Source organism: Aliiglaciecola sp. 2_MG-2023 (assembly GCF_030548145.1).
Taxonomy (GTDB): Bacteria; Pseudomonadota; Gammaproteobacteria; order Enterobacterales; family Alteromonadaceae; genus Aliiglaciecola; species Aliiglaciecola lipolytica_A.
On record NZ_JAUORY010000027.1, the window covers coordinates 1 to 57,671 of the forward strand.

48 protein-coding genes (1 of these 48 running past the window's edge) are annotated in these 57,671 nt (G+C 41.9%); 23 read left to right on the forward strand and 25 right to left on the reverse strand.

What is annotated here, in order from left to right; translation table 11 throughout:
* Positions 1-335 precede the first annotated feature (335 nt).
* On the forward strand, positions 336-2,195 hold the full coding sequence (locus Q4567_RS19450) for a TonB-dependent siderophore receptor (protein WP_303501823.1): 1,860 nt from the start codon (positions 336-338) through the stop codon (positions 2,193-2,195).
* A gap of 70 nt (positions 2,196-2,265) precedes the next feature.
* Here Q4567_RS19450 and Q4567_RS19455 read toward each other — a convergent pair whose 3' ends face one another.
* The 3 genes from Q4567_RS19455 to Q4567_RS19465 are packed head-to-tail and all read right to left on the reverse strand — an operon-like array spanning position 2,266 to position 5,694.
* Positions 2,266-3,051: an RMD1 family protein gene (locus Q4567_RS19455; RefSeq protein WP_303501825.1), complete on the reverse strand. Its 786-nt coding sequence runs from the start codon at positions 3,049-3,051 to the stop codon at positions 2,266-2,268.
* A gap of 9 nt (positions 3,052-3,060) precedes the next feature.
* Positions 3,061-4,224 carry a GNAT family N-acetyltransferase/peptidase C39 family protein gene (locus Q4567_RS19460; RefSeq protein ID WP_216048727.1) on the reverse strand — a complete coding sequence of 388 codons (1,164 nt, stop codon included), beginning with the start codon at positions 4,222-4,224 and terminating at the stop codon, positions 3,061-3,063.
* A gap of 9 nt (positions 4,225-4,233) precedes the next feature.
* Positions 4,234-5,694: a RimK family protein gene (locus Q4567_RS19465; protein WP_216048728.1), complete on the reverse strand. Its 1,461-nt coding sequence runs from the start codon at positions 5,692-5,694 to the stop codon at positions 4,234-4,236.
* Between the two features lie 241 nt (positions 5,695-5,935).
* On the opposite strand from Q4567_RS19465, the gene Q4567_RS19470 reads away from it, so the two are divergent.
* Positions 5,936-6,169, forward strand: a complete 234-nt coding sequence (locus tag Q4567_RS19470) for a hypothetical protein (protein WP_216048729.1) — start codon at positions 5,936-5,938, stop codon at positions 6,167-6,169.
* 346 nt (positions 6,170-6,515) lie between these two features.
* On the opposite strand, the gene Q4567_RS19475 is transcribed toward Q4567_RS19470, so the two are convergent.
* The 8 genes from Q4567_RS19475 to Q4567_RS19510 form a co-directional block, all read right to left on the reverse strand.
* Entirely contained in the window at positions 6,516-7,340 is an 825-nt protein-coding gene (locus Q4567_RS19475; RefSeq protein WP_303501831.1) for a LysR family transcriptional regulator, read from the reverse strand.
* Positions 7,341-7,429: 89 nt separating this feature from the next.
* Positions 7,430-7,597, reverse strand: a complete 168-nt coding sequence (locus tag Q4567_RS19480) for a hypothetical protein (protein ID WP_216048731.1) — start codon at positions 7,595-7,597, stop codon at positions 7,430-7,432.
* Positions 7,598-7,927: 330 nt separating this feature from the next.
* Positions 7,928-8,305, reverse strand: coding sequence for a VOC family protein (locus tag Q4567_RS19485; RefSeq protein ID WP_216049196.1), 378 nt, complete (start codon positions 8,303-8,305; stop codon positions 7,928-7,930).
* Between the two features lie 71 nt (positions 8,306-8,376).
* Positions 8,377-9,162 carry an SDR family oxidoreductase gene (locus Q4567_RS19490; RefSeq protein ID WP_216049195.1) on the reverse strand — a complete coding sequence of 262 codons (786 nt, stop codon included), beginning with the start codon at positions 9,160-9,162 and terminating at the stop codon, positions 8,377-8,379.
* A 478-nt stretch (positions 9,163-9,640) separates the two neighbouring features.
* A complete protein-coding gene (locus Q4567_RS19495; RefSeq protein WP_303501837.1) occupies positions 9,641-12,493 on the reverse strand; it encodes a TonB-dependent receptor in 2,853 nt (950 codons plus the stop codon).
* A gap of 652 nt (positions 12,494-13,145) precedes the next feature.
* Entirely contained in the window at positions 13,146-14,108 is a 963-nt protein-coding gene (locus Q4567_RS19500) for an N-acetylglucosamine kinase (protein WP_216049193.1), read from the reverse strand.
* Between the two features lie 29 nt (positions 14,109-14,137).
* Complete coding sequence (locus tag Q4567_RS19505; RefSeq protein ID WP_216049192.1) at positions 14,138-15,289, reverse strand: SIS domain-containing protein; 1,152 nt, start codon at positions 15,287-15,289, stop codon at positions 14,138-14,140.
* A 19-nt stretch (positions 15,290-15,308) separates the two neighbouring features.
* Positions 15,309-16,595: a D-tagatose-bisphosphate aldolase, class II, non-catalytic subunit gene (locus Q4567_RS19510; protein WP_252729267.1), complete on the reverse strand. Its 1,287-nt coding sequence runs from the start codon at positions 16,593-16,595 to the stop codon at positions 15,309-15,311.
* A gap of 309 nt (positions 16,596-16,904) precedes the next feature.
* Here Q4567_RS19510 and Q4567_RS19515 point away from each other — a divergent pair, with 309 nt between their 5' ends.
* The 7 genes from Q4567_RS19515 (at position 16,905) to Q4567_RS19545 (ending at position 26,235) form a co-directional block, all read left to right on the forward strand.
* Positions 16,905-19,646: a TonB-dependent receptor gene (locus Q4567_RS19515; RefSeq protein ID WP_303501841.1), complete on the forward strand. Its 2,742-nt coding sequence runs from the start codon at positions 16,905-16,907 to the stop codon at positions 19,644-19,646.
* A 128-nt stretch (positions 19,647-19,774) separates the two neighbouring features.
* Complete coding sequence (locus Q4567_RS19520) at positions 19,775-20,689, forward strand: DMT family transporter (RefSeq protein ID WP_303501844.1); 915 nt, start codon at positions 19,775-19,777, stop codon at positions 20,687-20,689.
* Positions 20,682-21,791 (forward strand): amidohydrolase family protein, encoded by a 1,110-nt coding sequence (locus Q4567_RS19525; RefSeq protein WP_303501847.1) that lies wholly within the window; start codon positions 20,682-20,684, stop codon positions 21,789-21,791. Before Q4567_RS19520 ends, Q4567_RS19525 begins: the two co-directional genes overlap by 8 nt.
* Before the next feature lie 68 nt (positions 21,792-21,859).
* Positions 21,860-24,001, forward strand: a complete 2,142-nt coding sequence (locus tag Q4567_RS19530; RefSeq protein ID WP_303501850.1) for a glycoside hydrolase family 36 protein — start codon at positions 21,860-21,862, stop codon at positions 23,999-24,001.
* Between the two features lie 4 nt (positions 24,002-24,005).
* Positions 24,006-24,515 (forward strand): TlpA disulfide reductase family protein, encoded by a 510-nt coding sequence (locus Q4567_RS19535; RefSeq protein WP_216049187.1) that lies wholly within the window; start codon positions 24,006-24,008, stop codon positions 24,513-24,515.
* A gap of 149 nt (positions 24,516-24,664) precedes the next feature.
* Entirely contained in the window at positions 24,665-25,444 is a 780-nt protein-coding gene (gene agaR, locus Q4567_RS19540; RefSeq protein WP_216049186.1) for a transcriptional repressor AgaR, read from the forward strand.
* A gap of 71 nt (positions 25,445-25,515) precedes the next feature.
* Positions 25,516-26,235: an NINE protein gene (locus Q4567_RS19545; protein ID WP_216049185.1), complete on the forward strand. Its 720-nt coding sequence runs from the start codon at positions 25,516-25,518 to the stop codon at positions 26,233-26,235.
* Positions 26,236-26,277: 42 nt separating this feature from the next.
* Here Q4567_RS19545 and Q4567_RS19550 read toward each other — a convergent pair whose 3' ends face one another.
* Together Q4567_RS19550 and rtcR are read right to left on the reverse strand one after the other, a co-directional pair.
* Positions 26,278-26,757 carry a thioredoxin family protein gene (locus Q4567_RS19550; RefSeq protein ID WP_252729266.1) on the reverse strand — a complete coding sequence of 160 codons (480 nt, stop codon included), beginning with the start codon at positions 26,755-26,757 and terminating at the stop codon, positions 26,278-26,280.
* Positions 26,758-26,821: 64 nt separating this feature from the next.
* On the reverse strand, positions 26,822-28,438 hold the full coding sequence (gene rtcR / locus Q4567_RS19555) for an RNA repair transcriptional activator RtcR (RefSeq protein WP_303501854.1): 1,617 nt from the start codon (positions 28,436-28,438) through the stop codon (positions 26,822-26,824).
* Positions 28,439-29,007: 569 nt separating this feature from the next.
* Here rtcR and Q4567_RS19560 point away from each other — a divergent pair.
* From Q4567_RS19560 to Q4567_RS19575, 4 genes are all read left to right on the forward strand, one after another.
* A complete protein-coding gene (locus Q4567_RS19560; RefSeq protein WP_303501856.1) occupies positions 29,008-30,177 on the forward strand; it encodes a slipin family protein in 1,170 nt (389 codons plus the stop codon).
* A gap of 1,009 nt (positions 30,178-31,186) precedes the next feature.
* Positions 31,187-31,636, forward strand: a complete 450-nt coding sequence (locus Q4567_RS19565) for a DoxX family protein (RefSeq protein ID WP_303501859.1) — start codon at positions 31,187-31,189, stop codon at positions 31,634-31,636.
* 9 nt (positions 31,637-31,645) lie between these two features.
* Entirely contained in the window at positions 31,646-32,344 is a 699-nt protein-coding gene (locus Q4567_RS19570) for a pirin family protein (RefSeq protein ID WP_216049181.1), read from the forward strand.
* A gap of 68 nt (positions 32,345-32,412) precedes the next feature.
* Complete coding sequence (locus Q4567_RS19575; RefSeq protein ID WP_303501862.1) at positions 32,413-33,303, forward strand: LysR family transcriptional regulator; 891 nt, start codon at positions 32,413-32,415, stop codon at positions 33,301-33,303.
* A 37-nt stretch (positions 33,304-33,340) separates the two neighbouring features.
* On the opposite strand, the gene pdsS is transcribed toward Q4567_RS19575, so the two are convergent.
* On the reverse strand, positions 33,341-35,500 hold the full coding sequence (gene pdsS, locus Q4567_RS19580; protein ID WP_303501864.1) for a proteobacterial dedicated sortase system histidine kinase: 2,160 nt from the start codon (positions 35,498-35,500) through the stop codon (positions 33,341-33,343).
* Between the two features lie 3 nt (positions 35,501-35,503).
* Positions 35,504-36,196 (reverse strand): proteobacterial dedicated sortase system response regulator, encoded by a 693-nt coding sequence (gene pdsR / locus Q4567_RS19585; protein ID WP_216049178.1) that lies wholly within the window; start codon positions 36,194-36,196, stop codon positions 35,504-35,506.
* 226 nt (positions 36,197-36,422) lie between these two features.
* Here pdsR and pdsO point away from each other — a divergent pair, with 226 nt between their 5' ends.
* The 3 genes from pdsO to Q4567_RS19600 are packed head-to-tail and all read left to right on the forward strand — an operon-like array spanning position 36,423 to position 39,920.
* Complete coding sequence (gene pdsO / locus Q4567_RS19590; protein ID WP_303501866.1) at positions 36,423-37,193, forward strand: sortase-associated OmpA-like protein PdsO; 771 nt, start codon at positions 36,423-36,425, stop codon at positions 37,191-37,193.
* A 10-nt stretch (positions 37,194-37,203) separates the two neighbouring features.
* Positions 37,204-39,342 (forward strand): marine proteobacterial sortase target protein, encoded by a 2,139-nt coding sequence (locus Q4567_RS19595; protein WP_303501867.1) that lies wholly within the window; start codon positions 37,204-37,206, stop codon positions 39,340-39,342.
* Positions 39,312-39,920 carry a class GN sortase gene (locus Q4567_RS19600; protein WP_303501868.1) on the forward strand — a complete coding sequence of 203 codons (609 nt, stop codon included), beginning with the start codon at positions 39,312-39,314 and terminating at the stop codon, positions 39,918-39,920. Before Q4567_RS19595 ends, Q4567_RS19600 begins: the two co-directional genes overlap by 31 nt.
* Before the next feature lie 7 nt (positions 39,921-39,927).
* Here the strand turns inward: Q4567_RS19600 and Q4567_RS19605 are convergent, their stop codons facing one another.
* Positions 39,928-40,845 (reverse strand): M14 family metallocarboxypeptidase, encoded by a 918-nt coding sequence (locus Q4567_RS19605; RefSeq protein WP_303501869.1) that lies wholly within the window; start codon positions 40,843-40,845, stop codon positions 39,928-39,930.
* A gap of 282 nt (positions 40,846-41,127) precedes the next feature.
* Here Q4567_RS19605 and Q4567_RS19610 point away from each other — a divergent pair, with 282 nt between their 5' ends.
* From Q4567_RS19610 to Q4567_RS19620, 3 genes are read left to right on the forward strand one after another with little or no spacing between them, the layout of a single operon-like run.
* Positions 41,128-42,060 carry an ABC transporter ATP-binding protein gene (locus Q4567_RS19610; RefSeq protein ID WP_216049173.1) on the forward strand — a complete coding sequence of 311 codons (933 nt, stop codon included), beginning with the start codon at positions 41,128-41,130 and terminating at the stop codon, positions 42,058-42,060.
* Entirely contained in the window at positions 42,060-42,830 is a 771-nt protein-coding gene (locus Q4567_RS19615; RefSeq protein WP_216049172.1) for an ABC transporter permease, read from the forward strand. Before Q4567_RS19610 ends, Q4567_RS19615 begins: the two co-directional genes overlap by 1 nt.
* A 30-nt stretch (positions 42,831-42,860) precedes the next feature.
* Entirely contained in the window at positions 42,861-43,532 is a 672-nt protein-coding gene (locus tag Q4567_RS19620; protein ID WP_216049171.1) for a tRNA (guanosine(46)-N(7))-methyltransferase TrmB, read from the forward strand.
* A gap of 67 nt (positions 43,533-43,599) precedes the next feature.
* Here the strand turns inward: Q4567_RS19620 and Q4567_RS19625 are convergent, their stop codons facing one another.
* A complete protein-coding gene (locus Q4567_RS19625) occupies positions 43,600-44,310 on the reverse strand; it encodes an EAL domain-containing protein (protein ID WP_216049170.1) in 711 nt (236 codons plus the stop codon).
* 217 nt (positions 44,311-44,527) lie between these two features.
* Between Q4567_RS19625 and panP the strand changes: the two genes are divergently transcribed.
* On the forward strand, positions 44,528-46,156 hold the full coding sequence (gene panP, locus Q4567_RS19630; protein ID WP_216049169.1) for a pyridoxal-dependent aspartate 1-decarboxylase PanP: 1,629 nt from the start codon (positions 44,528-44,530) through the stop codon (positions 46,154-46,156).
* Between the two features lie 7 nt (positions 46,157-46,163).
* On the opposite strand, the gene panC is transcribed toward panP, so the two are convergent.
* From panC to Q4567_RS19655, 5 genes are all read right to left on the reverse strand, one after another.
* Positions 46,164-47,015 carry a pantoate--beta-alanine ligase gene (gene panC / locus Q4567_RS19635; protein WP_216049168.1) on the reverse strand — a complete coding sequence of 284 codons (852 nt, stop codon included), beginning with the start codon at positions 47,013-47,015 and terminating at the stop codon, positions 46,164-46,166.
* 25 nt (positions 47,016-47,040) lie between these two features.
* Positions 47,041-47,838 carry a 3-methyl-2-oxobutanoate hydroxymethyltransferase gene (gene panB / locus Q4567_RS19640; RefSeq protein ID WP_216049167.1) on the reverse strand — a complete coding sequence of 266 codons (798 nt, stop codon included), beginning with the start codon at positions 47,836-47,838 and terminating at the stop codon, positions 47,041-47,043.
* Positions 47,839-47,896: 58 nt separating this feature from the next.
* Positions 47,897-48,403, reverse strand: a complete 507-nt coding sequence (gene folK / locus Q4567_RS19645) for a 2-amino-4-hydroxy-6-hydroxymethyldihydropteridine diphosphokinase (protein WP_303501877.1) — start codon at positions 48,401-48,403, stop codon at positions 47,897-47,899.
* Positions 48,403-49,716, reverse strand: coding sequence for a polynucleotide adenylyltransferase PcnB (pcnB, locus tag Q4567_RS19650; RefSeq protein WP_216049212.1), 1,314 nt, complete (start codon positions 49,714-49,716; stop codon positions 48,403-48,405). The genes folK and pcnB overlap by 1 nt, the downstream gene beginning before the upstream one ends.
* 221 nt (positions 49,717-49,937) lie before the next feature.
* Positions 49,938-50,954, reverse strand: a complete 1,017-nt coding sequence (locus tag Q4567_RS19655; RefSeq protein ID WP_303501879.1) for a LacI family DNA-binding transcriptional regulator — start codon at positions 50,952-50,954, stop codon at positions 49,938-49,940.
* A 447-nt stretch (positions 50,955-51,401) separates the two neighbouring features.
* On the opposite strand from Q4567_RS19655, the gene Q4567_RS19660 reads away from it, so the two are divergent.
* A complete protein-coding gene (locus Q4567_RS19660) occupies positions 51,402-52,673 on the forward strand; it encodes a sugar MFS transporter (RefSeq protein ID WP_303501881.1) in 1,272 nt (423 codons plus the stop codon).
* Positions 52,670-54,250, forward strand: a complete 1,581-nt coding sequence (treF, locus tag Q4567_RS19665) for an alpha,alpha-trehalase TreF (RefSeq protein ID WP_303501883.1) — start codon at positions 52,670-52,672, stop codon at positions 54,248-54,250. Before Q4567_RS19660 ends, treF begins: the two co-directional genes overlap by 4 nt.
* Here treF and gluQRS read toward each other — a convergent pair.
* The 3 genes from gluQRS to sfsA form a co-directional block, all read right to left on the reverse strand.
* Positions 54,204-55,052, reverse strand: a complete 849-nt coding sequence (gene gluQRS, locus Q4567_RS19670; RefSeq protein WP_303501885.1) for a tRNA glutamyl-Q(34) synthetase GluQRS — start codon at positions 55,050-55,052, stop codon at positions 54,204-54,206. The two genes, treF and gluQRS, sit on opposite strands and share 47 nt — an antisense overlap.
* Before the next feature lie 80 nt (positions 55,053-55,132).
* Positions 55,133-55,579: an RNA polymerase-binding protein DksA gene (gene dksA, locus Q4567_RS19675; protein ID WP_216049161.1), complete on the reverse strand. Its 447-nt coding sequence runs from the start codon at positions 55,577-55,579 to the stop codon at positions 55,133-55,135.
* Positions 55,580-55,804: 225 nt separating this feature from the next.
* A complete protein-coding gene (sfsA, locus tag Q4567_RS19680) occupies positions 55,805-56,509 on the reverse strand; it encodes a DNA/RNA nuclease SfsA (protein ID WP_303501893.1) in 705 nt (234 codons plus the stop codon).
* Positions 56,510-56,600: 91 nt separating this feature from the next.
* Between sfsA and pepB the strand changes: the two genes are divergently transcribed.
* A protein-coding gene (gene pepB / locus Q4567_RS19685) for an aminopeptidase PepB (protein WP_303501888.1) crosses the window boundary here: on the forward strand, positions 56,601-57,671 show its 5' portion. 222 nt of this gene lie beyond the right edge of the window; the window shows 1,071 of its 1,293 coding nt (coding positions 1-1,071); it begins with the start codon at positions 56,601-56,603; the stop codon falls past the right edge of the window.

The window sequence follows — 57,671 nt, forward strand, 5'->3', positions numbered from 1 at the left end:
GGCTAAAGCCGCCGCCTACAATGCAAAACCCCGTAGCATGGCCTTTAGGCCATGGAATATCTCAAACACATTGCGGGACTAAAGCCGCCGCCTACAATGCAAAACCCCGTAGCATGGCCTTTAGGCCATGGAATATCTTAAACACATTGCGGGGCTAAAGCCGCCGCCTACAATGCAAAACCCTGTAGCATGGCCTTTAGGCCATGGAATGAACGTATATTCGGGCCGATGAACAACGCAATAAAAACGATAAATAAAGGTGATTGCGTCAGTAAAAGCATTTAGAATCGCCTCCCTTAAATTAATTTCTTCTATCAATATCAAGGATAATTCAAGTGAATCTGAAGTACGGATTTTGTTGCATTGCGGCGCTGTTTTCCCTGTCAGTGTCTTCAATATCGGTTTTGGCCCAACAAAATGTGGAAACACTGCAGGTTACGGGTACGCGACTAGCTGATTATACAGCGGGCAGTTTTTCCAGCTTATCTAGAGAGCAAATTGATGCTATCAACCCTGCATCCACACTCGACCTTCTGAATCGCATTCCCAATATCGTTATTGCTGAGAACGGTGTTGCTGGTGGTGTTTCCTTTGTATCTGTGCGTGGAGGCGAATCTAATTTCACTTTGGTTCTAATTGATGGTGTTGCGGTTAATGACTCAACAAATAGTCGTGGGGGCGGTTTCGATTTTAGCCAAATAAACCCGCAAAGTATCGAGCGAGTTGAGGTTTATCACGGTGGCATCAGTGCCATCTACGGTGGTGAGGCCATCAGCGGAGTGATTCATATTATTACTCGAGAGCAAGCTGCGCCAGCGATTAATTTTGAAGTTGGCAGCGATAAACAGGTTAACGGGAGTTTAAATCTTTCCCATGCTTACGCGAATGGTGTTTCGGTGTTGGCGAGTCTATCTTCTAGGCAAAGGGAAGCTTCTGATTTTGCCACGGCTAACAGTCAGCAAGGTCTGTTTAAAGTCGCTTTTGCCAACACTAAACAAAATCACCGACTGTTAGTCACTTACAGTGACAATGAAAACCTGAGTTTTGCTGAAGATTCCGGTGGAGAGCTTTATGCAATGCCTCAGGTAGCCGAACAACGCAACAGCGAGCAGTGGCTGGTGGGCTTAAACAATACGCTTCAGTTAGAACCATCGTTGGCTGTTAATCTTAACCTGTCTTGGTTGGATCGTCAGGAGTCATCAGATCACCCAGGTATCGCCGAAGGAGTGCAATCAGGTGTGCCTGCTAGTGTTATTGATTCACAGTTCACTCGTTCTGAAATTGAATTGTTTGTGAATCATCAGCTAAATCAACAAACTACCATTGTGGTTGGGGTTAGTGCACGCGATGCTGAAGGCAGCAATACTGGCTTTCTTGATTATGGATTTCAACTACCTGTAGATTTTGTATTAGAACAGAATTCGCAAAGTGCCTTTATTGAAGGGAAATATGCGCAAAATAACTATGCTATAGATTTAGGATTGCGATATGACGATGCTGACAACTTCGATAGTGAAACATCGGTTCGATTCGCTGGACATTATGATCTTTCTGATGATGTAAATGTGTTTGCGGTGTACAACGAAGGTTATAAATTGCCGAGCTTTTTTGCCTTGGCACATCCGCTGGTGGGCAATCCGGAGTTGCAACCAGAGCGCAGTGTCAATAAAGAACTCGGCGTGGAATGGGTCTTTGAATTGGGGCAAATTACATTGGTGTTATTTGAAAATGATTTCACTGATTTGGTAGATTTTGACGCTGAACTATTTACCTCGGTTAATCGAAGTAGTGTGGAAACTTCAGGGGTAGAGCTAAACAGTAATATTGAATTAACAAAGTGGCTGCAACTGTCAATTGACGTAAGTTATGTAGATATCACGGTTGACGGCCAGCAAAGCCAGTTGCGCAGACGCCCAGAATGGTCTGGTGGTGCAAGTTTAGATGCCCAGTGGCACGACGTGACTATCTCAATTTTTGCAGATGTGAGGGATGCGTATTTAGATAGTTCAATTCCCACAGGATTAGTTGAATTGGGTGGATATGCTAAATACGGTGTATCAGCAAATTGGCAGTTATCGGATAATTTGCAGACTCACTTAAATATCGATAACGCCCTTGCTCATGACATTCAAGATTCCGTTGGGTTTGAGAATAATGATGCCAATTTTCGGGTTGGTATGACCTATCAATTTTAAACTAAAAATATCTTTAAACGGCCAAATACAGTTAGGTATTTGGCCTTTATGATTAACCGCTAACCTGCGGTTAATGAACGAAAAAAAGCACTATTTCCACCGCAATCAAGATGATGATTATCCATTCCAAAAATGAAGAATGTTTATGGTTTTGCTCCGCCGCCAGCATTTCAAAGAGTTCATGAATAGTTTCTAGCTTGAGGTTGAGCAATTCAATTCTTTGAGTCAGTTCAAGATATTTGGTTGCGGCCAAATAATCTTCTTGGGTCGCAGGGTAATCCCAAAAATATTCTGGTACATCCAATAAACTAAAACGCAACATAATGTCGTTTTTAGTTTGAAATAGCGCTCCTCGTCGCATCGCCAGCTTTTTTCGGCTTAATTTGATATTACCTGTGGTAGCAAGTTCTTTTGCCAGATGTCGATTATGGGTAATCGTACTTTCCGCTTGAGATTCAAATACTTCCAATTTACGTGACTGCGCAAACGCATGGCTTATGGCCAATAAAGTGTGAGTTTTCGCCGCGCCTAAAGTAAAGATGTCATTGCAAATGGATAGCTTGGCATCATCGACCAAATTAAACTGGTAAACTTCCCAGTGCTCAGTTGGACCTGTGGTATTAAACGCCTTCAAGTCTTCCATTAAATCAGTCTTTTTAGCGGCACTGATTCCCCAAGTCACAACCACCCCATAGTCAAATATAAATACATGACCTTTAGGAAGATCTATATGTAACGCATCTCTGTAACGATTAACCACAAAGTGTTTAGCAAACTGACTTTGAATCGCCTTGAGTTCAAGAGTGTCTGCGATGCAGATAACTTCAATCAGTTGAGATGAAAAATTGCTTGTCATGTTTTTTCCTTATTTACTTACACGACTAATAACAACGGCTGTACGTAATTTGGACTTACCAAATACCGACAAATTATTAAAGTCTTCTTTCGCCAACGGAATATGTTGGCAATCTGCCATTTGCTGATTATCAACTTCCTCTGTGGTGTCATCTGGATCAGGGTCATGGAAATATAAGCAGTCATCATCTACATGGGTAATAGTCACCCAATGCGGTGACTTTTTACCGTCTAGTTGATAGGTACTTATCAGGCTCAGCACTACCGAACCTGCTGCTAATTCTGATTGGATCATTGCTACACTGGGTGCGCTATATTGGATCGGTAATCCAATTTCCTTTGCTCGTTGTTTAAAGCGTTTTTCAACAGCATGCATGATGTTTTTTTTATGCTCACTGCGCACGCCATCAAGAAACAAAGTGTCTTTTGTATTTACATATACCTTGGCATCAAAACCCCGTTCCATTGCCGCTATGCCTAAACCAATAGGATGACAACCACCGTGACCAGATGTCATGAAAATGGTGGTAGCTTGTCGCCAAATATCTAACTCTAAAGATTGGTTCATGTTCATCTCAGAATCGAGATTATTCATCGCCATCATCAAAGCTGCAGGTCCACAAGTAAACTCCGTGGTTTGTCGATACCAAGGGTAACTTGCCCAGCGTTGTTGAGTTAAACGTTGGTGAATCGGCTTTTGCATACGCAAAGCGTCTACACTGTTATGATAATAGTTGCGATAAACACCAAAAGATCGGTAACCGAAAGATTTATAAAGGTTTATCGCCGTTTCATTGTCACAGGCTACTTCTAAACGCATAAACAATTTTCCGCGCTCAACAGATTCTTTTTCTAATTCACTCAATATACGTTTGCCCAAACCGCTTCCTTTGGCTTGTTTCGATACGGCAATCGAATATAGCCTGCACAAGCGAGTACCTTTGCGCATCAACACAAGTCCATAACCCAATATCGCTGCTTGAGATTTTTCCGACGCGTTTTCTTGTACCGCCACAATAAATACACATGTAGGAGATTTCAGCCAATGCCTGAAACTCCGGCGGCTTAAACGATCAGAATCGAAACTCTGTTTTTCCAATTCGAGCAGTTGCTGCAAATCTTCATTTGCTGCTGCTCTTATTAAAATTGGCATCGTTTGTTGTTTAGATACCATAATGTTCACTTAGCGACCTCTCGCTTCAAGACGATTCGCAAATTCTTGCATAATGATCATGTACAGCTCTTTACCTAAATAAAGGTCTTCCACTTTCGACTCCAAACTGGGGTTGTCATTCACTTCAATCACATATACCTGGTTATTAACCTGTTTGATGTCTACTCCGTATAAACCTTTACCAACGATAGCACTGGCTTTCACCGCCGCATCTAACACAGGCTTGGGTACTTCGAAAGTTGGCAAAGTCTCAAAATCACCAGAGAAATGTGCTTTGGAGCCGTGGTTGTATATTTGCCAGTGATTGCGAGCCATAAAATAACGGCAAGCATAAATAGCACGGCCATTAAGCACACCAATACGCCAATCGAAATCGGTATAAACGTACTCTTGGACTAAAACCAATGCTGATTTAGTCAACATTTCGGTTAATTTCAATTTTAGCTCAGCAAAGTTCTCAACTTTAAACACACCCATTGAAAACGAACTTTCTGGTAACTTAAGTACGATTGGATAGCCAAATTCTGCGGCTAGCTTTTCGCAGGTTTCATCAAGTGCGTTTGACACAAAACTGCTTTTTGGAGCTGGTACTTTGTTATAGCTAAATGCATCGTGCAAAAACACTTTATTGCAACAGCGCAGAATAGACTGTGCGTCATCAATGACTACCAGACCATCTTGTTCAGCTTTGCGCGCTAAACGATAGGTGTGGTGATCGATCGCAGTGGTTTCTCTGATAAATAGAGCATCATACTGACCAATATTGGTTGCTTGTTTTGCGTTAATTAGCTCCGCGTGAATACCCACTTGTTCAGCAGCCTTTATAAAGCTTTTCAACGCCTTACTGTCACTTGGAGGTGTTTTTTCCTGTTCATTAACTAAAATCGCCATGTCCCAACGGAATTTTTTCTTGTTGTAATGATTACGCCAAGTTGATTGGGTGTAATGTTCCAAACGCTGAATAAACACCGGCCAAGTTTTCGCATCCAACTCGTTACAGCCCATAACCGATACCTGCACCCAAATAGAGTTATCAGATGGCTTTATTTTTAGGCGTAATATTGGCGCTGGATAACGCTCAAACACATGTTTTGATAACTTTTTGAAACTTTCATTTTCGGTCCAACCAAAAAATACCAAGATTTCCACTTCTTCCTTATCAAATTGCATAGGAAGGAAAGACTTAGCTAGTGTTAGTCCAGATTTTTCTACTGATTCGTGCCGATTTAATGCGGTTAAATCGTTAATACAGTTAACGCTGGGTAACACCTTATGTTGACGGGCTTCAGCCAGTAACGAACAGTAGTAACCCTCGCTCAAATAAAGCGATGTATTACATAAGTTGATTACTCTGGTTTTGGGTTCACCAGCTTTAGGATAATCCGCCAAATACTGAGCAAAATCGATTATATTTGCATCAATTTGTGGTAACCCATCTAACGTGTCAACGACGACTAACGATTTATACATTTGTTAATTTCAGCCTTAAATGTGAATTTTTTAAACGCTGAAAAAGTCATTTTAACAGCCTTAAAAAAGTGAGCGAAATATAGACGTTCCATAGCCAAATACAACAATAAAAGCCTAGTACATTGACGAAAAATTATTGTCTTCACGAGCAAATTAATTTGCTGGCAAAGATTGATTAATGGGATAAAAATCCAGCCACTTTATAAACCGATCAAATTCCCTAATTATATTGGAGAAAACAATGAATAAATGGCTATTAGGCGCAGCAGTAACAGCAATCTACGCTAGTGTTTCTTATGCGCAAGAAGCAGCAGACCCAGACACCGTTGCTGATATGCTGCAATACTGTCTTGAAGTCGCCGCGGAAGATGGTACTGGCGATTTGAGCAAGCAAGAGTTTGTTTTAAATTGTGTTAACGAAGAGCTTGAATCTGAAGGTTTCACAAAAATAACGGCATTACCTAAAAAAGTATAATCCCACCCGCCTACACATTCAAACCCGTAGCATGGCCTTTAGGCCATGTGGGCTTGTTTTTTTCGCGGCGCTAAAGCACCCGCCTACACATTCAAATCCGTAGCATGGCCTTTAGGCCATGGGAGGTTGTTTTTTTCGCGGGGCTAAAGCCGCCGCCTACAATAGAAACCCTGTAGCATGGCCTTTAGGCCATGGGAGGCTTGTATTTTTCGCGGGGCTAAAGCCGCCGCCTACAATAGAAACCCTGTAGCATGGCCTTTAGGCCATGGAATATCTCAAACACATTGCGAGGCTAAAGCACCCGCCTACAGAGAGGGGATTTCATCCAGCCCATCGGGCGCGGCCTTTAGGAGCTTATTGCAGAAACTGAGTTTGTGATAAATTTAACTACTGCAATGAGTTCTTCAATATTGTTATTTTCAATCACATTCAAATAAATACGCACGTTAAAATCACAAGGAATATCCAATTTTACCAATCCGGGATAGCTTCCTGTTTCAGGTAATAATGTACAGCCTTTTTCACTACTATTTAATTGCCCAAGTCCTATTTGATAAGAGCTGGTTTTTAAACGTGCATTTCGGCATTGGGGGAATTGTTGATAAACATTGTCTGTGACTTTATGGCTCCACTCAATGTGAACATATTCTTCCAAATCTTGGCTATTGGGTTTGGCAAAAAAACGCAGAGGGATTTCTGCTATTTGACTGGTTTCAACGTTATCCAGTTTAAGCGGTTCTGTGGTGAAGGCCATGTCTATGGTGCGTTCATGTAGTTGCCTAGACAACAATTCAGTGTTTCCTAAATCTGTTCGAAGCGATATCTCAGGAAATTGATGAGCGACCTCGAAGAGGATCTTATCAAGACTTAAATAGAATGCATTCGGAGTGGTTGCCACACTCAAAAATCTGACGCTTTTATGATTTAATGCTTGTTTTGCCTCTAGCAGTTTTGCCGACAATTGTTTCGCGTAAGGAATGAGCTGTTCACCAGCTGGAGTAAGTTGAATACTATTTCGATTACGAATAAACAAGGCTGTATTAAAATACTCTTCGAGCAATTTAATCCTGGCACTAACGGCAGATTGAGTGAGGTATAAGTTGTCAGCTGCTTTACCAAAATGGCGTGTATTAGCAACTTCCAAAAAAGTACTAAGGAAACGGATATCCACAACAAATTCACGAATTTGACTAGGTTACCCGTTTAATACTTTAAATATGCCGATTAAGCAAGCCCTATGGCCTGCTTAATCTTTCTAGCTTAATGATATTGAGATTGTCTATCTCGCTCTCGACTCAACTTTTTACTGTCTCGTTTACGCCTTTCAATATCATTCATACGCTTACTTTTGTGCGGCGCGTCAGAATTACTATACATCCAGTCTGAATTATCAAAGTCTTCTTTTTCGCGTCTGTAATCTTTGCTCATTTTAGCTCACCAGTTAAATATTCATTACTCATTGCATGACAGAATAGAACTCGCTCCATCCTGACTCTGTTTGAGTGGAGTTATCATTGCAACTTCCTAACGGGCTGTGAAACAAAAAAAATTTATCTTTAAGATAAATATATTTTTTGCTGAATTGGTATTAGTTTTGATGAGTGGGTTTTAGCCCATGGGAGGCTTGTCTTCTTTCGCGTGGCTAAAGCCGCCGCCTACAATAGAAATATCGTAGCATGGCCTTTAGGCCATGGAATCTTGTATGTTCTCGCGGGGCTAAAGCTGCCGCCTACAGGGAGAGTTCATGTGGCATGGGTTTTAGCTCATGGAATGCAACCCGAACATATTGCCTTCCGTATCTATCGCAAGCACTATAAATCCGTAATCACCGATCGACATTTTTTGCCGTTGAACCTGTCCTCCGGCACTCTCAACTTTAGCTCCTTCTACTGCGCAGTCATCACAGGAAAAATAGACTAAGGTACTATTTCCGCCAGCAGGAAAATCTGGCATCTTCACGAGTGCGCCTGATGCGCCATATTTTTCCATGTCAGATGGGAAAGCGAGCATCTCTACACTGCCATCACTAGGATCGTTTAACGCTTCCAACTCTACATCAAATACTTTTTCATAAAATGCCTTAGCACGCTTAATGTCGTCGACATAAATTTCAAACCAACCAACTGGATTTTGCATAACTTTCTCCTATCAAAAGACTTCACTAAAACTTCGAGAAGTATAGGTCAAATTTTTAGTACCCTTTAAATTTAAAGGGTAAATCTACGAAATAAGCCATTGATACGCCGTACCATCCAGCGTGGATAATGAGTGGCATACTGGACTAACATTTTATTGGCCAATTTATCTAGAAATACCACGTCACCTTTCATCATAGCTTTATAGGCGTCGTTGGTGAGGGAATCTGGTTGTGCTTTTAGAAAACTTGGGATGTACTGTTCAACGCCATGGGCGCCACTCAACATCTTAGTTTCAGTAATCCCCGGACACACGCAAGTCACAGTTACGCCGGTACCTTTAAGATCTTCTGAAATCCCTTCACTGAACGACAAAACAAATGCTTTACTTGCACCATATGCACTAAAACTTGGGGTCGGCATAAAGCTGGCTATAGAGCCTACATTGACTATTCGGCCTTCGCCCTTCGCAATCATAGGGCCAACAAATACGCGGGTCATATTGACTAGGCTTTGAATGTTCAGTTGAATTAAGTTGTTGAGCGTTTCTACATCCGCTTGTTGAATGGGGTCTATTTGCATCATGCCAGCGTTATTGACCAAAATGTCGACTTCTATTTTATCGGTCATTAACTGTTCATATAACTTTTGTGCGCTATGTTTAAGGCTTAAGTCAGTGGGATATACATGACAAGTCACAGCATATTTTGCATTTAAATAAATCGATAATTCATTTAACTTTTGCTGATTACGAGCCACTAAAACCAGCTCGTGTCCGTGTTTGGCAAAGGTTTCGGCGAAACTCCTGCCAATCCCTTCTGATGCTCCCGTTATCAATACTGTGTTTAATTTGATCATAAAAAATCCTGTTTTATTCGCGCGCGTATTTTAAAAGTCATCAATTGAACTGAAAATTGTAGTCCAGATTGAACATAGCAGCTTTTTTGTTTGAGACCCAAGGGTATTCTTATTGAGTGTTTTTTGCACTATCGATTGGTTTGGCAGATGCTTCTTAACAATACATATTTACCAGTTTGACACAGGTAATTAAGCAGCTAGCTTAGTCGTATTGGTTGCTGTGTTGCAGTTTACAGGAAAGAACGTAAGCGAGAATGGCAATTTATAAAGGGTAGATACTCTCAATTTCGAAGAGCAGGTATTGGAGACTCAATCTGATGCGGTGTGAAATCAATATTTAGAATATTGATGTAAAAACGACAGACATTTCTATATGGGTAGGTGAGAAATCGTTAATTTAATTTTTTAACAAAACGAAAAAAAAGGCCCACTTACACGAATGCAAATGAGCCATTTCGGAGCTTGAACTAATTGCTATTTATAATTTGTAGCGAACGCCGACAAACACCTTGCGACCCCATTCTGAGTATGAACCTGGCACGCTACTAGTGCCGTTATAGCTATGCCAATTGTCATTTAATAAGTTATCTAGTTGCACATAGGCTTCTAAATTACTACTAAATGAATACGTAGCTGAAGCCGATACCCAAGTCATTGGATCAGCCGTTCCTTTGTATGGAGTTTCACTGACTAAATTAAGGGGGGACCAATGACTCAGAATGAAACTTTCAGTATGCGAGCCCGATAGACTCAAGCTCAGATTATCGGTGTTATACATTAGATTTAGTGAATAAGAAGTATCTGGAATTCCCGCCAATACCCCTATTTTTGTTCCGTCTTGATACGATTCTGTATCTATGTAGGTGTAGTTTGCATTAATACCAAAACCAGATTCAAAGAAATGTTGCAGTGAAAACTCATAACCAAGGACTTTAGCGGTATCTAAGTTTTTGGGTTCGAACACATTAAATGGAGTATCGACGTATCCAGTTTCTATCCAAGGTTGTGGATTTTCTACTGGGTAAACTGGGCGATTTGCTTGATCTTCCTCAGTGGGATAAACGTTTTGCCAATCTTGTACAAATCCCTTGATGTCTTTCTGGAAAATTGCAGCCGTCAATGCGGATCCCTCTGAAAAGTACCATTCTATGGATACGTCAGATTGTTTGGCTTTTACCGGCGATAGCTTAGGGTTTCCCACTCGATTTAGAGTAAACTCCCCCCATGCTGCTGAGCCATCGTCCACTTGGGTTGATAATTGGTTTAACGAAGCTCTGGCCATTACCTCGGCATAAGATAAACGCAGAAGTAAGTTGTCCAATAATTCAATAGCGAAATTGACAGAGGGGAGTAATTCGGAATAACTATTTTCCACTGAGATCGCAACCGGATCATAGTGTTCCACTACCCACACCCAAGCGGCTGGCGCACTGACTTTTTCGATTTCCCAAAGCCAACCATTTGACGTGGTATCAGTGTTAACATAGCGTAAACCAGCATTACCTGACCATTCCATGCCCGCTATTTCACCAAACAGGTTACCTTGAACGAAAAAGGATTTTGTATCTTCGACAACTTCGAAAGATTCGTTTGGATTGAAACGTCCTTCATCTGCATCTGAATATCCGTCGGGGTAAACCTCTCCGGTAAAGCGGTTGATGACATCCGGGTTGTTATCTGAGGCTTCTAAAGCTGCTTGATAAGCATCAATATCAAATCCTACAAATTGTCGTGGAAAGTCGCCTGAAACATCACTCAAAAAATCATCTATCGGAAAGCCTTGCACAACATCAACACCCGTATCTGCGAAAGTAAAAGGCGCATTACTGTATAGTGTTTGTGCATGTTGATTGTCTATTTTCACACGATCTTTACTACGTTTGTTATAAACAGCACCAAATTCAATACTTGAAACAATCGGCATATCTAAAAACAACTCGCCTATAAGTGACCCCCCAATAACTTCATCTTCAATATTCACTCCATTGGTTTGGGAATAATGCGGTCCGAACTGACTGTCGTTAACTAAGTCACCAACAGAGCTAATTGCATCATCCGCAAAATCTATTATAACGTTAGGTAAGCCGCCTTCTGTCAAGCTAAAAGTAGCCGTGTTTGGCACCCCACCTATGCCGTGGGCTACAACAAACTTATCTTTACCGCCGGCGTCGCGTTTAGCATTAGAAAGGTATACGTCACCGGTTACAGTAAAGTTATCGTTTACTTGAAATTTTCCATTTAAACCGACTTGATAAGTATCTACAACACGATGTTCGGTTATGGTCACTAATTCTGGAATCAGGTTATCCATGGTCATGCCAGTGACCATTGTTCCCTCTGGGTTTAGCTCAGTTGCAATTCCGCCAAAGGTAGCATCACGCCAACTCGACGCTTGACCTACCAAATAATATGACTCGGTATAACCTTGAGATGGCGCGTCTAAGCGAGTCCAAAGAAAGTCTGCATTAATATCAACCTTTGAACTGGGTTGATACTGGAAGGCACCGGAGAATGCCATACGTTTCTTTTCTTCAATTTGTGCGGTATAGGCGACAACATTAGGAATGATTAATTCGTTAGAAGCATCTTGCCAGTTAACCACACCACCATCGCTATTGTCATGATCCCAACCCCAATTGACCCCATAATTCAAATCTGAGAGTGAGTCCGTTCGTGTCGGTGTGTTGCTGTATAAAGCAGAAAACAGAAAGCCCATTGTTTCGTCAGCAAAAGTGTTGCTGCTTACCGCGGTAAATTTGTAGCCGTTTTTATCGGCTTTATCACCATAATTGCCCTCAACTGAGAACGATCCTTGTAACCCTTTGTTATCAAAAGGACGGGCCGTTCGTAAATCAATTGCCCCACCTATACTGCCCTCAAGCGTTGAAGCCTTAACAGACTTATGTACCCAAGCCTCTGAAATGACTTCTGATGGTAAGACATCAAAAGCGAATTCACGGCCGCTTTGATCGGTTGCCATAATACGACCATTAATGGTTACAATACTAAATTCAGGACCCAAACCGCGAATATTAACGCCTTTGCCTTCACCACCGCTTGTTCTGTCAATTGTTACCCCAGTAATATGAGATAGCGAGTCTGCAACATTGGCATCCGGAAAAATCCCCAGTTCTTTAGCTGTGATACCATCAACGATTGAATCACTAGAGCGCTTAAGATCTAAAGCTTTGATTAAGCTAGCTTGAGCCGATGTAACCGTTATGACTTCAGTTTCGTCAGTTGTGTTATCAATTGAGTCTTGTGCGTGGACATTAGTACAAAGCAACGCCACGGCAATTGCTAACGATGTCTTGTTAAAGTGAGTATTCATGAAGCCCTCTTTGTATTATGGTGATGTAAACAAAAACAAACCTAACGAAACGATAACCAAGTTTAATTTAACTTTCAACATTTTTTAAACAAAACGTAACACAATGAAATGTGGTTGAGGCTTAATTGCAACATTTTTAATAGCATAAATTGAAGGTTTTACATTTTTATTTTGAGCGAAATATAGCCTGAAATGCCTGTGAATAAAAGTGTTGGTAGGTTTTTTGGGCTTACTCTGTATGCGTTAGAGAGATTAAACGAAGACTCTCAAAATTATTTTATAATATCGATTTTCAGAGGCAGATAAGTGAAATTGGTAACTGCTCATTTGTTTCAATAAGTTTCACTTCCGGCATTTTTAAATGTTTAAGTGTCAGTTAGGTTAGATTTAAATTATAGAACGGGCTTTAGTTCGATAACGGAAGCGAAGATGTAATTGAAGCCTTTTAATTATGGAACGGCTTTAGCCCGTCAACGAAAGCGACGATGTAATAGGGGGCTTTAGTTCGTTAACGGAAGCGACGATATACTTGAAGCCTTTTAATTGTAGAACGGGCTTTAGTTCGTTAACGGAAGCGACGATGTACTTGAAGCCTTTTAATTGTAGAACGGGCTTTAGCCCGTTTAAGTTATATCATTCAACTAAGCTCAATTTACTTCTTTTTCAAACGCTCTAGGGCCGCAGCAGAAAGTGCTTTTCCCGATAGCTTTGCTGCATAAATTGCGGCACCTATATCAGGTGGAAATTCTGGTCTTTGGATATGGTATGTGTCTGAAAACCCCTGTAATGCTTCGGAAAAGGGCTTAGTGATAATGTCGCTAGCGCTAAATGCACCGCCGGAGAAGCTAACTTTGACCTCTTCATCGCTTGAAAATTGTAATGCTTTACGGGTTCCCTCAACTATTTCAGCTAGCTGTTTACCTGCATCACTAAAGATCTGCTTAGCCAACAAGTCACCTTCTAAAGCAGCTTCAAACACAAGAGTCGATATTTGTGCTATTTTCCCTCTAGAGCCTTGCCATTTAGTTAGCACTAATGCCGACATATCCAGATCGTTGATAATATTAAAGGTTTCTTTTAACTTATAGTAAAGTGGACCTTTTATATCTCGTCCATCGCTCATACGTGAAAACAGCATCAGTCCTTTTCGACCAATCCAGTAGGCAGAGCCTTCATCACTGAATAGTTCTCCCCAACCGCCGCATCTTGCACTTTTACCGTTACGTTTACCGTAAGCAATGGAGCCTGTGCCAGCGATCATGTTAATACCATCTTGGCCTGCAAAGGCTGCAGCCCATGCATTGACCATGTCATTATCGCACTGATAGTTTTGTTGCGGTAGTATGATAGAGGGAAGCGTTGCTAAAATTGGATCTACTTCACTATCTTCGCCAAACGCCGGCAATCCCAGGAAACCATATTCTAGTTCATTAACTGTCTTATCAGCCTTTGAAAGTAATGCGTATATACCTTTCGCTATGACGGTTTTAGCACCTTCAATACCCACTTCAACGTGGTAGCACGTGGCTTCTTGGTGACTGGCTAGAACGTCACCATGAGCGTTGATTAACACAAATGCCGTCTTTGTCCCGCCACCATCTACACCTAAAAACATGGTTATCTCCTGAGAAACAATTAACTAGATTACAGAGTGTGAATATTCACACCTTTTACTACTCGATTTACGGTTCCTGAAGCGCTTGGGTTATCAGGCTTGTTCCCCACACTGAGCGCGTTGAAAAAACCAAACACTTGGGCGCAAGCAATAAAGGGTAAAAGCAAAAAACGATCCGATAGCCTTGCCATGTTATCAAACACAATTTCATTTTCTTGAGGGATCATTGGAATTGAATCTGCTCGTATGGTAAGAACATGCCCTGCTTCATCATCAGTATGTAATTCATTCACTAAATCAAGATCATATTGCCGCGTGAGTGGATTATTGGAGATATACACAATAACCAAGGTATTTGCATCTATCATTGCTTTAGGCCCGTGGCGAAATCCTAAGGGGGAGTCAAAACACGCCATAGTCTGACCGTCGGTTAATTCTAACAATTTTAACGCACTTTCTTGTGCTAAGCCTTTAAAAGTACCACTACCCAAATACACTACACGGCTGAACTTTTTATCCGCCAATTTCGATAGGGGTAAAATTTGGTTGTTTAAAAGTTTTGTCGTTGCAGCAACAGCCTCGTTAAGTCCGGTTTCGAAATTGTGAGTTGGACAGAATAAATAAAGTGCACTAAGCAACATAGAACTGAAACTAGAAGTCATGGCAAAACTGCGATCATTTGTTTGTTCAGGTAGATATAACGCGAGTTTATTATTACCTTCACAGCGCTTCGCAAGTTCACCATCACTATTGCAAGTTATGGCTAACTGATAACATTCGTCAACAAGTTGGTCGGCATATTCCAATGCTGCAACGCTTTCCGGACTGTTTCCTGAACGTGCGAAAGAAACAAGTAGTGTCGGCACCTTAGCCTGAAAATATTCTGAAGGGTTTGACACTAAGTCAGTGGTTGGAATAGCTTCCACTCGTTTATTCAACTCGTGCATTGCAATGGGAGTGACGCACTGGCCAACAAAGGCTGATGTTCCTGCACCGGTAAAGATAATGCGAATGTTCGGCTTGTTTAATATAGGGGTCAAAAAAGCTTCTATTTGTTGTTGCTGAGACTGCAGCAATTTCAAAGTTGCTTGCCAGCATTCTGGTTGTTGACTGATTTCTTTGGCTGTCCAATAGCCGTCTAATTGTGCTAATTTTTCTTCGGAAAAGTTTAGATAATTCATAGTTTGCTGAATTCCTTGATCAATTGACTGGCTGCGGGTTACAGGCGGCAGAGTATTGTTTTAGTACTAAAGATATTTTGTGAAATATAAACCCTTTAATTGAGTTATCAATTTCACCGGCAATTAGGGCATTGTGTTGCTCAGGCATATATTGACTGATAAGTGTGAGTGGCGGCGGGTTCTGTTCAAGATTTTCTATTAATTGTGAAAGCGCTTTATCCACATTTTTATCTGGCCAGTAATATCTTATTCTGTCGCTCAAACTGTATTTGCAATCCAATTCCTGTTGTCGGCTGTCTTGCGAGTAATATTTTTTCCAGTAACTATCGTTTGTATGCATCGCTGTTAATAGGGTGTTTTTCAGATTACTCCAATCATTAGCGGCTATCCATTCTTGCTCAATACACTCCAATGCAAAACAAGCTTCTCGGAACGCGAAAGTCAGCCATGGACCTACTTTTAATATTCCAAAATGTGCTGACACTAAATCCGTCAAATGTTGTTGTGTTTGATAGTCTGTGGAGTGGGCTTCGAATACCATATTTTCGTGATGGCTAATCATTTCACTCAAGTCATGGGCTTTCTCTGGTACAAAAGCATCAATTTTGTGCAAGCCAAATTCAACACCAGGTTGCACTACCAAGCCTATAATTCTCGGCCAAACATAAGACAATCCAGCTTCTGCAAAGGTTTTCTGATGGATGGCTATCGTCGTATTGGCATCTTCAACAGAGGTTAATTCCAATTCTTCTGAATCATCTTGAGTTCCACCGGGTACAGGTACTTCCGTTCCAATTACATAAACTGGCGCTTCGCTACCTGAATCTTTCCATGCTTTTTCTGCAACTAAGCAGAGTCTTGCAGCCCTTTTAGCAACGTCATGATCACCCAAAGGAATAGGATCATCACTACAAGACATTGAACAATCCAAATGAATTTTGCCAAAACCAGCGCGAACATATTGATCAATTAGTATTTCTGATTTTTGCATTGCCTCTTCAGCGTCAAGATGCTGCCAGCAATTGGGACCTAAATGATCGCCACCCAGTATAATTCTATGTTCATTAAGACCGACACGATTGGCCATAGCAAGTACCATTTTACGAAAGTCTTTAGGCGTCATGCCGGTATATCCGCCATCTTGGTTAACTTGGTTAGACGTTGCCTCAAGTAATAAGGTTTCATTATGTAATAAAACATGTTGCATTGCAGCTTCTATTACTAACGGGTTAGAGGTGCAGACCGCGTATACTCCAGAGCATACCCCTTTTTTTTGCTGCTTTACCATATCTAATAATACTTTCATTTTACCTCCATTTTCGATGGGTATAGCCTATATTTGGCAAAATTATGGTGGATAAAGGATGGTATGTAAACATAAAAGTTACATTAAATTTCATTTGGTCTGATTTTGATGGCTGTTTTTGTTGTTTTTATGTCGTTTATTTGCTTTTAAACTAAAGGGTTACAAAATAATTGCTTTTTTATGTTTCATTTTGTATTGACAATGGTTTCATTGATAGCCAATATTGTTTCTGACAGACGGCTTGGTGTAGTTCAAATAAAAAAATAAAAACTATGTCGTTTCCATATATCAGGTGACAAGGTGATACTCATGAATAAACACAAAACCAAAATATTTAGACAATCAACTTTGGCGTGCGCGGTAGTTTTAGGGCTAAGTGCGCCACAAGTTGGCGCTCAGCAAACTGATGACAGTACTGAAGTCATCGTTGTGACAGCAGTTCGAGGTAGTTTAGAAAAATCTGTTTCCATAAAACAAAATGCGAAATCTTTAGTCGATTCAATTGCGGCTGAAGAGTTAGGGCGTTTCCCCGATGATAACGTGGCTGACTCCCTTTCACACATTTCAGGTATCACCGTTAGTCGGACTCGAGGGGGAGAAGCGCAATATGTCAATATTCGCGGATTAGGTCCAGAATTTAGTATTGTAACCCTTAATAACCGTATTCTTGCCACCGATGATGGAGGACGTAATTTTGCGTTTGACGTTATTCCTTCAGAAATGATCAATGGTGCCGATGTCTGGAAAACCGTTGAAGCTAAAGGAATTGAAGGAAGTATCGGTGGAGCTGTTAATTTGAAATCAGCTAAAGCACTCGATAATCCAGGGCAACACGGGGTGTTTTCTGCCACTGCAGATTACAATGATTTATCTGAGGAGGTGGGAAAAAAGTTTAATGCTATTTATAGCACAACAACAGATGACGAAACTTTAGGCTTTATTGTCGGTGTAACTCACGCAAACGGAAATGAGCGGGCTGATGATATGTTCGACAACTTTGTCTTTGGTGTACAAGATGAAATGTCCTACGATGTGAATGCTGACGGTATAATCAGCGCCAATGAAGAAAATTTAGTCATTCCTGGCTCCTATGCGCTTGGTTCTTATGCTACTGATTTTTCACGCACTGGTGTTACTTCAAACTTGCAATGGCGTCCAAACAATAAGTTGCAAGTTGGTGTCGATATCATGCTTACAAAGTTGGAAGCAGACTCCACCGGTTATACGCAATCATTCTACATGGCAGATGAAAGCGAGGCTCAAAATCGTTTATCTAATATCGTGCTAGATGGTAATGTTATCACTGCCATGGACGTAGCAGATGTAAGTATGGAGGTTGTGACGTTAGACGAACACCGTACCGTCGATACATCTTTGTTTGGTTTAAATGCAAAGTATCAATTAACTGACGATTTGATTGTTGAAGCAGATGTATACCGCTCTCAATCAGAGCGTGATTCAGGTGGTAAAAATACTTTTGTCGTAGCAGGGGCTCCTGGTGCACATAGCGGTCATTATGAACTTAATAATGGTGGTTTGCCGGATTATATCCCGACTTGGACCGAAGGCCGTAGTTCCAATGATTTTGGGAATGACGACTTTTCCCCCCATTGGGCGGCAAGAGATGGAAGTGATATCAAAGATACGGTTACCGGGTTTTCCTTGGATAGTGAATTGAGCTTTGACCATGATGTACTTGTGTCGTTGGACTTTGGGGCTGCTTATACTAGTCGCAATAAAACCAATACGGCTTACGATAACTACGAATATGGTGCTTGTAACTACTGTGGTTATCCGTTTACGTTTGGCGAAGTGGGTGCGGATGTGGTTCGTGACTTCCCGTACGATAATCTGTTTGCTGGTGAAGGGGCGAATATTCCCCGTTCTTTTCCGATTTTTAGCATCCCAGATTATGCTGCTGGCCTAGCGGCTTCTGATGGAATGACAATTGTTGATTACCTTGGCAATGAACGTACGTTTGGAGAAAATGAATCTGAGCTCTGGGAGCCTATTTACAACCCAGTTAATTCTTATGATATTGAAGAAGATACAACCGCATTATATTTACAAGCTAATTTTGAAGGTGATCGATGGTTTGCCAATGCCGGTCTTCGCTGGGTAAAAACCGAAGTCACGGCTATGTATTCTTACAACAATATCGAATCAATTCAGATTGTTAATCCAGACTCGTCGAACCCTTCTTGGGACGTCGAATACTCCGATAGCGCGGCACAAACCGCAAATGGTAGTTACAGTAAAATTCTGCCAGCAATCAATTTTGGTTTTCATATTACTGATGACTTGCTTTTGCGGGCTGCCGCGGCGCAATCCCTATCTCGTCCGACTCTCGATCAACTGGCACCATTAACTACAGATAATGCGCAATCTGGGTTGTTTACTATGGATATCAGTGGAAATCCAAATATTGAACCTGTATTTTCCGACCAAGCTGATATGGCACTGGAATGGTATTTCGAAGAAGGTGGCTTGCTAAATGCGACAGTTTTTTGGAAAGAATTAGATGGTTTCATTACATCGAACACCACAAGAGAAGAAATTGCCGGAGAGAGCTTTCAAGTTACCCAGCCAATCAATGGTGATTCAGCCGAAGTTTTTGGTTTGGAACTTGGGGTTCAGAAATTCTTTGAAAACGGCTTCGGTTTTACGGCTAGTTATGCTTATACCGATACCAGTACTGTTGTAAATGGCGAAGATGCAGGCGCATTGCCAGGTGTTGCTGATACCTCTTACTCGTTCTCTGTAATTTATGAAAAAGACCGATTAAGTGCGCAGCTAGCGTTAGATTACACTGGTGATTTAGTTGTCGATGCATTTAGTCCATTGGGAGATGATTATCAGACGACCATGGAAGAAAGCAAGATTATGTCGTTGTCGGTAAAGTATGACGTAACTGATTATTTGCAGTTGTCAGTTGAAGGTCAAAATTTGCTTGATGAGTCTAATCGTAGCTTCCAAGGACGCCCCGATTTACCGGCATCTATTCAACTTTACGGTAGAACCTTTAAAGCGGGTTTGAGATACGATTTTTAATTAACGACTAATCGAGCCTAAGGCGTTTGCCTTAGGCTTTGAATCAATGGTTAAAGTTTTGAATTACATTTATTTACTAATACGCCAGTTGCGTTGCTCAATAATAAAAACAAGATAGGAAGATAAGAATGCAGTCAAAAAAATGGTTAATCTTTGCCATGGTAACCACGATTTCGTGGGGACTTTGGGGCGCATTAACTGCGGTATTTGCTAATCAATCAATTCCATCAACGGTGGTTTATAGCATATGGGCCATTACGATGATTATTCCTTGTATTGTCGCCTTGAAGCTCATTGGTTGGAAATTGGAGACCGACAAGCGCTCTATTTGGCTGGGTTGTTGGATTGGTTTCTTAGGCAGCGGTGGTCAAATGTTACTGTTTTACGCCGTATCTGTTGGTCCTGGTTACTTGATTTTTCCGATTGTCTCTTTATCGCCAGTGATTACCATTGCGCTCTCTTTAGGCTTGCTTAAAGAACGAACTGGTTTACTAGGTGGGATTGGTATCCTACTAGCAATGTTGGCGTTACCCTTGTTTGAGTATTCACCTGCTGGTGAAGAGCAGAGTTACGGTGTGCTTTGGTTCTTGTTAGCACTTGGTGTCATGGCTGCATGGGGAGTTCAAGCATTTTGTATGAAGCTTTCAAACCATCATATGAGCGCTGAAAGTATCTTCTTTTATATGACAGTCACCGCAGTTTCATTGATTCCTGTTGCTTACCTAATGACAGATAGTAACGCACAGGTTGATTACAGTTTTTCTATGCTATTTGAAACAGCTTCGGTACAAATATTAAATGCCATTGGTGCGTTGTGTTTGGTTTATGCGTTTCGTTACGGCAAAGCCATCGTTGTTTCACCATTAACTAATGCTGGAGCGCCACTGTTATCTACCGTACTGACTATAGTGATTTTAGATGTGATACCTAATAACGTAAAAATTGCGGGCATTATTATTGCCACTATTGCTGCGCTAATTTTGGCGTTAGAACCAGAAGAAAAACCGCAGAATTCAACTTTGGAGGGGCGTGCAGGTGAATAAGTTTACAGCTTCCCTAAATTCAATACTGTTGTTAATCATAGCAACAACACTGATCTCTTGCAGCCACTCTAAAGCTGGCAAAGATGAAATGTCAGATCATTACACAATGTCTGACTTCGCCAGTGTTAAAAAATTTGATACCCATGTGCACGCAAATAAGCAAGCTACGGCATTTATTGAACAAGCTCAAGCAGACAACTTTGAGCTATTGACTATTAACGTCGATTACCCTGATTTTCCGCCTATCGACGAACAACAAGCTATTGCCTTATCATTAACCCAGGCCTACCCGAAAACCCTGTATTTTGCTGCCACTTTTTCAATGCTCAATTGGGACAATCCTTCGTGGGCATCCGCGGTGCAAAAACGTTTAGATAAGGCCCTTGCCGATGGTGCTAAGGCCGTAAAAGTTTGGAAGAACATTGGCATGTCGTTCCGAGACAGCGAACAGCAGTTGGTGATGATTGATGATGCAGGTTTAGATCCTATATTTAATCATTTAAGTCAATTACATGTTCCCGTAATAGGACATCAGGGAGAACCCCATAACTGCTGGTTACCCATAGAGCAAATGAGCGTGAATAATGATAAACAGTATTTTGCTGCGCACCCTCAGTATCATATGTATTTGCACCCAGAAATGCCCAGTTATGAAGCGCAAATGCTAGCTCGTAACAATATGTTAGATAAACATCCTAAAATGCGCTTTATTGGTGCTCACCTAGCCAGTTTAGAGTGGAGTGTTGATGCCATGTCAGAGTTTTTGCAGCGCTATCCTGACGCGACCATTGATCTAGCTGCTCGCATGGGACAAGTACAAGCCCAGTCAGTAAATGATCTTAACAAAGTTAGAGCATTTTTTATAACCTATCAAGATCGCATCCTGTATGCCACAGATCTTACCCATAGTTCCGAAGCTGCAGATCAAGAATTTAAAAATAGCGTCCATCAAAAATGGTTGGAAGATTGGCGTTACCTTAACACAGACTCAGAGTTCACGGTGCCTGAAGTAGACGGCATCGTAACCGGCTTGAAGTTACCCAAAGAAGTAATCGATAAGATTTATTATCACAATGCTCGCCGAGTGTTTAGCATCAATTAATTACAATTAGAAAGGGTAGGTGGGCCTTTGTTGGCCCATCTACTGAACCTAGTAAATGGAGAATATCAATGAGATTCAAGTTCGCCACTCGATTGGCTGCCATTTTAGTGAGCGTGCCTTTGCTGCATGCTTGCATCACTCCGGAAGAGCCGAAAAATGAAGTCATCAAAGTCGAAAATAGCGGCATCACCCTTGAGTTCGATGGGCAATTGCGCACCCGTGTCTCTGCCACCCTAGGCGATAAAATTAATGTGCTTGGTGACTATCAGACAAGTGAGTATCTGGTTACTAAATCAGGTGAGTTAGTTGATAATTTTAGGGTGCTCAATAGTACTCAGCAAAAAGTTGAATCTGAACTGGGTAAGGGCATCCAAACCACTTTAGTTGGCTTGGCTTCCAATGGCTTACAAAAACAACTACAAGTACAAGCTTTTCCTGACTTCCCTAATACACTGTTTATTCGAGTCACATACAAAAATACCGCTGAGCAAAGTGTGATTCTGACTAAGTGGGTACAAAATGCCTATCAACTTTACGCCACTAACAACACTAGGGAAACTCATTTAGCTAGTCTGCTTAATGATTCTGAGCCAGATTTTTGGTCTTATCAGGGCGCATCTTATGAGGATCGCCGAGATTGGGTAATGCCTTTAGCTCCCGGTTATGAGCAACAAAACTATATGGGAATGAATGCCACCGATTATGGCAGTGGTACCGCAGTTGCTGATATTTGGCGAAAAGATATAGGATTAGCCATTGGTCATATCGATTTGGATCCAAAATTGGTGTCACTCCCTGTTACTTACCCTGCAAATGAACACATCACAGATAAAGCGGCTTATTTACAGGTTGAGTTAGAAAAAACCGTGAAGTTAGCCCCTGGAGATGAATTGACCACCCTGGATACCTTCGTATCTGTCCATCAAAAAGATTATTACGCAACACTGAAAATGTATCGCAACGTAATGGCGCGTAAGGGTCTGACCATGGCGGATGTTCCGGAGTCGGCTTATGAGCCTATTTGGTGTGCTTGGGGTTACGAACGTGATTTTAGTTTTGAAGAAATACTGCAAACTTTACCAAAAGCTAAAGAGTTGGGATTGGAATGGGCCGTCTTAGACGATGGCTGGCAAACGGCAGAAGGGGATTGGTATCTTGATCCAGAAAAATTCCCCAATGGTGATGCTGACATGAAAGCATTTGTTGGTGATATTAAATCTGCTGGATTGAAAGCTAAGTTATGGTGGGCGCCATTGGCTGTGGATCCTGGTACCGATATGATTGAACAACATCCTGAAATGTTGCTGCTTAATGAAGATGGTAGCACTCGAGATGTGACCTGGTGGGACAGTTACTATTTATGTCCCGCGGACGAGCAAGTCCGTCAACACAGTGTTGAGCTAGTTAAAAAGATGCTTGGTGAATGGGGTTATGAAGGTTTAAAAATTGACGGCCATCACTTAAACGGAGTTCCTCCTTGTTATAACCCAGAACACAATCACGCTACTCCTGAGGCATCAGTTGAAGCCCTAGCTGATTACTGGAAGTTACTTTATGACACTGCCATGGAAATTAACCCTGAAGCGGTAATAGAAATATGTCCTTGCGGAGACTCATATGCATTCCACAACCTCCCTTACATGAATCAAACCGTTAGCTCTGATCCACTAACATCTTGGCAAGTAAGATTAAAGGGGAAAACTCTAAAAGGCTTAATGGGGGAATCAGCACCTTATTACGGGGACCATGTTGAACTTAGTGACGATGCCAGTGATTTTGCATCATCTTTCGGCATTGGAGCGGTTCTTGGGACTAAGTTTACGATGCCATCAGACAATGAAGCGGCGCAGCAGTTTCTGCTCAACCCTGAAAAAGAAGCCATCTGGAAGCAATGGTTTGATTTATATAACCGCAAAATGCTTCCTAAAGGCACTTACTTAGGTGAACTATATGACATTGGTTTTGATCGCCCTGAAACCCATGTTGTTGCCAAAGATGGCAAGCTATACTTCGCATTTTATGCTGATAGTTTTAGTGGCAATCTTGAGTTGCGCGGTTTAACAGCTAAACAATACCGAGTAACAGACTATTTCCACTCAAAAGAACTAGGGGTAGTGACGGTAGCTAATGGTAATGCAAAATTGAACGCTGAATTTGACCAATTTCTATTGGTAGAGCTAACCCCAATTGCCAATAGTACAGTAGAGTAAACTCATGATTCGCTGTTGCTTATTACTTCTAACGGTATTTGCCAGTTCAATGTGTCTGGCAAATACCCAATCAAGCATGCAAGATCAGTTAGCACCAGAGTTGGTATTAGCCAATTTAAATAATACGGCAGAAATTGACTTAGAACACTATAAAGGCAAAGTAGTATATGTGGATTTTTGGGCTTCTTCATGTTTTGCATGCCGCTTGTCTTTTCCGTTTCTAAACAAACTTCAGGCTAAATATGCCCAGCAAGGGTTTGAAATAGTGGCGGTTAATACTGACGCTTCAAAACAAGATGCTTTGGACTTTTTAGCCAAATACCCTCTTAACTACCCTGTAGCCTGGGATCCAGAGGGTACGTCAGCTGACGCCTACCAAGTGCGAGCCCTGCCTACAGGATTTTTAATCGATGCATCTGGCAAAGTTCGACTGGTACATCTAGGGTTCTCAGTGCGTCACGAAGCCTATTTAACCGCGCATGTGGAAAAATTATTGGCTGAAATGATTGAGTAGACCGCGTCTCAAAAGCTGGATAGCGCGAATGAAGAACATGCACTATTACGATGTGAAAGTTACATAATGAAAGTTACATTGTGTAAAGGTTTCATTCAGATTAGAATGAACATAGTTACAAATGAAACTTAAATGGAAAAGGTAAAACTATGCGCGACACCAGTCACAGACGTGAACATATAGCTCGGATGCTCAAAGAGAACGGCAGCGTTCAAGTGCTTCCTTTGATTGAGCAATTTAACGTATCTGGTGTCACGATTCGCAAAGATTTACGCTTTTTAGAAAACCAAGGCATCGCCACGCGTTGCTATGGTGGCGCTATGTTAAATGACATTGGTTTGTTTGAAACTGAAACCACCTTTGATCGCAAACAAGCTCTGCATGCCGAGGAGAAATCCAGTATTGGTAAAATTGCCGCAGATTTAGTTAACGACGGTGATGCTATTATATTGGATTCTGGCTCGACAACGCTTAAGTTGGCTTCTCATTTAGGTGGTCGAGAGAATGTTACAGTGGTGACTAACAGCTTAAACATCGTCAACGAATTGAAACTTCAAGAGCATATAGAAGTGATGTTATTAGGCGGTACTCTCAGACATAAAAGTCAGTCATTTTTTGGCAGCAGTGCGTTAGCAACCCTTAAAGATTTGCACGTAGATAAACTCTTTTTAGGTGTAGATGGCTTTCATATGGATAAGGGGATTTCTACCCATTTTGAAGCTGAGTCTTTGTTGAATCAGTTAATGTGTAAAGTTGCCAGTGAAATAATAGTGGTCACAGACTCATCTAAATTTGGTCATGTTTGTCTACATAAAATTCTTGAACCAACGGGAGTCAATCAAATCATCACCGACAGTAATATTCCCCAAGACTATCTAGATGGTCTGCGCCGAATTGGTATTAAAATCACTCTTGTCGATGTAGATTAAAATCCAACCAAGCCATTTCTTGTTAACCTCCAGTAAATTTGAATATACTGTATCAAAATTAGGGGGTTAGCATGGATAGCAGGTGTAAACAGTGTGGTATTTTAAATCCAATTGATTTTCCTAAGTGTCTTAGTTGTGGGGAAATTCAAGATACCTTCCATTATAAAAGTCGAATCGCTGCGGCGACCCTTGCATTTTTTGGTGGCATGTTTGGTTTTCATCGCTTTTTCTTAGGCCAGTGGTGGGGAATATTTTATTTATTATTCTTCTGGACGTACATTCCTTGGTTAGTGGGGATCATTGAAGGCATTATCTTCTTAAATACTACTCAACATGATTGGAATAAAAAGTACAACCAAGGTGTTTCCGCTGGAAAAGAAAAAGGCACTGTTGTAGTCATTATTGCCATTTTGATACCAATTGTTTGTATTATTGGAATATCAGCGGCTATCGCTATTCCGGCATATCAAGGTTATCTAGTAAAAGCTAAGATGGCCGAAACACAAGTGATGGCGAATACAGTTATGACTGCTGTTGAAGTGTATGCGTTATCAGAGGAACAGTGGCCCAAAGATATTTACGACTTGCCAATAACGGGACGTACATCCAATTCACAGGTGAGTGCGGTGGAGGTGAATAATGGGGTCATTTATGTGCGGTTTTCTCCTGACTCAGGGGTTAACGGCAACATGATTTTAATTCCTGAGCCTACTGACAGGGACATTTACTGGGATTGCGAGCAATCCACAGTGTCCCGAGATTATTTGCCTAGCAAATGTCAATTTAACTGAAGATTTTTGCGCGCAATGGCAACATGTTTAATTGACACTTTATTATTGAACGCTCAATACTTTGTTCAAATTGCCAATAAATTCCATTGAATCGAATGTGAGTGGCAAACGAGTAAGTTTTTCGCCCGTAGAGTCGAGAATTAACAATACCGGATACCCAGTTACGCGGTAACGTTCAGCGAATTGTTGCCCTTGTTCTGTGTCATAGTCGACCCGGGCAAACACGAAGTTTTCATCAATTACGTCCTTGACTCTGTCATCGGTAAAAATTGTGCTGTCTAATTTACGACAAGTGGGGCACCAAATCGCAGACATGTCAGCCAACACCAATTTATCATGGGCTTGGGCTTTCGCCAGCGCCACATCAAAGTCAAGCATCTGGATTTGAATTTTGTCTTTCGCTTGCTGACCTAAATGACTTTGATACCATTGATAAGCTAAGTAAATAAAGGTAGCGACGATAATAAACAGAACTATATTGACCAATTTATTATTCGATTTTGATGTATTTTCAGATGACATTGTCTTTTTAATTACCTCTTGGTTGTTGCGCCTTTTAAACTAGACCTGTGCTTTTTGCGTTTTATTACACACTCGTTTGCAAATTATCGTTGAGTTGCGTAAAGCTTAATCCAAATTTTTGTAAGTAAACCCGTAATCTATGGGAGTCGTTGCTGCTTATTTTGTTTTGTCTGCTAACGTTAAACAATTTACGACCTGCATCGGCTAAATTTTCTGATGATAAACAAACGTGTATAACATTTTGTAATTGCATCTGGTCGAATATATCCATCGCAGCAAGTTGATGTTCGTCAAGATAGCGACTTAACTCTACCTGTTTTGTGATCGCTCCACTATGCCATCGTTGATTTAAACGAATAATCTCCGCATCTACAGTCGCTGAATCAATTCGCCCTCCTTTGCTTAACGTCGCCATTCGTTTTACGCTGGCGTTGAGATCACGAAAGTTGGCGGTCCATAGGGCCTTTTCACTGCGGGCAAACTGTAAATAACGTTTTTTTGCTTCACTTCCAAAACGAATATGCACATCATTAAGCCGCGCATACTGACGTAATTCAAAATCTAAATTTGGCTCAAAATCTTCGATACGTTGTTTAAGTGCGGGTAAACGCCAGTTCCAAATGTCAATTCTGGCAAGCAAGTCTTCCCGAAACCGACCTTGCGCCACAGCACTACGCAAATCTAAGTTGGTACCTGCAATTAATTGAAAATCGCTGTATACCGCTTTATCACTGCCTACTGGATAAAATTGTTTTTCTTCAATGGCATGCAGCAACATGGCTTGTTCATCAATCCCTAATTCGCCAATCTCATCTAAAAATAAAATACCCTGGTCGGCATTTTTCAGATAACCATCACGGGCACTTTGCGCGCCAGTGTATGCACCTTTGATATGTCCAAATAAAGCAGACATAGCCCCATCACCAACTAGGGTGGCACAATTGACAGCCACTAAACTGCCAATAACACCGCCTCGAGAAACCTTTAATTCGTATATACGTCTAGCCAACTGGGTTTTGCCCGCGCCTGTGGGGCCTTCTAGTAACATTGGGTCTTTAGCGTTGATTGCTACCTGCTCAATTTCTTCAATCAATTGGTTAAACGCAATGTTGCGGGTTTGAATGCCTGCTTTTAGAAAATCTCTTGCGGATGCGGCTTGTTCAGAAAAGCGGGCCGCTAGGGCTGCATATTTAGACAGGTCCAAATCGACAATACTGATTACACCTTTAGCTCGGTTTTCTGCTTCAGGGTCAGGCGAAACCTGAACCAACTTAGACGCAGGATATATTTGCGCTTCGCTTAACATGAACATACAGATTTGGTTGACGTGGGTACCTGTGGTGATATTCAAGTAATAGTCTTCTTTGTCGGTATCAAAATCATAGTGGCTGGCATGTTGATATAACCAATTGTACACATCGGCAAAATCCCAAGGATCATTCCAAGCCGTTTCTACTAATACCACCTCGGTAGCAGGAGATACCTCTACAACATCGGCGCTTATTCGCCGCGCTAAATTAAGGTGCGAGGGTTCGTATAATAATTCTAATCTATCGACCTGAAAATTATCTTGCATCACAGCACTGATGGTGGGGCGCCAGGTTTGCCAGCGTTTGGCACCACGGCCTTTACGGTCTTTTACCACTCCCAAAATGGTAAACATCACATTTTTGCGACTCATGATTTTCAGCCTATCTAAAAAAATATAACTTTATCTAATTAGATATATTTTGTGAAGTTGTCTTTTGAGGTGTTGTGTTGTGGAGTGGTAATAAATTTATATTTATCAATGATATAAATTTTATTTCTAAGTTTTTATTTTTGTGGCACAGCACTTGTAATACATCAATTGTTTTTAACGAAGCGGAGTTGTTTCAAACGGCAACCTGATACACGTGGCAATGCCAAAAGTGTATATCTCGGCAAGAACACCACTTAAATTGGTGTGAAAGCACCTCAAACGACATAGTTTGATTGATGATTAAACGACGAGAGGTAAAGGCGAAAGCCCTGTGGGTTCGAGTCCCATAACCATTGTAATAGCCCGACATAAGGCTAGTGAATGACCACTGTGGTGAACTCACACAAGCAACATTGATTTAGTAGGCACTGTATGGATGCAGTGCAAGGATGTTCAGAAAACGACGCCTGCTAAATCAACCTTGTTTGTTGTCAATTCACGCAAGTTACTTACCCCTTATGTCACACACCTTAGGGTGTGTTGAGGCACTAAAAAAAGGAGAAGCTCTAATGACTAAACAAGGGAAATTTATAAAAGTATTTATTGTTGCAGAAAACACAATCGCGTTTCTGTATAGAAACCAACAATTCATGCAGGTATTGCCTGCTGGGGAGCATCGTTTGTGGGATTTTAGCAATACCCTGACGATGAAACAGTTTGCAGCAAATAGCATGTACTACTCAGATGCTGATTCGTTTTATTTAATTAAAACATACCCAGAGGTGGCAGAGTTAGTTCATGTTTGGCGCTTAGGTAACGACGAGCTGGGATTGTTATATATCGATGGCCAGCTTTGTGGTGTTGTCGCTCCAGGTGAGATCCTACATCTGTGGAAATCTGCGGGCGAATTCCGTTTAGACAAAGTTGCTCTAACCGGTGATCTTGAAGTGGCTAGATCTGTGTTGGAGGAAATTAAGCATCGAGGTAAAAATGATAGTACCAAGTTGATTGCCACCAAAAGCTCCGTTAAGCGGGCACCAGTCGCTATGGTTGAAGTCAAACCGCAGCATGCCAGCTTGCTGTATGTGGACGGCAAATTCATGCGTACTTTGGGTGCGGGAACTTATGGCTTTTGGCAGCTAAGCAACACGGTTACGGTAAAAGATTTCGATTTGCGTTCACGCAATCAAGAGGTTTCTGGGCAGGATATCTTGACCAAAGATCGGGTTACAGTGCGGGTGAATCTAAGCGCCACGGTGAAAACCCTAGACCCAGTTATTGCTGCAGAGCAAGTAGAGAATTTGGATGAATACATCTACAAATCATTGCAGTTAGCCTTGCGTGAAGTGGTTGGAACTAAAACCTTGGACGCACTGCTTGAAGACAAGCTTTACGTTAACCAAACCGTCAAAGCGTTGGTTGAACAGGAGTTACATTCGGTTGGTGTAAGACTTGAAAGAGTCGGCGTGAAAGATATTATTCTGCCCGGGGAAATCAAGGCAATCTTGAACCAAGTAGTGGAAGCACAAAAAGCCGCTGAGGCCAATGTGATCAAGCGTCGGGAAGAAACTGCTGCGACCAGAAGCTTGCAGAATACCGCAAAAATGATGGAAAACAACCCAACGTTGTTGCGCTTGAAAGAGCTAGAGTCACTGGAAAAGGTGTCAGAAAAAGTAAGCAACTTGAACGTTTATGGTGGTGTTGATCAGTTGTTGCGGGAAACCGTTAAATTGACTTAAAGGTTATGGACGGAGCAAGGAAGCTTCAGCCCAAGGACGGGCTTCTGCCCGTAGCATGGCCTTTAGGCCATGGAAGGTTGTTTTTTTCGCGGCGCTAAAGCATCCGCCTACACATTCAAGCCTGTAGCATGGCCTTTAGGCCATGGGAGGTTGTTTTTTCGCGGCGCTAAAGCACCCGCCTACACATTCAAACCCGTAGCATGGCCTTCAGGCCATGGGAGGTTGTTTTTTTCGCAGGACTAAAGCACCCGTCTACACATTCAAGCCCGTAGCATGGCCTTTAGGCTATGGGAGGTTGTTTTTTTCGCGGCGCTAAAGCACCCGCCTACACATCCAAACCCGTAGCATGGTCTTCAGGCCATGGGAGGTTGTTTTTTTCGCGGCGCTAAAGCACCCACCTACACATTCAAATCCGTAGCATGGCCTTTAGGCCATGGGAGGTTGTTTTTTTCGCGGCGCTAAAGCATCCACCTACACATTCAAACCCGTAGCATGGCGTTCAGGCCATGGGAGGTTGTTTTTTTCGCGGCGCTAAAGCACCCACCTACACATTCAAATCCGTAGCATGGCGTTCAGGCCATGGAAGGTTGTTTTTTTCGCGGCGCTAAAGCATCCGCCTACACATTCAAACCCGTAGCATGGTCTTTAGGCTATGGGAGGTTGTTTTTTTCGCGGCGCTAAAGCACCCGCCTACACATCCAAACCCGTAACATGGCCTTCAGGCCATGGGAGGTTGTTTTTTTCGCAGGACTAAAGCACCCGTCTACACATTCAAGCCCGTAGCATGGCCTTTAGGCTATGGGAGGTTGTTTTTTCGCAGGACTAAAGCACCCGTCTTCAGGGTGATATTGATAACGTGAATTATCCCTTATCGTTAATTCAAATTATTTGAATTAAATTATCAAAATGTTCCGATTTTAATTTCTTTTTCCGTCTATATACTCTTTATCAACGAATTTGAAGGAGATTCTTCAAATATTTTAATTTCAAATAAATTGAGGGTATTGTTATGAGTGGAACGTTTTTAGCGAAAGTTTTTAATTCAGACCAAGGGTTTTCACCATTGGCATTAAGAATTCCAGTAGGAATAATTTTTATTGCCCACGGTAGCCAGAAGTTGTTTGGTCTGTTCGGTGGCTACGGTTTAGAAGGTACCGCTCAGTTTATGTCGTCACTGGGGTTAGAGCCTGGTTATTTGATGGCGTTGTTGGCTGGAGCAGGAGAGTTCTTTGGTGGATTATTTCTTCTAATGGGTTTGTTAACTCGTCCAGCAGCAATAGTAACGGCAATTACTATGCTAGTGGCTATATTTACAGTACATATTGATAATGGTCTGTTTATGTCCAACGGTGGATATGAGTTTGGTTTAGCTTTGTTGGCAGCGTCTGTTTCCTTAGCCATTTCCGGTTCAGGAAAATTGGGTTTGGATGTTTTAATTGCTAACAAGTTATCTTTGTAGGAGTACGCCATGTTGACGCTACGTAAAGCTGCCGATAGAGGCAAAGCTAACTTTGGTTGGCTTGATAGCAAACATACATTTTCGTTTGGTTCCTATCATGATCCGAAACACATGGGGTTCTCAAAATTACGAGTGATTAACGATGACAAGGTTTCGCCTGACGCTGGATTTGGCACTCACGGTCACCGCAATATGGAAATTATTAGTTTCGTTACCCACGGAGTGATTGAGCACAAAGATAGTATGGGGAATGTACAATCTTTACCCAAAGGTGAATTTCAGTTGATGTCAGCTGGAAAAGGAGTTCAGCATAGTGAATATAACGCTTCGCCTACTGAACCCTTGACCTTTTTACAGATATGGATTGAACCCAACGAATTTGATGGCAAGCCTAGTTATCAGCAAAAAGACTTTGGTTCGAAATTAGGCATTACACCCATTATTACGGCAACAGGTGAGAATGGCACATTATCGATTAAACAAGATGCGTCGTTAAGCCAATTAATTCTAGCGCCAGGGCAAATTATCGAACTGGATATTGATGAAGATCGTAAGTATTACATTCATCAGGTAGAAGGAAGTTTAACGGTTAATTCAGACGTACTTGATGTTGGAGACGGTTTGAAAATCGAAGATGAATTAAGCTTGAAGTTAGAAAATTCAACTGAACAGCAGCTTGTGGCTTTGTTATTCGATTTGCCGAGCTAGAGTGATCAATTACATCAGAGCTTGAGGTAATACCTCAGGCTCTTTTTTGCGTTTAAGGAACCTACACTATGCATCACGCAATTTCATTGGAATCGCTAAGAGTGTTGCACGCAATTGAGCGTAAAGGCAGTTTTTCTGAAGCGGCCAAAGCATTATTCAAAGTGCCGTCTGCACTCACTTACACAATGCAAAAGTTGGAGTCAGAACTGGGGGTGGAACTCTTTGATCGCAGTGGCAAACGCGCGACTTTAACTCAGGCTGGCCTGATATTGCTGAATGAAGGTCAAGGGATTCTTGATGCGGCCGAACGACTCGAAGAAAAAGTGAAACAAGTGGAGTCTGGCTGGGAAACCCAACTGCCGATTGCCAAAGATACAATTATGCCGAATAAACCCGTAATTGAGCTGATTAAAGGGTTTTGTTGTTTAGATAAACAAGTTGAAATTACGCTAATTGAAGAAGCGTTAGCTGGTGGGTGGGATGCGCTATATTCAAACCGTTGTGACTTGGCAATTGGAGTCACCGGGGAATTACCCAAAGGACCCTATGCTGTGCATCAAATAGGCGAAATTGAATTTGTGTTTGTTGTGGCTAAAAAGCATCCGTTGGCGGATTTTATCGGAATATTAGAAGGCCAGAATATTAAACAATATCCCGCAATTGTTGTAGCCGACAGTTCGCGCAATTTGCCAGAACGTTCAAGTGGATTATTTGAAAGTAAACAAGTGATCAGGGTTCAGAATATGATGGCTAAGCGCGATGCACAAGTGCAAGGTTTAGGTATTGGATTTTTACCTCTTCATCTAATTGAATCACAATTGGATAGCGGAGACTTGGTGGCGAAAGCCACATCTTTGCACCGTCCTGCGGTACCTGTGTATATGGCATGGGAGAAGCATAAATCAGCTAAAGCCTTGGCGTGGTTTATTGAGCAAGGCAAGAATCATCAGTGGTTTTAGGTTAAGCGATAATATCCTTTGAGGCTAAAAACAGTTGTTACAAGCGGATAACCACTTCCACACCTTTTTCGTCTTCACGGTTTTGAATATTGATTTTTGCTTTGTGATATTCAGCGATGATTTTGGCAATATAAAGGCCTAAGCCTAAGTGTGTTTCGTGATTAACTTGGTGATCTCTTACCGAAACCATGGAGTTGAGTAACTGTTCATGCATATTCTCTGGCAATTTGGGCCCAGTATTGGCGATGGTCAGCTCCATATAGCCATTTTTTTCCATCAACGATAACATTATTGTGTTGTGTACAGGGCTAAATTCCACGGCATTGGCTATTATTTTATCTAGCATCTGTGCAAACAATTCTGGCGAGCCATTTAAATTTTTAATCAAATTGTGGGTATTTAAAGCAAATTTATTTTGCGGATAAGCAATTCGATAACCTTCTGTGCAACCCATGAGTAATTCGGATAACTCAAAATTTTCTCTTTCACTGTATTGAATCGCTTGTTCAAGACGAGTGGCTTCACTCATGTTGCTGAGAATTTTACTGAGGCGATGAATGCCTGATTGTGCACGTTCAATATATTGCTGTTTTTCCTGTTCGTCATTGCCGTTATTTTGTTCCATGGATAAGTTCTCTAATGACGACTTAACAATGGCCACAGGGGTACGTAGTTCATGGGATAAGCGGGAACTCATATTTTCCAAATAATGATTATATTGTTGTAATTTGTCTAAAACGCTGTGAAAGGTTCGAGATAAATCACCGATTTCATCTTGGGTATTGGAACGGGGAATATTCCCCAAGATTTTACCGTTTTCATCAATTGCAGATTCAGTCTCGTTGCGCAGTTTACTGATCCGAAACGAGATCCGAGATGCAAATAAAAACAGCGCTGCGGTGCCTAAAAATACCACGGCAATTATCACGTGGAATAGCTGTTCTAGTGCACGGTTTCTTAGGGTGCGGATACCGTGGGTAGTCTGCTCAACTACCACAGCTCCCATCACTTGTTCATCGATAAATATTGGGTGGGCTGCAGATAACACTACGGCTTTGTTGTCCGGTGATAAGCGCCACTGAGAGCTAGCCGTACCCGTTAATGCTTTGGCTAAATCTTGGCCTTTCAGTGCATAGGCATTTTCCAATTCATCAACGAACCCTGCTGGCGGTTTTGTGAGTATTTGATAATACAGCGGGAATAACCAATCTTGTTCAATTCGATGCCAGAGTGTATCGCGCTTTCGCGGTTTGGGAGCAATACGCACGCCAGTTGCATCTTGAATCGAACCCGAGCGGGCGAGCACACGCATGTGTTTATCCACTACCCAAACTCTAGCATTAGAGTATTTTAAACCTTTTAAAATCTTCTCAATTTCAGGGGAGGGAACAAGTACAGTACCTAAAGAATCGGACTGGTTAGGATTGGCAGTGCCAATAATATATTTACGTTCTCGGCTTTGTAAATCGTCCACATCTGCTATAGCAAAGGCAATTTTGCTGGACATAATTTCTAATGGAAAACGCAGTTCTATGTTGTAACCATTTTCAGTTTCCTGCCAGTTACCTTGGATAGCGGTTTCCAATGATAGAGGACGCAAAGATTCAGGGTTTTCATCAAGTAAATAGGCGTTTACCCAACCAGACTGCTGGGGCGCGACAATATATCGTCTGAATTCTCCTTGGGGATCGGTTACCGCAATTAATAAATAGTCATTTCTATCGACTCTAAGACTATTTTTGGGGCGATAAACCAAGTGATCATCCACCACCTCAAACATGGCATACAGATACTTATTATATTGCCCGACCATGTGCTCGAAATAGAAACTCTCGGGATCATAAAATACATTTTGTTCGATTAACTGCATTTCTGCGTAGTGCAAAGATAAGTGGCGATAATCAACCCAATCATCTAGCTGGCCGTCTAATTGTATTGGATCAACAATTTTATGGGCGTAAAGATCCGTTCCGGGTTTTACATCTTGCAAATAAGATGACTGGCTATCAAATAATGTTGGTCGTTCATGTAGCGCCGTAGCAACTGCTCGGGCGGTGCCTTCCATTGTCTGTTCCTGACCGGTGCGCAGGTAGCTTTCCAATTCCCACACGTACTGATACCCCAGCCATGGAATGGTAAATAGAAATAACGACAGTAATAATAGTTTTAAGCGGATGCCAAAGCGAAGACGGTTCATAAACTAACTAGATTTCCAGCGATAGCCCATGCCGTAGACGGTTTCAATGCGATCGAATTCGGCATCTAATTGCATAAACTTCTTACGAATACGCTTAATATGCGAAGTAATAGTAGTGTCATCAACTACCATTTTTGATTCATCCATAAGTTGTTGGCGACTTTTCACATGGCCAGCATATTTGGCAATGGCATGTAACATCCAAAACTCAGTCACGGTTAGTTCTATGGATTGACCGTGCCAGCTAACGGTCATTCTATTGCTGTCCATGAGTAAGGCACCAGACTCGATCAAATCAGTAGCAACTTGCGGTTGATTGAGTAGTTCGGTGCGTCTGAACAAGGCGGCGATGCGAGCCAGTAAATGAGGCAAACTAATGTCTTTGGTTAGATAGTCGTCGGCACCCATGCGTAAACCACAAATTGTGTCGTAATCATTGTCTCTAGCGGTAAAAAAGATGATTGGTAGGGTTTTCGATAATGAACGAAGTTGCTGACATAACATAAAGCCGCCGTCTATTTCTTCATTTAAGCCAATATCGACTACAGCTAAGTCAGGTAATCGCTGCATAAAGGCCTGCTCTGCATCAATACGACTAGCATAAGTAAATACTTCGTAGCCCTGTTTTTGCAACGCCGATGCATAATTATCTCTAATCGCTGGGTCATCTTCGACTATGGCAATACGTTTTGACATCAATTTACCGCTTTTTCTAACTGTTTCTATTTAGTGATAACAACTATATCGCAAAAATTTGTTCAGCCCATGGCCTTTTAGCTGAATAAATGCAATTTCCATTTTTTCGCCACATTTGCTCACCACATTGCCATTTTTGCCTGCATTTGATGACAGAAAGTCCCGCTTAAATAGACTCCATCGAAACAACACAAACTAAAACAACTTACTCTTTTGGAGAACAACTATGAAAAAACGTATTTTATTTCCACTTACCGCAATCGCTTTAAGTCTTTCGACAAATGTTTTGGCTGCAGACGGGGTTTCCAAATCAAGAACAACAGAAGAGCAAACTAATGGAGCCATTGGTTTTGGGTCTGGTGCGGTGGCAGGTGCATTGGTTGCGGGGCCGGTTGGTGCAATAGTTGGTGGTCTTTTTGGGGTGATGATTGCCGAAGATGTAAACAGTGACAATGCGCTGGAGGCAAGTGAAAACGAATTGACGAAAAGCTATGCCCAACTATCGCAACAACAAGAACAACTTGCTCGTCAAGAAGCTCAGTTAATCGCGTTACAACAGCAATATGAACAGGCGCAACAAGAAAACCAAGTGCAATTGGTTGCCATGGATAATGAGATTGAGCGAGTGATGCAAGAAATGGAATCAAATATTCAATTCCGAACGGCGTCCTATGTACTCGAGTCGCACTTTAAACCGCAGTTAGATTTAGTTGCACAAGGATTAAAAAACAACCCTAATTTAGTGGTCAGCTTGTCGGGCTTTTCTGACAGCCGTGGTGATGACTCTTTCAATCAAGCATTGTCTGAACAGCGCGTAGTGAGTGTTAAAGACTATCTTTTATCTCAGGGGGTTGATGATAAGCAAGTACTTACTTTGTCTTTCGGTGAAACGCAGCCAGTCTCGGCCGAAGCTAACAACGAAGACTTCTTCTTTGATCGTCGAGTGCTAATTCGAGTTGCTGAAGGTCAACAATCGATGACTGCATCAAACCTATAGGAGAGCGACAGTGATTAAGCGTCTGAGATTTGTCATCGTCCTTTCGCTACTTTTTATCTTAGGAGCGGTGCAATATGCAACGCCCTTTTTCAAGGATGAAAGTACCGATGAGCCATCCACTAGCCAATCTAGGTTCAAAATAGATGTGTCCTATGAATCTGTAGATGGTGCTAACTCATCTGTGTATGTAGATGATTATCAACAAGTTGAACAGGGAAGTTTGTTTTTACAAAAACAGGGAGAGCAAGGGTATTTGTTGTCACCGCTTTTAGATACGCGGGTAGACATGAATATTACCGGCTTAATTGCTCGGGCTAAAGTGACACAGACGTTTACTAATATCAGTGATGAATGGGTGAATGGTATTTATGTGTTCCCGCTACCCGAGAACGCCGCAGTGGATCATTTGGAAATGCGAATTGGCGAGCGGCGGATTGTGGGGCAGATTCATCCTAAACAGAAAGCCAAAGCCATATACGAACAAGCGAAACGAGAAGGAAAAAAAGCCAGTTTGTTGGTGCAGCAGCGACCTAATTTATTTAAGAATTCAGTGGCAAATATAGGCCCTGGTGAGTCGATTAAAGTGACTATTGAATACCAACAAGCGGTAGCTTATGAAAACAATACCTTTAGTTTGCGATTTCCAACAACGGTAACACCAAGGTACTTACCTAAATTGAATCTAGATGTAGGGACTCAAGCGGTTGCTGATAGCGGTTGGGGCATGACACCGCCAGTCTACAAGAAAAACCCTCCTTCGAATAACCAGGCACAAGAACCTGAGCCGATGCATAAAGTGGCTATCAATATCGCCCTAAATACAGGCTTTGCGTTGCAAAATATTGAAAGCAAATTCCACCCCATTCATCAATTAGAGAAAAAAGCCGGAGTTTACGAAATATCCTTACAGCAAAACATGATAGCCAATCAAGACTTTGTACTGAGTTGGCAGCCAGAAGCTAATCAAAGTCCTAAGGCTGCACACTTTGTGCAGCGTACCGAAGAGGGCATTTACGGCATGGTGATGTTGATGCCACCTGATGGGGATACTGAAACCTTGAATTTGCCTAGGGAAGTTATCTTTGTGATTGATACATCTGGCTCAATGTCAGGAGACTCAATGCCGCAAGCGAAACAAGCGCTCATATATGCCATTCAACAATTGCCAGAAAGTGACACTTTTAATTTAGTTGAGTTTGATTCAACGGCGAGGAAAATGTGGGCCACTCCCAAAGTTGCTAACACTAACAGTAAATCGGCAGCCGTGGAATATGTCGCGAATTTGAGCGCCGATGGTGGCACCGAAATGTTGTCAGCGCTGCAATTGGCGTTAGGTCAGCAGAGTCCAAGCGCTGCTTTTAAAGAAACTGAAAGTCGCATCCGCCAAGTTATTTTTATCACCGACGGCTCGGTGGGTAACGAGGCTAGCTTGTTTGAATACATTCAAGATAATTTGCAACAAAGCAGGTTGTTCACGGTTGGGATTGGTTCAGCTCCGAATAGCTTTTTTATGACTGAAGCGGCGCGGATGGGAAAAGGTACCTTTACCTATATTGGCTCTACTGATTCAGTGCAACAACAGATGCAGAACTTATTTACGAAATTGACCCATCCATTGTTAACTGATTTGATGATGAGCTTTTCGCAAAATGTTGAGGTCTATCCCCGTAACTTACCCGATTTATATAAAGGTGAGCCGCTTATGGTGAGTTATCGTGGGGCTGAAGCTGTGGATAACTTAATTGTCACTGGATCCTTGAAAAATCAACATTGGCAGACGGCTTTGTCTTTACAAAATGGCGGCAGCGAAACCGGTTTAAATGTGCTTTGGGCGAGGCGCAAGATTGCCCAATTAGGCCGAGATAAAATGTTGGGACAAGATTACGATGAAATGAACAAACAAATTGAACAAGTGGCGATGGCACATCATTTGGTCAGCGAAATGACCAGTTTGGTTGCCGTGGATGTAACTCCTACTGCGCAAAATACAAGTAAGGATGCACAGCTTAAATCGCATTTACCCAAAGGACTTAAAAGGACGTTGGGTACCTTACCGCAAACCGCAACAGCGGCCCAATTACAATGGATGTTAGCGTTACTACTTATGGGGGTTGGATTATGTATGGTCATTTTCACAAGGCACCGTTAAGACGAAAAGTGCTGAATATTGTTTGGCGTTATAAATGGGCGAGTCTGTGTTTTGTAATGAGTGCATACTTGTTTGCATCCAGCGGCTATATCCATGCCAAAGCACAGTTAGCACAATATTTAATTGAAGATGCTTGGGTTGAGTCGTTACACAGCGGTGAAAAAATAGCCCCTTGGGCATGGGCTGATACCTGGCCTGTTGCCAAGCTCAATATTGCTGACCAAAGTTTGTATGTTTTAGCGGGGGCAACAGGCAGGGTGATGGCATTTGGCCCTGGTCATATGAGCAGTACGCCTTTTCCTGGGGAGCCGGGTAATGCGGTCATTACGGGGCACCGTGATACCCACTTCGCGTTGTTACAAGAGATTAAAATTGGCGATGTAATAACCACAGAAACGGTAAATAACGTTAGTCAGTATGAAGTATTGGAAGTGCGGATTGCTCATCAAAATCAGATTAATTTAACCGAGTCTGGTATCGATGATGAACTAACTTTGATTACCTGTTATCCGTTCAACAGCGCCGCACCTAATCCTGAACTGCGATACGTGGTGCGGGCTTTGAAAATTGATGCCTAGAACTAGATTACATTTGCTTGATTAAGTAGTCTAGACCACCGGTGATTGCGGCTACTTGGGCGAGAATACAGTTTTCGTCGTCGACTTTCGGGCTGTCCGGGTAAACCTCTGTAGTGGTGACATACTTAGCGCCCGAAAAGCCACCACATAAGAATAGTTTACGTTTGTCATAATTAATTACTCCCCGTTGTTCCATTGGCGTTCCAATGAGTTTTCCATCGGCATCAGCGGGCGCAATGTGAGTGACTTTTTCTACCGAATCTATCACCGCTTTTTGAAATTCAGGAGCCGGATTGTTGCTGTCTCCAACCCCATAAAATCCATCAGGAATATCCCACACATCCTGATGAATACCATCTCTTGCACTCAGTGCCGGACGAAATTCAGAGTTGTCTGTGTCAGTGGTTTCGTGCAGATCAAAATGGGCTAACAGGTCTAGTTGCAAGCCTTGCACATAATCCATGGCTAGCGCTGCTTCAGGGGCAGGTGAATTAGGATAAAACGAACGGTTTGGATCAATCGCTTTTGGGTCCCAGCGATTAATGGTTTCATAACCCCAAGGGCTTAAGCAAGGTAAAACCACAAAATTAAAGTGCTCTTCATAGGCTTTTGCTTTGCTTTTAACAAACCGAATCGCTCCTTGTACACCGCTAGTTTCGTAACCATGTACACCACCGGTAATTAAAATGCTTGGTTTGTCGTCGTTCCACGCTTTAGTTTTGATCGCAAACAGAGGGTAACGCTCTTGGTCATAGGGCAGCGCGCCATATTGAAGTACTTCAAAGGACCCTTTTAAGTCTTCTAGTTTTGCCAATACCTCAACCTTGTATTCCCGTTTGACTTGTTGGTTATTCAACCATTGCGCTTTTTCAGCATCGCCCCAAGGTTGACCAGGCACGCCAATTGCGTATTCTTCGTAACTCATGTTGTTCCTATTCATACGTTAATATTGCAAATTTTGGTAAGGTAACACCTGTAGTTTCAGGCTGTAAACCTTTGCATCAAAGTGACGATAAAGCGTCATTAAAAAACGCTTTAATTGTTTATTCAGACTTGAAATATGGCAAAATGACAGCATATTCGAAGTTGACCTGACTCTCTCTCCTTCAGGTTATATCAAATTCGATCGATTGAACCTCCGTTAAGTTTGCGATTAGCAGGCGTTTAGGTTCACCAAAATAAAATAAAAAGTTAAATGGGAAGCGCTATGAAAGCCTTAGACATTTCTGGTCTGACAAAAACCTACAAGGGTGGTACACAGGCTTTAAAGGGTATCAATTTACAAGTCTCCGAGGGAGATTTTTTTGCTTTACTAGGCCCAAATGGCGCAGGTAAATCTACCACCATTGGTGTGATCAGTTCGTTAGTCAATAAGTCTACTGGAACGGTAAACGTATTTGGTCATTCTGTCGATACTGAGTTGGTTGAAGCCAAATCCTGTATAGGTCTAGTGCCGCAAGAGTTTAACTTCAATCAATTTGAAACCCTTTACCAAATTGTGGTCAATCAGGCCGGATATTATGGTGTCCCTCGTAGTATTGCCAAACAACGGGCCGAAAAATACCTTACGCAATTGGATCTATGGGAAAAGCGCAATGAGCCGGCAAGAGAGCTTTCTGGCGGTATGAAACGTCGTTTAATGATTGCGCGGGCATTGATGCACGAACCCAAAATGTTGATTCTTGATGAACCCACAGCCGGCGTTGATATTGAGATTCGCCGTTCAATGTGGACCTTTCTAAAAGAAATTAACGAGCAAGGTATCACCATCATTTTAACCACTCATTATTTAGAAGAAGCGGAAATGCTATGTCGCAATATTGCCATCATTGATAAAGGCATTATTGTTGAAAATACCAGTATGAAGGCTCTTTTATCTAAATTGAGTATGGAAACCTTTGTACTGGATTTACCTGTTCAATCAAAACCACCCACTTTACAAGGTTTTGCGTTTCGCAATATTGACGACCATACACTTGAAGTGGATGTAGACAAAGATGTTGGTTTGAACGATGTATTCCGTCAGTTGACTGACCAAGGAGTAACAGTTTTGAGTATGCGCAACAAAGCCAACCGATTAGAAGAGTTATTCGTCAGAATGGTCGAAAAAGGCAGAAAAGAACAGGCAGGAGCAGCATAATGGCAAATCGCAATTTCACAGCCTTACGCACTATCTGGATTAAAGAATGTACTCGCTTTTTGCGGATCTGGATTCAAACCCTAGTGCCGCCAGCGATTACCATGTCTTTGTACTTCGTTATCTTTGGAAGCTTGATTGGCTCGCGTATTGGCCAAATGGGTGGTTTTTCGTATATGGAGTTTATTGTACCGGGTCTAATTATGATGTCGGTGATCACCAACTCTTATGCGAATGTGAGTTCCTCGTTTTTTAGTGCCAAATTTCAACGTAATATTGAAGAGTTACTGGTAGCGCCGGTGCCTAGTTGGATTATTGTTCTAGGGTTTGTTGGTGGCGGTGTGGCGCGGGCAATACTGATTGGTATTATTGTCACTACGGTCTCGATGTTCTTTGTGGATATTCAAATCCACAATTTAGCGATAATCATCGTTACTCTTATTCTGACATCCTCTTTGTTTGCCACGGCAGGTTTAATTAATGCGGTTTACGCTAAAACATTCGACGATATCAGTATGGTACCAACCTTTGTTCTTACCCCATTAACTTACTTAGGTGGTGTTTTTTATTCGCTAACCTTGCTACCAGAATTTTGGCAGTGGGTGAGTAAAGCCAACCCAATCGTGTATATGGTTAATGGATTTAGGTACGGTTTTCTCGGCGTTTCAGATGTCGACTATATGTTATCGTTAGGCTTGTTAGTCGGTTTTAACTTGTTGTTATTCACCATTGCATATCAACTAATTAATCGCGGTGTCGGCATTCGAAGTTAAATCTAAAGCAAGGTTAAAGATACAGTTATTATGCATACAGGTAATTCGCGAAGTATTACTAGCAACCAGCTTGGACCCCATGAAAAAGTGTCTGAGTTGGTGCGTCGACATCTAGCCAACACTAGTCAAAAACCCTTTAATCAGCATACTTTGGATGCGTTCGAAGATGTGAAAAAGTGGCGTTTGCAAGTGGACCCTGAATTGCGAAAGCCTTTGATTTTTGATTCTTGTTGCGGTGTTGGTGAAAGCACATCGCACATTGCCGCGCAGTTTCCGGATGCGTTAGTGGTGGGAATTGATAAGTCTGAATTGCGTACCAATAAACATGTTCATTACAGCGATAAAGCGCCTAATTATTTAGTAGTACGTGCGGATGTGAATGACTTTTGGCGCTTGGCTAATTCCGCCCAATGGCAATTGAGTCATCATTTTTTACTGTATCCCAACCCCTACCCCAAATCATCTCAGGTGCAGCGAAGGTGGCATGCCTGCGCTGCATTTAAAGACATAGTTGGACTGGGTGGAATATTAGAGGTGAGAAGTAATTGGCAAATTTACATCCAAGAGTTTGCGGTTGCGTTAAATACTGCGGGTAAGTCGGCCGCTGTGAGTCCTTATCATAGCGCTGAGCCACAAACCCCGTTTGAGCGAAAATATTGGGCCAGTGGGCAACAAAGTTGGCAGGTTGTTAGTCACCTGTAATTGATTAGGCTGCCGCGTTATTTAGTTCGCGGCGCTGTTTGTTGATTTTAAGCGGATAAACCTCAGTCTAACAATTCGGTTTTGGAACGCTAAAATAGTAGCCTTGGGCATATCGAATGCCTAATTCTTTTAACTTTTCTAAGGTTGCCCAAGTTTCCACATGCACTGCTACAACACTTATTTCTTTCTCTTTTGCCAGACCCGTAAAGTGTTCTACAAATTCATAGGTTTGTTGATTTTCCATTAACTGAGAAATCAGTCCGCCAGCTATCTTTATACCGTTAACCGGCAGATTTAAGATGCTGTTGATATTGCCTGGTGTAGCACCAAAGTGATCGATGTATATGGCGATATCTAACCTGCGACACTGGGCAGCGAAAGACTGGAAATCATCTATATTTTCAAGCACTACAGCAGCCGTTAACTCCAAGCCAACCCGTTTAGGATTAGGGTAGTCGTGAAGCGCTTCTGATAGTGTATTGAATAAATCTGGATTGAGCATATCTTGTTTGTTGATATTGATGTTCCATGCCGCGTTCAGATCTCTAAAATAGTTTGCACTACGATTCAAAATCGTTTCAGTCAATTGTACAACGGACTCTTGTTGTTCAATAACATGTAAGAACTCACTTGGCAGAAAGGTTTGTTCACTTGGAGTGACTAATCTGGCGAGGCATTCAAAACGCCAAACCGTTTCCTGAGATATGTCCATTATAGGTTGGAAGAAAGGAACTATTCTATCCAGACTAAAATTATCCGTGACTTCTTGTATGTGCATAATTGTCCTCGTTACAGCATTATGACTTCTGAGCGTCGGTTTATTTTAATCAATAAATAAGGCTTGCTCGGAATTACAACAATAGCACCACTTTTTCCGTTCAGAAAATGAAACTTCCTGAGATTTGTTAAAAAACTGTACTTTTTATTAACTTAGGATGCTTTATATTTGGCGAAGTGGCAGATTTGCGCTAAAGTCCGCGTCTGAAAGTTTTCATATGAGGTTACAACGAGTGGGTAAAGCGACTGCCAGTTTGGAGCATATGTTCCGTGTATTTACCAAGCCTGAAGGTAAAGATTCCAAACTCGCGCAAATAGAAGAGCATTTGTCAGATAATCTGTCGGATTTTCTTTCCCAACATGTTGTAACTACCGCGAAATCTCTTGAAGATATTGAGCAAAATTTTCAGGAATACAAAGTGCCTGAATCCCCTGAATTTGTCTCTAAACATGCAGAGGTGCTGTTAGAAAAAGTCGTCGCCAATTCAGTGAATACTTATGCTCCAACGTTCATTGGGCATATGACGTCTGCTTTGCCGTACTTCCACTTACCTTTAGCAAAGCTGCTGGTGGGGTTGAATCAAAACTTAGTAAAAATTGAAACTTCCAAAGCGTTTACGCCTTTGGAGCGTCAAGTTGTCGGCATGTTGCATGAATTGGTTTATAACGAGTCAGAATCTTTTTATAAAACCCATTTGCACAGTGCAAAACATTCCCTTGGCGCATTTTGCTCAGGTGGAACCATTGCCAATATTACCGCGCTCTGGGTCGCTCGTAACAAAGCGTTAGCTGCCGACGGAAATTTTCGAGGCGTTGCAAAACAAGGCTTAGCCGCGGGTTTAAAACATTATGGCTATGCCAATATGGGGATTCTCTCTTCCAAGCGAGGACACTACTCACTTTCTAAAGCCGTAGATATTCTAGGTTTAGGACGTGAGCAAATGCTGACCGTCGATAGCCAAAGTCAACGTTTATCCCCTGAAGACGCATTGAAAGTAGGACGACAGTTTGAACAGCGTGGAAACAAATTATTAGCCATTGTTGGGATTGCGGGCACCACAGAAACAGGCCACGTTGATCCCCTAGATGAATTGGCCGATGTCGCCAAAGAATTAAACTGTCACTTCCATGTGGATGCCGCCTGGGGAGGAGCAACCTTATTCTCCAACCGCAATAAAATGAAACTCAAAGGTATACACAAAGCAGACTCAGTCACCCTTGATGCTCACAAACAAATGTATGTTCCTATGGGGGCAGGTGTTGTGGTGTTTAAAAACCCTGAAGACAGTAATGCGGTGCGACATCACGCACAATATATTTTACGAGCCGGCTCTAAAGATTTAGGTGCGACCACATTAGAAGGTTCGCGTAACGGCATGGCAATGATGGTTTACTCGGCGTTTAATATATTCGGTCGTGAGGGATATGAGTTACTCATTGACCAAAGTATCGAAAAAGCCCAACGTTTTGCCTCTCTGATTGACCAACATGATAATTTTGAGTTGATTACTGCACCTACTCTGTCACTTTTAACTTATCGGGTAAAACCAGCTATGGTGAATGCTCATGGTGATATCGAAAGTGAAATGTTGGACAGATTAAATGTCACAGTGCAAAAGCAACAGCGTGAAGCGGGTAAATCCTTTGTTTCTCGAACACGCTTAACGGTTGAAAATTACGGTACCAAGCTTCTCACCGTATTTCGCGTAGTATTAGCTAACCCGTTAACCACTGACCAAGATCTGGTAAATATATTAGAAGAACAGTTGGATATTGCGAAGCGTACAGAAACTTGGAAAGAGCTTGAGAATCAAGCTCTTTTACAGTCAAAAAGATCTGTTGGTTAGTTCTATTTTACTCAAGTGTCACTTGAATATTATCGATCAGGCGGGTTTTTCCTAAAAATGCGGCTGCCAAAATAACCAACTCGGTCTCTTCATGACCGGGACTCAATAATGATTCCACGGAACGAATATCAATATAATCTACTTTCAATCCTGCATTGTTAAGTTCTTCAGTGTACTGCTGAATCAAATTACTGAAATCTCGTCGCCCGAGTTGAATGTTTTCACTCAATTTCTGTAAGCAACTATATAGTGCTGGGGCTTTTGCTCGTTCAGACTCAGTTAGATAGTTGTTGCGTGACGACATTGCTAAGCCATCATCCTCTCTAACCGTTGGTACACCGTAGATTTGTAGGTTCATTGATAAGTCAGTGACCATGGCTTTAATCACCTGTAATTGCTGAAAGTCTTTTTCACCAAAAAACGCCATATTTGGTTGTACCATATTAAACAATTTACACACTATGGTGGCCACACCACGAAAATGGCCGGGACGACTCGCTCCACAAATCATATAGGACAAGCCGGGCACTTCTACAAAAGTCTGCTTTTCCAAACCTCGAGAGTAAATATCTTCTGCTTTTGGGGTGAAAAGGACATCTACCCCTAAGGCTTCTAATGCGGCCATATCTTGTTGCATAGTGCGTGGGTATGCGGCCAAGTCTTCATCAGGTCCAAATTGTAATGGATTGACAAAAATAGACACTACCACTATGTCTGCATGCTTTTTGGCTTGCTCGACAAGGTGTAAGTGCCCTTTATGTAAATTTCCCATGGTGGGGACAAACGCAATGGTTTTACCATCGTTTTGCCATTTTCTGCGTATTTCTCTAAGCGGTGTTATATCACTAATTTGCTGCATAATGTGTCCTGTATATTCTTAGCTATTAGTTAAAGCTATGTTCTGCGCTTGGAAAAACGCCATTTTGCACTTCTTCAATATAGGCCTTAACTGCTTCGCGCATATCCCCGGTGATTTCTAAATAGTTTTTAGAAAACTTGGGCATGTAATTGGCACTAATGCCAAACATGTCGTGCATTACTAAGATTTGACCATCGGTATGCGCGCCGGCGCCTATACCAATTACAGGAATATTAATTGCCTTGCTAATTTTCTCAGCTAAAGGAGCTGGGACACACTCTAAAACCAACATCTGAACACCGGCTTGTGCCAATGCTTCAGCTTGTTCGAACAATCGTTCTGCTTGCAAGTCGCCACGACCTTGGACTTTAAATCCACCAAAAACGTGCACTGACTGTGGAGTAAGGCCTAAATGGCCACACACAGGCACGCCACGCAAGTTTAGCCCCTTAATGGTATCAATCAGCCAGTCTCCGCCTTCTACTTTAACCATGCTAGCGCCAGCGGCCATTAGAGTGGCAGCATTGGCATAGGTTTGTTCTGGCGTTGCATATGTCATGAATGGCATGTCGGCCACCACAAAAGCACGACTTGTTCCTTTACGAACGGATCTCGTGTGGTAAGCGATATCATCTATGGTAACAGATAGGGTATCGTCGCAGCCTTGCAGCACCATGCCCAGTGAATCACCGATCAAAATCACATCAACACCTTGCTCGTCAAATAGCTTGGCGAAGCTGGCATCATAAGCGGTTAGCGCTGTGATTTTTTGTTTCTCTTGTTTCATTTTAAACAAGCTTGACGTAGTTACTTTCTTAGTCATAATAATCACCTCTGCTAACTGAAAAGTGCAACAAAATTAGATGGTTGCTCACTTTTGATTATTTCCATGTCACATTTGTTCTGATTACTTCGAGCCCATTTTCAGGTACGCTTTTTAGTATAGAAACTAAAGAGTCACCACATGGTAACACGAGTTCAGGAGCTATCTCACGTAACGGGTATAGTACAAATTCCCGTGTTTTCATACCGTAATGGGGCACGACTAAATCTTCGCTTCGAATTTGTTCATTGCCATACAAAATAATATCTAAATCTAGGGTTCTAGGTCCCCAGCGTTCGGATTTCCGCTGTCTGCCATGGGTCAGTTCAATTGTTTGTAAGCTGGAGAGTAATTCCGAAGGCGCTAATCGTGTTGCTATTGATACCACAGCATTCACATAATCAGGTTGATCTTGCGGGCCCATAGGTTTGCTAGCATAAAAACTTGAGCATTGTTTTATGTGCGTGTCTTTGAGACCGTCAATTGCACGCAACGCCTGTTGCAGTTGCTGATCAGGCTCGGCTAAATTGCTACCCAAACCTATGTAACTAATTACGGGTTGCATTAGGAGGCGCTGGGTTTCTTACTTTTGGGACGGCGGCGAGTGCGACGAGCGGGCCCGCCTTCAGCTTCTCGGAGTTTAACTAACATTTGTTTGCGTTTATCTGGGCTAACCTCTTGAAACTCAGTCCACCAATCAGCTAACTCAAGCAGTTTACCCCCTTCAATTTGTCCACGAATCAGCAAAAAGTCATAGGCTGCACGGAAACGGGCATGTTCTAACATTTGATAGGCTCTGCGGCCGAAACGCTTTGGTAAACGCAATTGTAAAAGCCAAATTTCTCGCATCATGCTGGAAAAACGTTTGGGGATCATAATGCGTTGTATTTGTCGGTGAAGCACATCGTTGACCGCGATATTGAATGCATCGAAATGATTCAAACCTGCTTCGTCCATGAGCTTTTGACAGTGTTCTTCAATTGGATACCATAAAAATGCGGCATACATGAATGCGGGGGTTACTCTTTGACCGGTATTAATCCGGTTATCAGTATTCATCAGCATTTTTCTAATAAACTGATTTTCACGACTGTCGCTGCCTTTTAGCAAGGGCGCCAATTGTGGGAATAACGGTTGGATAAGATCATATTCCTGCATTAATTCAAAGGTTCTTAAACCTTGTCCGGAAATAAACAGTTTAATAACTTCTTCGAACAGGCGAGCAGGCGGAATATTGTTTAATAAACTGCCTAATTGATGAATTGCAGCGGCGGATTCTTGGCTGATTTGCATATTCAGTTTGGCTGCAAATCGCACTGCCCGTAACATTCTAACCGGATCTTCACGATAACGAGTTTCAGGGTCACCAATCAGCTCTAAACGTTTGTCTTTGATTGCTTGCATGCCATTGGCAAAGTCGGTCACCGTAAAGTCGGTGACGCGGTAATACATCGCGTTTACTGTGAAATCGCGACGTTCTGCATCTTCTTCAATACTGCCAAAAACGTTGTCTCTGAGAATTTGACCTTCTTGACTTTGTTTGCCTAGCACCTCTGTAGGTTTTTTGCCTTTTTCGTCATCCGAGTTTTGGTGATGGCCTCTAAATGTGGCTACTTCAATAATTTCACGACCAAAAACGACATGGGCTAAACGAAATCGGCGGCCAATTAAACGACAGTTTCTAAATAGCGCTTTGACTTCATCAGGAGTGGCATTGGTAACGACATCAAAATCTTTTGGCTGCAGTCCCATAATAAGATCACGTACACAGCCGCCTACTAAGTATGCATCGAATCCAGCGCCATTTAGGCGGTACAATACTTTCAGGGCATTATCACTGATACCTTTTCTAGAAATGCCATGCTCACCGCGAGTGATAACCTTCGGATTGAGTAAATCCGAATGGTATTCGTCAGCGTTTTTTGTCAAAGCATTTTTGACCTTTTTGATCACTCGAGAAATGATGCGTTGGCTCCTGATAACACAAATAATTTTAATGGCGCGCAATGATATACTGGATGAAGAGTATTTTCTATCTGTTGATATAGCTAGTTGCCAGTAAATTGGCTGTGAATACAACTAATACATCTAAATTATGTCTAGTTTAATTTACGACAACTAGAATCTCGTATCATTAATTGGGTATCTAGCACCACAGAGTCAACAGGCTTTTTGTTGAGTAAATCCAGTAAAGCAGAGACCAAAGCTTCCCCGCCTTTTTGGGTGTCTTGATGAATCGAACTTAGTGATGGTTGTGTGAATGCACACACTGAAATGTCATCATATCCCACTATTGCCACTTGCTCGGGGACACTAACTCCTTGTTCGTTCAATGCTCGCATCATACCTAAGGCTATTGAATCACTGGCCGCGACTATACCGTCGTAATTAAACTGATTATTTTTCAATAAGGCTAAGGTTACTTTGTAGGCATCTTCAAAGGTAAAGTGGATGTCTAACGGATTGGGTTGTTGCAATTGTGCATTTTTCAAAACCTGTTGATAACCTGCAAAACGCAAACCTGTTTCAAAGGAACGCATGCCACAAAAGACAATATTCTGACATCCTTGTTTGACTAAATGTTGAGTAGCCAATTCCCCACCCATGAAATTGTCAGTACCAACAGTCACATAGTCGCTGTTCTTTGATTGACCACCCCAAACCACTATCGGCTTTTGATGATTTATTAGTTTATCAAATGCATCCATATCGTCACCCTGACCAAACACAATCAGTCCGTCAGCGCGGTTCATCGTAAAATAATCATCTAGAGAACTGGTTTGAGCAATATTGTGGGACACCAATAACAGATCGTATTTATGACGACTTAGCTCATCGGCAATAATGCCAACGATATTCAATACAAAGGGGTCAGTAAAAGATTGATCATGTTCGGAGCTTTTAATAATCATAACGGCAATGGTGTTAGAGGTTTTCAATCGGAAGTTTCGGGCCGCGGTATTAATCTTAAAATCGTGAGCTGCCGCGAGCTTTTGTATTTTCTCGCGGGTTTTTGCACTAATTAACTTATTGTTATTCAGCGCCCTAGAAGCAGTTGAACCTGAAACCCCAGCGAGTTTTGCTAAATCGGAAAGCGAACGAACTTTTTTTGTCATGACTATCTCCAAATACTGCAGTTCATGGCAATTCCATCGAAATAGATATTTCAGTAGAGAGGAAAACTCTTAATGCTTTGATACTATTCACTATTGTACACCCTATTGATGTTAGCTTGCAGGTTAAATGATGCAAAATATCATTACCTGAATTCATCCAACATTCCGAATCGGCTTAACATTGGCTACGCACCACTTTATTTTTATCTAGGCTGATTATAGACCCGAATAAAAAATAATTGCAATCGATTGCATTTTTACATATGTTTAACAAAGATTAGCGTCACTTATTGAGTTAATGACACTTCATGGAGCATGTTAGAAGATGACTAATGAGGTTATTTAGGTGTAATCGAGTATCGCTAATATCCGTTATTTCACAACAGTGCTCGAAGTTAATCAATTGCTTAACTTGGAGCAAAATTATAGCCATTAATGGTGATTTCAATGCCCAGATTTATGACCATATTTGCCATTGCGGCTTGTTATTTTATTTTTGCTATCTTGCTCAATAGTGTAGGGACGGTCATTCTACAATCGATTAATAGTTTCGATATCAGCAAGCCCATCGCCAGTTCTTTAGAAGGATTCAAGGATCTTTCTATTGCCTTTGTGTCTTTTGCCATTGCAGCGTTTGTGCCTAGAGTGGGTTACAAACTGGCGATGATGGCAGCCTTAATATTGGTTGCTGCGGTCTGTGCGCTCACTCCGTTGTTTGCCGACTTTATGATGATCCAAATTTTATTTGCCTGTATCGGAACGGCTTTCGCGCTAATTAAAGTTTCGGTTTATAGCATCGTCGGTCAGTTGTCAGATGATACTAAAAGCCATGCATCACTGCTGAATACCATTGAAGGTATTTTTATGCTGGGGGTGTTGTCAGGTTACTGGTTATTTAGCGGATTTATCGATGCAGAAGCTCCCCATTCTTTGCGTTGGATGGAAGTATATTATTGGCTTGCTGGATTCACTGTTTTAACCGCATTAGCCGTGCTTTTTTCACCGATAAAAAAAGCGCCAAAAGCTGAACTTACTAGACCCCTGATCGACGATTTTATGGAGATGATTAAGCTCACCTACCGACCTCTGGTTTTGGTATTTGTGTTATCCATTTTCTTTTACGTTTTAATTGAACAGGGAATAGGTACTTGGTTACCTACATTTAACAACGAAATATTGCACTTACCTTTAGATGTCAGTATTCAGATTACCAGTATTTTTGCCGCTGCTATCGCCATAGGACGTTTATTGGCAGGACAAGTTTTGCGTTTCATGAATTGGTACAAGTTTTTGAATATCTGTTTAATTTTTATGGCCATATTGATGTTGCTGTGTCTGCCGATGGCCAATGCAGTTCAAAATGCTGGCCAAATCAGCACTATCTCCAGCGTCTTTGATGCACCACTCGCTGCCTACTTATTACCTCTTGTGGGGATACTGATGGCACCTATTTATCCGGTTATCAATTCAGTGATGTTAAGTTCGCTAGAAAAAGCACTGCATGCGCCCATGACCGGATTAATCGTGGTCTTTTCCGCCCTTGGGGGAACAACAGGGTCGATAATTACCGGCATTGTATTTGAGTCTTTTGGTGGTCAACGCGCGTTTTATTTATCTTTGATACCGATGGCACTGATTGCAATCACGCTATTTTTATTCAAACGCTCAACTGGTCGAATTTCACCTTTTTCAAGCCGCGACATAGAAGAGGCCGCATGAGCACTTTAATAGGACGTCAAACCGCTGGTAATTTTGAGCAAAGCTTGGCTTTTTTCAGCAGCGCATTATTTCATCAGGTCCAAACATCGGGTCTGTTTACCGACAGTAAACACTTTGCAGATGCCACGCCTAAAACCGATTGGGATGAAATTTACCAACAATATGAACAGCAATCAGCATCTGGTCATTTCAAATTGGCGGAGTTTGTTGAGCAATATTTTAGCTTTCCCGAACCGATAAAGCTGGCCGAAAATGTTCGTTATCAAACCGTTGCTGAACACATTGAAGCTTTATGGTCACTTTTACAAAAGCAGCCAGATGTCGATAGCAAAGATTCTCTTTTGCCACTGCGGTTTCCTTATTTGGTGCCGGGCGGTCGATTTAGGGAAATATATTATTGGGATAGTTATTTCACTTCTTTAGGTTTGCTCAGTTCTGGACGCAAAGAATTAGTCAAATCGATGGTGTTAAATTTTATTCAATTGCAGAAAGATATTGGCTGTATTCCCAATGGTAATCGCAGTTATTATTTTAGTCGCTCCCAACCGCCAGTATTGGGCTTAATGGTAGACATGCTGTTCAAGTCTGAGGGCAACTATAAGGATCTAGACTTTCTTAAGGAATGCGTAGAAGCCATGGATTCTGAATATGCGTTTTGGATGGCGGGTGCTGAACAGTTGAGTGAACCTTTTCAAACTCATCGTCGTTCAGTCAGAATGCCAAATGGCGGGATTTTGAATCGCTATTGGGATGAGCAAGCTTGTCCTCGAGCTGAATCTTATGCTGAGGATATAGATTCTGCTGAGCATAAAAAAGACCATGAAAAATCCACTTTCTATCGGCATATTCGTGCTGCATGCGAATCAGGTTGGGATTTCAGTTCGCGCTGGTTAGCGGATACAGAAGATCTGCAAAGTATCCAAACTACCGATATTATCCCTGTTGATCTCAATTGTTTGCTGTATCAGCTTGAAGTGTTATTGAGTCAGTATTGGGACTTGTTAGGGCAAAAAAGTAAAAGTCAGCTTTACCAGCAAAAATCGGAAACTCGTAAAGTAACCATACAATCTTACTTTTGGGATTCTACAGATAACTTCTATCGGGATTTTAATCTGAAAACAACCAGTCAATCTGCGGTGATGTCTCTTGCCGGTGTGTTGCCTCTATTCGTTAACCTTGCCAATCATGAACAGGCCGAAGCCGTGGCCAGTCGATTGGAAAACGAATTTCTATGTGCTGGAGGTTTGCTTACCACTTTGTGTCAAAGTAGCCAGCAATGGGACGCACCAAACGGTTGGGCGCCATTACATTGGTTTGCTGTTAAAGGGTTACAGCAATACCAACAGAATGAATTGGCGACACGGATCATGCAAAACTGGCTCGCTAACGTAGAACATTATTTTCAGGCCCATGGAAGTTTAATGGAAAAATATAACGTCAAAGAAATTGACCATGTTGCGCAAGGTGGTGAGTACGAGGTACAGCATGGATTCGGTTGGACTAACGGGGTGACTAGCGCCTTCTATCAACTTATGGAGTCGAATCAGCCCAAGCTTGAATTGCCCAATCTAAAATAGCCTGAGTCTGTTGTGGAATATGTTTAGGGACAGGTAGATTAAGATGATCCAGGGCGACGATGAGGTTTTCTTCTGTTTTATTAAGATTCAATGCCGGCGCATGATTTTGTTTACTGAATTTGCGCCCGTCAGCTGACCTGACCAATGGTAAATGCAAACATTGAGGCAGAGCCTTGCCCAAGGTCTTAAATAACGCCCACTGGCATGCTGTGGCCGTTATTAAATCTTCTCCCCTAACTATTTCGGTAACGCCTAAATTTATATCATCAGCCACAGATGCTAGGTGGTAGGCGTACAATCCATCTTTGCGCCTAACAATAAAATCTTCTTGGGTTGCGTTACTATTTACTTCGAGTTGTCCTAATCGAACATCGTTTATCTGCGATATGTTAAATTGGTTTTTTATCCGAAGGGAATATGGGGCTTGTATCTGTTTTTTATCTCGACAAGTGCCGCTATAGAATTCGCCAATAGCCTTGATTTGCGCTCGTGTGCATTCACAAGGATAAAGTAAATTTTGGCGACTGAGTTGCGATAAAATATGTTCGTAATATTGGCTGTTTTGACTTTGCAAAATGACATCGTCATCCCAAATCAAACCATGGGCCTTTAACGTCAACTGAATACTTTCTATTGCGCCAGCCATGATTCTTGGCGGATCAATATCGTCAATGCGTAGTAGCCACTTGCCGTTATTCACTTTGGCTTGCAAGAAACTTCCCAGAGCGGTCACTAATGAGCCCATATGCAGTGGCCCAGATGGACTTGGTGCAAATCGACCGATATAACTTGTTTGGTTCATAAATAATCACCAACGTAAAGTTAACGCTCTAGAAACAACAAAAGCCGCAGGTTAGCGGCTTTGGAATCGACTTAAAAAAATTAACCTTGTAGCTGTTTTTCTTTAATTTCAGCTAGGGTTTTACAATCGATACATAAATCAGCGGTAGGTCGAGCTTCTAATCGCCTTACACCAATCTCAATGCCACATGCATCGCAAAAACCAAAGTCGTCTTCTTCAATTCGTTTTAACGTTTTTTCAATTTTCTTGATTAACTTACGTTCACGGTCGCGGGTACGAAGTTCTAAGCTGAATTCTTCTTCTTGAGCCGCTCGATCTACTGGATCTGGGAAATTGGCCGCTTCATCCTGCATATGGTGAACAGTACGATCTACTTCTTCGCGAAGTTGAGAGCGCCATGCTGACAATATTTTACGGAAATGCTCGAGTTGAGCATCGTTCATATACTCTTCGCCGTCTTTCTCCTGATAAGGAGTTAGACCAGCTAGTGCTATTAATCCTAAACTTTTTTCTTTTCCAGTTGGCATGTGCCAATTCTCCTACACTACGACACAAACGTTGTTTAGCGAATGAGGATATATAGCAGATTGCTATTATCCTAGCAAATTAGGCTTGGTCGAATATATGTAACTGTTACGCTTATCAGCGGTAAAATTGGCCTAGTAAATACCAATTTTTTTGAATAAAAAACGGTGAGCTGTTTTTTACGACTCGCAAACATAGACTCCTTAGATAAAAAATCAACCTTTTTTTTACAGATCGAAACTTAGTTGCTGATTTAATTGTAGTTTTTCTTCAGAGATTTTACAGCCGTAGGCGATAATTTGTACGCCCGCAGCCATTGCTGCTTGTAAAGTCGCCGAATATTCCGGATCTATGTCGGTAGCAACTCGGATATTTTTGATGCCAGTATGCTGACTACAAAACAACAATACAGCGCGTTTCCCAGCTTGAGCAATGACAATTAGTTCACGTAAGTGTTTACTGCCCCGTTGGGTTTTTGCATCAGGGAAATAACCAATCCCGTCCCTCAGTAATGTAACTGATTTTACTTCAACATAACAATCGGGCAGATTGTCAGAGGTTAACATAAAATCTATTCTGCTATTTTCTTCTCCGTACTTTACCTCTGGTTTAATCCCTTGGTATTCAGCTAATTCTTTGATTTTTGATTGGGCAAAAGCTTCGGCAACTAATTTATTCGCATTGTGGGTATTGACCCCTATCCAGTCGCCTTGGTGATTTTTACTTAGCTCCCAAGTGTATGCGAGTTTCCGTTTAGGGTTATTCGATGGACTTAACCACACTTCAAAGCCGGGGTCGCCGCAACCCGTCATGGCACCTGTATTTGGGCAATGAGCGGTGACGATTGAACCATCAGAAAGTTCCACGTCAGCTAAGAATCGTTTATAGCGTTTTATTAACTTACCCTTGATAAGTGGAGTGGGGAACAGCATATTACCTCTCATATCATGCGCTTTAGACTGCGCACACTGTTCCATGATTTAGTCTAATTAATCATGGATGCCAAAGAAAAAGGAAACCAGTATGTCACATCTTTTAGTCGAACTCAGTTATCAACCCGCTTCAGCCCATTGGGGAGATAATGCATTAGTTAGTTTTGCTGCAGAAACCGCCACCATTCACTTAAACCCTAAAGATGCTACGGATACTCAATTGTCCAAAATTGCGGTGGTTGCCCGTAAACTGGATGGAATGAATCTGTCTGGCGTCACTTTATCTGGAGATTGGAGTGAAGAACAACAATGGGCATTGGCATTTAGTTATCGTCGAGCACGCAATGCTGCTGAGATTAAATGGTTAGAAAATAGTGACAAAGAAAGCTTAGAAAAACGTTACGCTGCGCTGTGTTTTACCCGCGATTTAGTCAATGAAACGCCTGAACAACTTTCACCGGAAGAATTGGCTAAACGCAGTGTAGACTGGCTAACAGAGCTATCTGGTGACAAAGTGTCTGTAAAATACTGTGTCGGTGAAGAGTTGGCAAAAGCTGGCTGGGTGGGCATATATAACGTTGGCCGAGGCAGTGAACGACCCCCGGTTCTATTAGAAGTTGATTACAACCCCAGCGGTGATGAAAATGCAGCTGTAGCTGCGGCTTTAGTGGGTAAGGGAATTACTTTTGATAGTGGCGGGTACAGCATGAAAAGTAGTGAAGGCATGTTGAGCATGAAGTGTGACATGGGCGGGGCGGCAACGGTAGTTGGTGCACTTGGACTGGCCATCATGCAAGGATTGAACAAGCGGGTTAAATTATTCTTATGTTGTGCTGAGAACCTAGTCAGTGGGCATGCTTATAAATTGGGTGATATTTTAACCTATAAAAACGGTGTGACAGTGGAAATTGTTAATACTGATGCTGAAGGACGTTTAGTGTTGGCGGATGGTTTAATGGCAGCCAGTGAAACCAATGCACCTTTAATTATTGATGCAGCTACTCTCACTGGTGCAGCTGTTGCTGCTACCGGTGGAGATTACAATGCAGTTTTTTCACTTGATAAACCTGCACTACAACAATTTATTATTCAATCAGAAAAACAAAATGAGCCAGTGTGGCCGCTTCCCTTAGAGTTATGGCACCAAGATAAATGTCCATCA

What these genes read in the sequence shown, in the direction of transcription:
- Q4567_RS19455 (WP_303501825.1), bottom strand. Translation starts at nt 3,051, where the DNA reads ATGACAAGCAATTTTTCATCTCAACTGATTGAAGTTATCTGCATCGCA.
- Q4567_RS19460 (WP_216048727.1), bottom strand. Translation starts at nt 4,224, where the DNA reads ATGGTATCTAAACAACAAACGATGCCAATTTTAATAAGAGCAGCAGCA.
- Q4567_RS19465 (WP_216048728.1), bottom strand. Translation starts at nt 5,694, where the DNA reads ATGTATAAATCGTTAGTCGTCGTTGACACGTTAGATGGGTTACCACAA.
- Q4567_RS19470 (WP_216048729.1), top strand. Translation starts at nt 5,936, where the DNA reads ATGAATAAATGGCTATTAGGCGCAGCAGTAACAGCAATCTACGCTAGT.
- Q4567_RS19480 (WP_216048731.1), bottom strand. Translation starts at nt 7,597, where the DNA reads ATGAGCAAAGATTACAGACGCGAAAAAGAAGACTTTGATAATTCAGAC.
- Q4567_RS19485 (WP_216049196.1), bottom strand. Translation starts at nt 8,305, where the DNA reads ATGCAAAATCCAGTTGGTTGGTTTGAAATTTATGTCGACGACATTAAG.
- Q4567_RS19490 (WP_216049195.1), bottom strand. Translation starts at nt 9,162, where the DNA reads ATGATCAAATTAAACACAGTATTGATAACGGGAGCATCAGAAGGGATT.
- Q4567_RS19495 (WP_303501837.1), bottom strand. Translation starts at nt 12,493, where the DNA reads ATGAATACTCACTTTAACAAGACATCGTTAGCAATTGCCGTGGCGTTG.
- Q4567_RS19500 (WP_216049193.1), bottom strand. Translation starts at nt 14,108, where the DNA reads ATGTTTTTAGGTGTAGATGGTGGCGGGACAAAGACGGCATTTGTGTTA.
- Q4567_RS19505 (WP_216049192.1), bottom strand. Translation starts at nt 15,289, where the DNA reads ATGAATTATCTAAACTTTTCCGAAGAAAAATTAGCACAATTAGACGGC.
- Q4567_RS19510 (WP_252729267.1), bottom strand. Translation starts at nt 16,595, where the DNA reads ATGAAAGTATTATTAGATATGGTAAAGCAGCAAAAAAAAGGGGTATGC.
- Q4567_RS19515 (WP_303501841.1), top strand. Translation starts at nt 16,905, where the DNA reads ATGAATAAACACAAAACCAAAATATTTAGACAATCAACTTTGGCGTGC.
- Q4567_RS19520 (WP_303501844.1), top strand. Translation starts at nt 19,775, where the DNA reads ATGCAGTCAAAAAAATGGTTAATCTTTGCCATGGTAACCACGATTTCG.
- Q4567_RS19530 (WP_303501850.1), top strand. Translation starts at nt 21,860, where the DNA reads ATGAGATTCAAGTTCGCCACTCGATTGGCTGCCATTTTAGTGAGCGTG.
- Q4567_RS19535 (WP_216049187.1), top strand. Translation starts at nt 24,006, where the DNA reads ATGATTCGCTGTTGCTTATTACTTCTAACGGTATTTGCCAGTTCAATG.
- agaR (WP_216049186.1), top strand. Translation starts at nt 24,665, where the DNA reads ATGCGCGACACCAGTCACAGACGTGAACATATAGCTCGGATGCTCAAA.
- Q4567_RS19545 (WP_216049185.1), top strand. Translation starts at nt 25,516, where the DNA reads ATGGATAGCAGGTGTAAACAGTGTGGTATTTTAAATCCAATTGATTTT.
- Q4567_RS19550 (WP_252729266.1), bottom strand. Translation starts at nt 26,757, where the DNA reads ATGTCATCTGAAAATACATCAAAATCGAATAATAAATTGGTCAATATA.
- rtcR (WP_303501854.1), bottom strand. Translation starts at nt 28,438, where the DNA reads ATGAGTCGCAAAAATGTGATGTTTACCATTTTGGGAGTGGTAAAAGAC.
- Q4567_RS19560 (WP_303501856.1), top strand. Translation starts at nt 29,008, where the DNA reads ATGACTAAACAAGGGAAATTTATAAAAGTATTTATTGTTGCAGAAAAC.
- Q4567_RS19565 (WP_303501859.1), top strand. Translation starts at nt 31,187, where the DNA reads ATGAGTGGAACGTTTTTAGCGAAAGTTTTTAATTCAGACCAAGGGTTT.
- Q4567_RS19570 (WP_216049181.1), top strand. Translation starts at nt 31,646, where the DNA reads ATGTTGACGCTACGTAAAGCTGCCGATAGAGGCAAAGCTAACTTTGGT.
- Q4567_RS19575 (WP_303501862.1), top strand. Translation starts at nt 32,413, where the DNA reads ATGCATCACGCAATTTCATTGGAATCGCTAAGAGTGTTGCACGCAATT.
- pdsS (WP_303501864.1), bottom strand. Translation starts at nt 35,500, where the DNA reads ATGAACCGTCTTCGCTTTGGCATCCGCTTAAAACTATTATTACTGTCG.
- pdsR (WP_216049178.1), bottom strand. Translation starts at nt 36,196, where the DNA reads ATGTCAAAACGTATTGCCATAGTCGAAGATGACCCAGCGATTAGAGAT.
- pdsO (WP_303501866.1), top strand. Translation starts at nt 36,423, where the DNA reads ATGAAAAAACGTATTTTATTTCCACTTACCGCAATCGCTTTAAGTCTT.
- Q4567_RS19600 (WP_303501868.1), top strand. Translation starts at nt 39,312, where the DNA reads ATGTATGGTCATTTTCACAAGGCACCGTTAAGACGAAAAGTGCTGAAT.
- Q4567_RS19605 (WP_303501869.1), bottom strand. Translation starts at nt 40,845, where the DNA reads ATGAGTTACGAAGAATACGCAATTGGCGTGCCTGGTCAACCTTGGGGC.
- Q4567_RS19610 (WP_216049173.1), top strand. Translation starts at nt 41,128, where the DNA reads ATGAAAGCCTTAGACATTTCTGGTCTGACAAAAACCTACAAGGGTGGT.
- Q4567_RS19615 (WP_216049172.1), top strand. Translation starts at nt 42,060, where the DNA reads ATGGCAAATCGCAATTTCACAGCCTTACGCACTATCTGGATTAAAGAA.
- Q4567_RS19620 (WP_216049171.1), top strand. Translation starts at nt 42,861, where the DNA reads ATGCATACAGGTAATTCGCGAAGTATTACTAGCAACCAGCTTGGACCC.
- Q4567_RS19625 (WP_216049170.1), bottom strand. Translation starts at nt 44,310, where the DNA reads ATGCACATACAAGAAGTCACGGATAATTTTAGTCTGGATAGAATAGTT.
- panP (WP_216049169.1), top strand. Translation starts at nt 44,528, where the DNA reads ATGAGGTTACAACGAGTGGGTAAAGCGACTGCCAGTTTGGAGCATATG.
- panC (WP_216049168.1), bottom strand. Translation starts at nt 47,015, where the DNA reads ATGCAGCAAATTAGTGATATAACACCGCTTAGAGAAATACGCAGAAAA.
- panB (WP_216049167.1), bottom strand. Translation starts at nt 47,838, where the DNA reads ATGACTAAGAAAGTAACTACGTCAAGCTTGTTTAAAATGAAACAAGAG.
- folK (WP_303501877.1), bottom strand. Translation starts at nt 48,403, where the DNA reads ATGCAACCCGTAATTAGTTACATAGGTTTGGGTAGCAATTTAGCCGAG.
- Q4567_RS19655 (WP_303501879.1), bottom strand. Translation starts at nt 50,954, where the DNA reads ATGACAAAAAAAGTTCGTTCGCTTTCCGATTTAGCAAAACTCGCTGGG.
- Q4567_RS19660 (WP_303501881.1), top strand. Translation starts at nt 51,402, where the DNA reads ATGCCCAGATTTATGACCATATTTGCCATTGCGGCTTGTTATTTTATT.
- treF (WP_303501883.1), top strand. Translation starts at nt 52,670, where the DNA reads ATGAGCACTTTAATAGGACGTCAAACCGCTGGTAATTTTGAGCAAAGC.
- gluQRS (WP_303501885.1), bottom strand. Translation starts at nt 55,052, where the DNA reads ATGAACCAAACAAGTTATATCGGTCGATTTGCACCAAGTCCATCTGGG.
- dksA (WP_216049161.1), bottom strand. Translation starts at nt 55,579, where the DNA reads ATGCCAACTGGAAAAGAAAAAAGTTTAGGATTAATAGCACTAGCTGGT.
- sfsA (WP_303501893.1), bottom strand. Translation starts at nt 56,509, where the DNA reads ATGCTGTTCCCCACTCCACTTATCAAGGGTAAGTTAATAAAACGCTAT.